The following is a 57,671-nucleotide window of genomic DNA, read 5'->3' as shown; positions in this document are numbered from 1 at the left end:
CCAACCCATAAGGACAATGCTGTAAAAAACGGACTCATGGCAGAACCGTAATTTGGTATGGGATATATTCTGTTCATCTTTATATCCACCGGATTTGCTATAAATTCACTTTCCTTTTCGGCATCAAGCGTCAAAATTCTTATAAGCTCGTCAAGCTGACTGCTGCTATCCAGATTTTTTAATTTACTTGCTATATCATGTATTTTGTTTTCCACACCGGGAAGTACCTGTTTTATGTTTTTTATAACATCTATGGTTATTTTAGTGTCGTTAAAAGCATTTTTTAGTATATTATTTGCATCAGGTATGCTGCTTTTGGCATTTGCGAGTAAAGCAAGTGCATTGTTCAAAGCAGCAATGGATTCTTTCATTATGCCAGCTACGGCAGGTGCTATTGAACCGTCATAATCATTTACCAGTGAGTTCAGAAAACTTGTTATGGATTCACCGTTTTCCTTCAACTTGTTTAAAATGTCAATGGATGAAGTTCTGCCGCTGTCTATAGCAGTTATTATGGTGTCTATGTACTTTACCTGGTTCTGAATTAAGGATACCAGAGTATTCAGTTTGTTTGAAAAATTTAATATTGTTTTGTTGTCTGATTTGTTGAAGGAATCCATAAATTGTATTATGTTTCCAAGCCTAACTGCAGAAGTTGCATATCTATCCTTTAGTTTTACAAGGAGGGAACGTGCCTCTTCAGGATTTTTGTCTATCAAGTCCATTATATTGTCTGCGAAGCCTTGGGAACCCTGTGAAATATCCCTTAAAGATACAAGCTCCGATTTTATAAATGGAGAGACATCCGTCATTGCATCTCTTGCCCTGACCAGAAAGTTTTCGCCGCTGCTTACAACGTTTTGTGTCCTGTCTATAGTATCTTCAATTAAAGGCATCTGTCCCTGCACTTTTGATATGAAACCGCTTAAACTTTCAGCCTGGTTGTATACATCATCTACAGTTTTATTTATCTGTGGTATCCTGCTGTCCAGGTCCATTATTATATCCGTAAATTGCTTTAGAAATGGCTTCTCCTTTGAAAGCTCGACTCCAAGTTTGTTAAATACGCTGAATATAACATCATCTACAGTTTTTACAAAAGCATTGGTTATCTCCTGCTGTATCCTGGTTACCCCACTTTCAGTTATCTTTGGTGCTACTGCATTTAACTTTTCATTTACGGAGTATATGAGCTCTGCCTTTTTAGGATTTGGATTTACAAGGGATGTAATTTTCTGTGAAAAATTTTGTGGTATTACTATACTGGCATAATATTTTCCGTATCTTACCCCGTAATCTGCTTCTTCGTAACTCACAAATTTCCATCCTATATTTTTATTTTTGTGGAGTTTCTGTACAAGTTCATTTCCTATATTTATTTTCTCACCATTTATACTTGCACCTGAATCTTCATTTACAACTGCAACCAGTATACCACTGGTATTTCCGTAAGGATTCCATAATGCTTTTATATTAAACCAGGCATAGAGTGCGGGAAGAATTATAAGTGCAATTATAACTATAAGTGCAGCCCAGTTGGTGACTATGTTTATTATATCTCTTTTATATATGCGAAAAATATTACTCATACAGCTAAATTTCATCCCTTTAAACTTATTTTGACTTTGCAATATTATTGATTTTATAATAAACTTAGTTTGCCAAAATTTAAGTAAAATAATACAAGATTTAGGCAACTAATATTTAAAATATATTAAAAAGGGAGTGTGTATATGGAAAATTTTACATTCAAAAATCCTACAAAAATTATTTTTGGAAGAGGTACTGAAACTTCTATTGGTACTGAGATTAAAGGGTATGCGGACAAGGTTTTATTTTGCTATGGCGGCGGAAGTATAAAAAAATCAGGCCTATATGAAAAGGTTGTAAAAGCTTTAAAGGAAAATAATATTGAATTTGTAGAACTTTCCGGTATAAAACCAAATCCAAGGCTTTCACTTGTAAGGGAAGGCATAAAATTGTGCCGTGAAAATAATATAAAATTTATTCTTGCAGTAGGCGGCGGCAGTGTGGTTGATACTGGAAAAGCTATTTCAGTTGGCGTACCTTATGCTAAAGATGTATGGAACTTCTACATTGGAAAAAGGATAGTAAAAGAAGCACTACCCACAGCAGTTATACTGACAATTCCAGCCACAGGCAGCGAATCCAGCAATAGTTCTGTTATCACAAATGAAGACGGATGGTTAAAAAAAGGATTGAGCTCCGAGTATATAAGACCACTCTTCTCCATAATGAATCCAGAACTTACATTTACACTTCCTGCATATCAGACAGCCTGTGGTGCAGCAGATATTATGGCACATGTAATGGAAAGATACTTTACCAATGTAAAATATGTGGACTTTACAGACAGGTTGTGTGAGGCAACACTGAAGACTATTATAAATAATGTGAAAATTGTACTTGAAGAACCTGAAAATTATGATGCCAGGGCGGAAATAATGTGGGCAGGAACTATAGCACACAATGACCTTTTGAGTACAGGAAGAATAGGGGACTGGGCTTCACATAAAATTGAGCATGAATTGAGTGCAATCTATGACATTGCACATGGAGCAGGTCTTGCAATTATAATTCCTGCATGGATGAAATATGTATACAAACATGACATAAATAGATTTGTACAGTTTGCAGTGAGAGTGTGGAATGTAGAACTTTCATTCAACTCGTATGAAGAAATTGCCCTTGAGGGAATCAGGAGGCTTACTGAATTTTTCAAGGAAATAGGACTTCCTACTACTTTAAAAGAAGGAAATATCGGATATGACAGATTCGAGGAAATGGCTGACAAATGTACAACAAGTGATACCAGAGCTGTAGGTCAGTTTGTGAAAATTAAAAAACAGGATGTTTTAAACATATTGGAGCTTGCTAAATAGTACGCATAGCTTTATATAAAAAGGTGCATGGAGAATTTTTTATTTCTCTGTGCATCTTTTTTTAAAAAAATTTTTCCTATCATCATACAGTCCCCGTATATATTATGTGAAAGGAGATGATAAAATGGCTGCTAAATCAAATAAATTGCAGACATCAGTAACAATAAAATATAAGGATGGTGTAAATGAAAGCGGAAAGGATGTAATAAAGTTACAGAAGTTTTCCAAAGTCAAAGTTACCGCATCCGATGACAGCATTTATAATACTGCAAAGGAAATTGAAAAGCTTCTTGGAAAATCTCTTGTAGAGCTTATAAAGACAGATGAAAATGATATAACCAATGCATAAAAATTTATTGAAGTGAACTGAAAATTAAATAAAAAGGGGGATTTTGTATGAGTAAATCACTTGTTATGAATTTTTTAAATGAGGCAGGACAGAAAAATTCAATTAAAATTTTGAATGTAAAAGATGGCATAACCGATGCCGAAGCTAAAGCTGCCATGGAGGCCATAATTACGAATAATATATTTCAAACTAAAGGTGGAGATTTAAAGAGCATAGATTCTGCACATATTTTAGATGATGAAATAACAGAGCTTACCGTTAAATAAACAAAAGGCAGGATGCTCACGGTATCCTGCCTTTTATACATTCTTTTGAAAAGTTTAACAAAAAACCGTTACTAAATTGTAGTTTTTCGTGTCTTATATATTGTAAAAGTAATTAAATGTAATAAAATATATAATAATACTTTTATAATAAATATATCTAAATAAATTCAAATACAAAGCAAGTCGATTTAAATCTTTTTATTCTACAACCACATATTAAAATCAAATATCATAATTTACTGAACTTGATTATATAAAAACGGGGAGGCTGCAAATAAATGGTTTTCAATGACTTTATAGGAGATATTCTAAATTATAAAGAGGAAGGCATGGAAAATATCAGGATTTACTTTGAAGATACAGCCAGAGCAATCTACAGGAAATATTTGCTTGAAAGGTATGGACATTTATATGAAGAACACCTGGTAAACAACTGTATGGAAAAGATTATGATGTCAATTCAAAAATTTAAAGGTGAAAGCTTTGAGGAATTTAAGTGTTACAGCATAAAAATTATAAAATCCACTATTTTAAATTATATGAGAGATGAGATCAAAACAACAAAGCTTGAATTTGTAAGTTATGAAAATGAAGAAACCATGGAATATCTAATAAACAAATGCAGCAATAATTTGAGTACAGAAAATATCGTAATCAATAAAATAATGTATGAAAACTTTATAAAAGAGATGAATTTTTCTAAAAGAGAAATGAATGTAATAAATAAAATCAGAATTTATGGAAGTTTAAAAAATTATAAAAAATTGAATAAATGTAATTATAATGCCATGAAGCAGACATTATACAGGATCAGATTAAAAGTTAGAAAAAAACTGAATGACGGATATGATGAATTATTTTTATAAATTGAGGGGGATTAATTGTATGGTTGATAAAATTGAACTTGAGAGCCTTGTTAAAAAATCACAAGAAGGGGATAAAGAAGCACTTGAATTGGTTTGCAGAAATTTTAAATGGTTTATAATAAAAAACTGCAATAAAATTTATATAAAGAACTATGAAATGAATGATTTGATTCAGATAGCAAATATAGGGCTTATAAAAGCCGTAAAAATGTATAAAATAACAGAAAGGCATGTATTTGCAGCCTATGCAGCAAAATCTATAATAAATGAACTCAACGGTATACTGAGAACTAATTTGAAGAATCCATTCAGTTTTAGTTTGTATAATTCGAATATAAAAGGGGAAGAGTTTATAGATACTTTGGTTTCAGATGTAGATATAGAGGAAGAATATATTCAGAGAGAAAGTTACAGAGATGTAATAGAATCTATGGACAAGCTATCTCAAAAAGAAAAGGATATCATAGTGAGTTATTATTTTATGGGAATTACACTTAAGGATTATGTGAAGAAAAATAAGATGACATATAGAAATGCAGTATACAGAAAAAGAAATGCACTGGATAAATTGAGAAAAAAGCTTAAAAAATGAGATGAATTTTATATTTAAATAACAATCTATGATATAATTATATGAAGACATATTCACATATTTGGAAATATTATTACATTGTAGTATAATTATATAAAAGTATATTCACATATTTGGAAATATTGTTGTATTGTAGTATAATAAGATTAGTTTTATGTTAATATATTGTTTACTTAATATTATTATATTTTAATATTATTTAATATTATTGAATTAATTTAATTGGAGGGTTGACTATGCAAAAAAGGAATAAGAAGATTTTGTCAGTTTGCAGCTTAGCTTCACTTGTAATTTCAAGTTCAGTAGTTTCTACTGGAGTAAAAGCAGCAAGCTCACAACCAAGCAGTACAAGAATTTCAGGAGCTGACAGATATGAAACAGCTGTTCAGGTTTCAAAAACAGGATGGACAAGTTCTGACTATGTAGTAATTGCAAATGGACAGGGATATGCAGATGCACTGTGTGCAGATCCATTAGCAAAAGCTAAAAATGCACCAGTACTTTTAACTCAAAGTGATTCTTTAAGTTCAAGTACAATAGCTGAAATAAAAAGATTAAATGCTAAACATGTCATAATAGTAGGTGGAACTGGAGTAGTTAAATCAAATATTGAAGATACTATAAAGTCCCAGACAGGTGCAGACATTACAAGATATGGTGGAACAGACAGATATGAAACTTCCACTAAGATTGCAGCAGCAATTGGAACTACAAGCAAGGTAGTTCTTGCAAGTGGACAGGGATTTGCAGATGCATTATCCGCAGCACCAGCAGCATCAATCGAAGGAGTTCCTATAATATTAACTCAGGCTAACTCTCTTCCACAGACATCAGCTAATTACATAAAGGCTAATTCTGGAATAACTAAGACTTATGTAATAGGTGGAACTGCATCAGTAAGTGATTCAGTTTTATCACAGGTTCCAGGCGGTCAGAGATTTGGCGGATCAGATAGATTTGCTACAAATAAGGCTGTAATAGAAGGACTTTCAAGCGACTTCAATTTTAACAACGTTTATGTTGCTCTTGGAGTAGGACCTAATGGAAATGAATTTGCAGATGCACTTACAGGTGCAGCTTTAGCAGGAAAGAATAAAAATGCTTTAGTAATAACTTCAAATCCTTTAAGTTCTTATACTACACAATTATTGTCAGATAAGCTTACTACAAGCAGTACAATAACTGTACTTGGTGGAACAGCTAATATATCTGATTCAATATTATCACAGCTTAAAAGTGCAGTAACTAATACTGGTTCAACTTCCGGCGGCGGTGGAAGCAGCACAGGTGAGACTAAAAATATTACTAGCCAAGCTCTAAGTTCTAATTTTTATACAACTTTAGGTAAAAATAAGCAATACTATACAGTTGCTTCAGGAGCTAATAATGATAGTATAGATGTAACTTTGAAGAATACTTCTGCTAATGATAAAGTAGACACATTAGAAGGAATATTTGCAAATGCAAAAACTAGATATGGTTATGTAGATACTACTGGCAAATTGACTTATGTAGATACTCCTAATGCAGAAGGTATCTCATTAAAAAATGATGTAGGTAGAGTAAATGCAAGAATCGATATGTTAGATAATAATTTTAAAATGAATGGAGTAACAGGAGGCCTAAAGGCAATATTAGGCAGCTTAGGTTCTAAATATTTTACACCTGAAGGATATTTAGATTATACAGCTATAGAAAAGGAAATAGAAGCTAATCCAAATGATGCAATAGGAAGTTATAGTGCTTTTTACAATGATTTAAATGGACAAAAAGATAGTTACTTTAATAATAATAAAACTTTAGCTACTTCAACACCTACTTTAACTTGTACTATTGGTGATTATTCTGAAAATGTTAGTGGCTTAAGTTTTACAAATGCTTCTAATAGTACTACTACATTATATTCAAAAAACAATACTGTTGAAGTTAATGTAAATGCTTTGGTTGAAAATTTATTCCCAGCACCTACTACTGCTGCTGATACCCCTACTGATTCTATAAGCGCAGTAGGAACTTACAAAGTTACATTTGATAATAGAGATTATATTGTTGTTAATGTTAAATAAGGCACTTACAGCAAATTAATATTTCCCAAAATAAAATATTTTCTTAGAACTCAGGCTAATCCCCTGAGTTCTATTAATAAAAGTGCAATTTAGTTAATAATTGAAAATTGAAGTAATATTTTTCAGACACATTAAAAGGAGGAAGAAACTTATGATAAGAAGAAATAAAATATTTTCAAAACTTGTGCTTGGAATTTTCCTTGCTGCATCTTTAAGCGTATCAGTACCTCAGAGCGTTTTTGCAGCATCTTCAAGACTTGGGGGAACAGACAGGTATGATACATCCACAAAAGTATCACAAAATGGTTGGACAACTTCTGACTATGTAGTCCTTGCAAGCGGACAGGGCTATGCAGATGCTCTCTGTGCGGCACCGGTTGCAAAGAAATTCAATGCACCTATACTTCTCACACCAAGTGGTACTTTAAGTGGACAAATTAAGAGTGAAATAGCAAGACTTAAGGCAACTCACGTTATAATAATAGGAGGAAATGCTTCCGTTTCAGATGCCATAGAAAAACAATTAAGTGGAATGTCACTTGATGTGCAGCGTTTTGGCGGCAAAGACAGATATGAAACTTCAGCAATTGTTGCATCAAAATTATTAGCATCAGCTAAAGAGATAGTAGTAGCTTCAGGACAAGGATATGCGGATGCTTTATCTATAGCACCTGTAGCCGCAATTAAAGGTATGCCAATACTTTTGACTTCTAAAGATGCAGTTCCGGATTCTGTTAAATCTTATATAGCTTCGAATAAGGCAAATATAGGTAAAACTTATGTTATAGGTGGAACTGGCGCCATATCTGATAATGTTTCAAGCAGTTTACCTATTTCATTTAGAATTAATGGTAAAGATAGATTTGATACTAACGTAAGTATAATGGCTTATTTTGCTTCAAATTTGAAATTTGACAACTTATACATAGTTAGAGGCGTTGGACCAAAAGGCAATGAATTTGCAGATGCACTTTCAGCTGCTGCATTAGCTGCAAAGAATTCATCTGCAGTTATGCTTACTTATGGAGATATAAGCAAGGCTGACAGTGATTTTGTAAAGATCAACATAAAAAGCTCTTCAAATATAGTAGCCGTAGGTGGAACTGCAGCTGTACCTGATAGTGTAATGAGTACTATACAACAGGATGTAAGCTCTGGGTCAGACTCAAGCTCAAGCAGTAGTGCAGATGCTGATTTGATTTCAGCTGCAAACTCACTTAAAACTATAAAAGGACTAAATAGTGCACAGCAGTCAATAGTTGATTCTGTAGTGTCTGTTATTGACAAACATTCATCAGATGCAAACTATGATTACAGCAGTGATTCTCAGGTTGCATCAGTAAAAACTCAGTACAGTGCACTTTCAAGTGACGATAAAACAAGCTTCAAAACAGCTATAATGAATTCTGGAATGAGCTACAGTGCAGCTATGACTCTTAAAAATAAGTTTGGACTATAAGATAAAAAATGCCTATGGCCTTTTGGCTTCAGGCATTTTTTATGATTGTTTTATCTTGATGTACACATTTTGATAAATTTTTGATTTATAATATATGTATATATAGCTTAATAAGGAAGTGATTATTTAATTTATGATAAGGAGAAAAAAGATATTTTCAAAAATAATACTTGGAATTTTTCTTGCATCATCTCTAAACTTTGTACAATCACAAAAAGTATTTGCAGATGATACTAGTACAAGGCTGGGTGGATCAGACAGATATGAAACTTCAATTAAGGTATCACAAAATGGATGGACGACTTCTGACTATGTAATATTGGCCAGCGGGACAGGATATGCGGATGCTCTCTGTGCAGCACCTGTTGCAAAGAAGCATGATGCACCAATACTTTTGACAGATGGCGAGACCTTAAGCCAGGACGTGAAAGATGAAATAGTAAGGTTAAAAGCAAGATATGTAATAGAGATGGGTGGAACAGCTTCAATTTCTAACTCTGTAGAAGATGAATTGAAATCAATGAATCTCGAAGTAGAGCGGCTGGGAGGCCAGGACAGGTATGAAACTTCTGTAGCTGCAGCTAAAGAGGTTGGGATTCCACATAAAATAATTATAACCTCAGGACTTGGCTATGCAGATGCACTTTCTATAGCACCAATAGCTGCAAATTCTTCTATGCCTATACTTCTGACGTCATCAGATGCAGAACTTCCACAGTCGGTTAAATCGTATATAGATGATAATAAGGCGTATATAAGTGAATCATATGTTATAGGTGGAACCGGTGTCATACCGGACAGTGCCATTAAAGACCTGCCAACTTTACTTAGAATTAGCGGCAGTGACAGGTACAAAACCAATGTAAATGTAATGAGCTATTTTAAATCCAGCATGGCTTTCAATGATTTATATATAGTAAGAGGCGATGGGCCTAATGGCAATGAATTTGCAGATGCTCTTTCAGTATCAAGTTTGGCAGCAAAGAATTTTTCACCTGTAGTTCTTACCTGTGACAGTCTTAATCCCAAAACTGAAAATTTTATAAGAACCAATATAAAAAATACTACAAAAGTTGTAGCTGTAGGTGGACAGGCATCTGTATCGGATGATTTACTGAATTATATAAAGAATGTGGTAAGTGAAAGCTCTGATAGTGCACTTAAAACTGAAGTTGAAGAATTGACTTCAATTTCACAGCAGTTTAAGATTATGGCAAGTTCCACAAAAAGTGAGGATGAAAGACAACTTATGCTAAAAATCGCAAGTTCCATTGATGATGTTTTGAATTCAAAGAGTGTTGATTCTAATTTTGATTCTGATTTTAATGAAGCTGAAGATATGTACAATAAACTTACGGATTCAGATAAAAATGATTTTAGCAATAAAATTTCTACTGAACCAGGATTATTTGACAAAATATCCGATTTGAGTGATAAATTTGGATTATCATCTATAGGCTCATAGAATTTACATATTTAATTATATTTTAAAAAATGTTATAATTTAATCATATTTATGACAATAGGAGATATATTATGGAAAAACACGGAACAAATATCAGGAAAATAGTAGTATCAGTTATTGCTTTAATTATACTGGCAGTCGTCATTTTTTTTGTAATGCTTTTTGATAATTCATCCTACAGTGCAAAGAGCTATGAATTCTCTGCTGATGTATTGAATAAAGTTATAAGTGCACAGAAGGGTGGAGGTACTGTAGAAATTAATGCTGATGAATTAAATGAGGCACTGTCACCTGCTTTCAAAAAAAATAAAACTGTAGGTAGTATCACTGTAAAAGGCATGAATGCTGATATTACTGACAACGCCTTGAAGTTTTATGCACCGATTACTTATAAGGGATTTAATTTCCTTATGACAACTGAAGGAAAAGTTTACTTAAAAGATAAGAATATTGTATATGAACCAGATTATTTCGAACTTGGAAAAATAAAAATTCCAGAATCATATGTTTTAAAAAAGCTGAATGGAAAATTTAACGGTATGCTTAAAACGCAGGATAATACTTTGAGCATAGATGCAAATCGTGTCCCGGTGAGTATGAAATCCATAGAAATTAAAGATAGTAAACTTGTTATAAATATAGAAACAGGTCAAGGAAGTTTAAACAATCTTGGAAGCATTAGTGCAGGAGACAAACAGAAGGTTATATCTAACATAAAATCTGCTATAAACAACCATGATGAAACTTCAATATCACATATGCAAGCTGAGTATAACAAACTATCACCAGAACAAAAAGCAGAAGTTCAATCTGCTATAAGTTCAAGCCTGGATGAAAATACAAAAAATGAATTAATGAAAAAACTTCATTAGAACTTTGACTACTATAATTTAGTTGATAAAATGGCTAGTTAAAATAGGGGGGATTATTTTGACTGAAATGCAGGATGTAGGTGTTTTAAATTGATAAAGGAAAATCAAAAACACCTTAACAAGTTGCTTGTAGGCATAGATGTTGTAGTTATCTTTTTAGCTATAAACGCAGCTTGTTATATAAGATTTAATTATATTAATAATGGATTGATTGATGACGTATATTCTTTTAATTATTATATTTTACCGCTTATACTAATGATACCTATATATATTGTTATATTTAATATGATGGATTTATATTCAACACACAGGCTAAAAAGTATTTTAAGTGAAGTTAGCGATATAGTTAAATGCAATATTTGTGGGATAGTTATATTTGTAGTAATGTTATATTTTTTAAAAAGGATCAATTATTCTAGATTTCTTATAGTTATATTTTTTTTATTGGCAACCTCATTTATGTGTATTGAGAGAGTATGCTTAAGATCAATTTTAAGAAGTATAAGAAGAAAAGGGTATAATGTAAAACATATATTGTTTATAGGAATAAATAATATGACTTGTAAATTGATAAAACAAATACAACAAAATAAACATTGGGGTTATGACATTAAGGGGATATTATATGATAAAGAATTGGAAAAATCTTTTGAAGAAATAGCATCAGATTCAACAACTAAAGTTGGTATAGAGTATAAAAATTGTATTATAGATAATATGGATATACTTGAAAAGTATCTTCTAAGCCCAGATATAGATGAAGTTTTTATAACATTGCCTTTTAGTCACTATGATAAAATTAATAAGATAATTCATATCTGTGAAAAGGCTGGAGTTCCATCTAATGTAATACCGGATTTTTTAAATATGGTGTCTTCAAAGCCGTACATAGAGGAAATAGGTAATATTCCAATGATAGGAATGAGATACGTTCCACTTGATAATCTCTTCAATAGAATGATAAAAAGGACTTTTGATATTATACTATCCAGTATTGCTATACTAATTACATCACCAATAATGCTTTTAACTGTATTAATTATAAAAGTTACTTCTCCTGGTCATGTTATATTTAAACAGGAGAGAGTTGGATTAAACAAAAAGGTATTTACCATGTATAAATTTAGATCAATGCATGTTCAAAAAGCTTCCGAAGAAAAAGTTGAATGGACAACTGAAAATGATCCTAGAAAAACAAAATTTGGTTCTTTTATTAGAAAGACAAGTATTGATGAGCTGCCGCAGTTTTTTAATGTGCTAAAAGGTGATATGAGCATGATAGGGCCAAGACCTGAAAGACCATACTTTGTAGACAAGTTTAAGGATGAGGTTCCTAAATATATGGTGAAACATCAAGTAAGACCTGGAATTACAGGTTGGGCACAGGTAAATGGATGGAGAGGTGATACATCTATAGATAAAAGAATTCAATGTGATATATATTATATTGAAAATTGGAGCTTTATTCTAGATTTAAAAATAGTATTTTTAACTTTCTTTAAGGGCTTTATAAATAAAAATGCATATTAAAGTTTAGGCAGGTGATTTGTTTTATGCTATGTGCACTTGTAATGGCAGGAGGAAAAGGTGAAAGATTCTGGCCTCTTTCCACAGATGAAAAGCCAAAGCAGTTTTTAAATCTTCTAGGCAATGATACAATGATTCAGATGACTATAGGAAGGCTTACTCCACTTATTCCAATAGAAAGAGTATTTGTGGTAACAGCTAAAAGGTATGTTGATTTAGTGAAAGGTCAGCTGCCGGATTTACCTGAAAGAAATATAATAGTAGAACCGATTGGAAGAAATACAGCACCCTGCATAGCACTTTCAGCTTTTACTATAAAAAAGTATTATGAAGATGCAGCAATTGTAGTACTTCCATCAGATCACCTTATAGTTGACGAAGACAAGTTTAGACAAACTGTTAAATCAGGTTATGAATTTGTAGAAGATAACAGTGATTCAATAGTTACACTTGGGATGAAACCGGATAGACCTGAGACAGGTTACGGATATATCAAATATATAAAAAATATACAGCAATACACAAATGAAGCTGCATTTACTGGTTATTTTAATACATATAAAGTGGAAAGATTTGTGGAAAAGCCTGATGAGAAGCAGGCAAAGGATTACCTTGAGAAAGGGAATTTCCTTTGGAACTGTGGAATGTTTATATGGAACTGTGATACCATACTTAAACTTACAGAAAAGTATTTAAACAATACATATAAGATTTTAAACGGCATTTTTAATACAGAAACATCTGATTTCAATAAAGTACTTGAAGAAAGTTATCAACATGTTGATAACATTTCAGTTGACTATGGAATAATGGAAAAGGCAGATAATATTTATGTCATACCGGCGGATTTTGGATGGGATGATATAGGTACTTGGTATGCAGTTGAAAGGTACAGGGAAAAGGATATTAACAACAATGTATGTGTAGGTGATACTAAGAATTTAAATGGCAGCAACAACATTGTTTTTTCCAAGGACAAGCCAATTGTAGTTGTAGGACTTAATGACGTTTTTGTAGTTGAAAGTGATGATATTATTTTTGTTGGTAAGAAGAAGGATATTGATAGGATTAAGGAAATAAAAAAAAATGTAACTAAATAAATATTATAAAGTATGAGGTATTTTAATGATTGATAAATTAACCACTAATAAGATGTTTAATATTATAATAGGATTATATGTTTTTTTAGGACCAATTGGCAGACTTATACCAGTACCGCCTAATATATATTCTTTTAGACCATATTATTTTTTAATGGTAATAGGTATTTTATTATTTTTTATATTCTATTATAAAAATATAAATATTAAGTATATGCTATTTCCATTACCTATAATTTTATATGCTTCAGTTTCATTAATATTTACTTATAATAGTAAATATAATGTTTATGAAAATCCAATATTTAGACTTTTATTATTGATAACATGTATATTATTTACTATATTATCTGCACAATATTTAAAAGATAAGCCAATTATAAAAAAATTAAATTATATTAAATTATATATATATGGTTATATTATTTCTTTATTTTTTGGATATATATTTTTAATAGGATGTCATTTTGGAAAATTTAGTGCAAATAGTATATCTAGGTTTTATGTGTTGATTCAGTATGGATATGGTATGTTGAGATTTTCACCAGGATCTTATCCTAATGAATATGGAATAGTTTCTAGTTTTGTATTATCAGTGCTAACTATAATAATTATAAATAAAAAAAATGTAGAGAAAATATATTCTAAAATTAATATACCTGTGTTTGTATTAATTTATGTAGCAACATTTGTAGCGTTATTTTTATCAACAACTAGAGCTGCATATATAGCATTTATAGCTTCTATTATTTATATTATTTTTAAATATAGAAGTAAAAAAATGTTTAAGGTATTGATCCCTATTACGATAATCTTTTTTATTGTAATTAGTATAATTCAGGTAAAGTTTTTTAATTTGATTGGTTTATTTAATGTTCAAATACAATCAGTTATTAATAATAATGGAAGTTTTAATGAAAGAATGAAAGCATGGCAAGGGGCATATTCGCTATTTATTAAAAATCCGTTTTTAGGAGTTGGATTTGGTAGAGAAGCTATGATGCATAATACATATCTTCAAATATTGTTTGAAAATGGAATACTTGGTACTTTAGTTATTATATGCAGCATAGTAATGTTTACTATAAATCTTAAGAAAATTTATAGTAAAGTATCAAATGTTAGTGATAATTTTACTTATAAATTGTATAGTACGATATGTAATGTTGGATTATTGCATGTTTTGTGGTTTGCTACAAGCAATCATAATTTAAATCACCATCTTACATGGTTTGTAATTCTTTTGATTTTAATAAAGTAAAAACTATCCACATAGGTAGATAACATTTCGGTAGGCTATGGAATAAGGTAGAAAGCATATACCGGTTATTTTATGCCAGTAAATTTTGGATGTTATGATATTATTTTTGTTGGTAAGAAGAAGGATATTGATAGGATAAAGGAAATAAAAAAGAATGTAGTTAAATAAATTTAAAAATGAGGTATTATCAATGAATGTAGCATTAGTACATGATTGGCTTACTAATATGGGAGGAGCAGAGAGAGTAGTTATAAATTTCAAAGAAATTTATAAAAATGCTCCTATATATACAACTATATATAATCCAGATAATTTGGATAATGAATTAAAAAATATAGATGTAAGAACATCTTTTTTGCAAAATAAAAAAGGCGCAAAAGAAAATCATCAAAAATATTTTCCATTTATGCCGATGGCATTTGAAAGCTTTGATTTGAATGAATATGATGTAGTTTTAAGTAGCAGTTCATCTTGTGCTAAAGGAATTATAACAAACCCAAATGCTATGCATGTTTGCTATTGTCATTCACCTATGAGGTACGGATGGGAGTTTTATTATGAGTATGCCAATACCTCTAATATGAAAAAGCTAAAAAAGAATTTTTTAAAATATTTTATGAATTATATGAGAGTTTGGGATAATGTTTCATCTAATAGAGTGGATTATTTTATAGCTAATTCTGAAAATGTAGCAAAAAGAATATGGAAACATTATAGACGCGAAAGTGTAGTCATTCATCCTGCTGTTAGATGTAGTTTGTTTAATATAAGTGAACAGGATGAAGATTATTTTTTAATTGTATCGAGACTTGTAGAATATAAAAAGATAGATTTAGCTGTGGAAGTTTTCAATGAATTAGGTTTGCCTTTAGTTATTATAGGCGATGGTGCTGAGAGACAAGAACTTGAATCTAAGGCTAAAGATAATATAAAATTTTTAGGCAGACAGCCTGATAATGTTATAAAAGAATATTATTCTAAATGTAGAGCTTTTATATTTCCGGGAGAAGAAGACTTTGGAATAACTCCACTGGAAGCACAGGCAAGTGGAAGACCTGTTATAGCCTTTGGAAAAGGTGGAGCACTTGAAACTGTAATTGATGGACAAACAGGCGTTTTCTTTAAGGAACAAACTGTAGAAGCTTTAAAAGGTGCAGTAATAAAGTTTGAAAGTTTAAATTTTGATAAAGCATTTATAAGAAAACATGCAGAAAATTTTGATGAGGAAATATTTAAAAAGAAAATAAAAAGTTTTATTGATGAAAAGTATAATGAATTTTTAAATACTAAGAAGTGGAAGGTACTGTAATGGATTCTCAAAAATTAAATGTAATAATAGATGCAAGAATGGTTGATAGGCATTTACATGGAATTGCTAGATATACTTATGAAATTATTAAGAATATGTCATTTGAAGATAAAGTACATATGATGCTTCTTGTTAATAACTTGAATTTATCAAAAGAAATTTTTGGACAATTCAATAACATAGAATTTATAAAAATGAAATCTAAATTCTTATCTTTAAGTGAGCAGATAGAACTACCCTTAGTAGTAAATAAGTATAACGGCAAATCTATATTTCATTCTCCATCTTTTGTAGCTAGTCCATTTATAAAAACTAAGATGATAATGACTATACATGATTTAAATCATCTTAGATTTCCTAAGTATTATAGTCCATTTCACAAATATTATTATAAATATATAGTTAAGCCATCAGCTTTAAAGTGCAAGAAGATACTAACAGTATCAGAGTTTTCTAAAAATGAGATTGTAGATTGGCTTAAGTGTGATAGGGATAAAGTAGTTGTTACATATAATGGTGTAGATAATAGATTTAAATATATTGATGATAATGACAAATTAATAAAAGTAAAAAATAAATATAATTTACCAAATAAATTTATATTGTATATAGGGAATTTAAAACCTCATAAAAATGTTAGAACTTTGATAAGGGCTATGAGTTTAGTAGACAATGATATTAAACTTGTTATAAATGGTAAAATTAATGAACCACTTATGGAAGTAATAAATACATATAATTTAAAAAGTAAGATTAGATTTATAGGATATGTGGATGATGAAGATTTACCTATATTATATAATCTGGCAAATGTTTTTATATTCCCATCACTTTATGAAGGATTTGGCTTACCACCTCTTGAAGCTATGGCTTGTGGATGTCCCGTTATTGTTTCTAATACAAGTTCTTTACCGGAAGTTGTTGGAGATGCTGGAGAAAAATTTGAAGCGGAAGATTATGAAAAGTTGGCGGAATTAATTAAAAAAGTTTTGGATAAAAGTTGTGATAAACAAAAATTAATTGAAAGATCAAAATTATTTAATTGGGAAAAAACATGTGATAAAACTTTTAAGATATATTATAGTGTATAAATAATTAAAAAATTAAGGAACTTGTTTTCTTATTAAAATAGAAATTATAAACAAAAAACAACTTGTGAAAATAAACATTAAGGGATTGATTTTAATGCCATTAGTATACGTAATTTTAGTTAATTATAATGGATATAAAGATACAATAGAATGTGTGGATAGTTTAAAAAAAGTAAATTATTCTAATTATAAAATCATAATAGTTGATAATGCATCTTCTGATAATTCAGTTGAAATCTTAAAAAAGAAATTAAATGATTGTAAAATTATAGAGTCAAAAAAGAATTTAGGATTTGCTGGGGGAAACAATTTAGGAATAAAGTATGCATTAAATAATAAAGCAGATTATGTATTATTGTTAAATAATGATACTTTAGTAGAATATGATTTTTTAGACAATTTGGTTAAGTGTGCTAAAAGTGATAAAAACATAGGAATAGTTGGAGGAAAAATATACTATTATTATAATCCAAGGTTAATATGGTATGCAGGAGGAAAATTAAATAGTTATACAGGAAGAACGAAGCATATAGGAGTTAATGAAATAGACAATGGACAATATGATGTAATAGCGAAGACTCAATATGTTACAGGATGTATGATGCTTGTTAGCAGAAGAGCTATAGAACTTGCAGGATTAATGGACGAAAAATATTTTTTATATTATGAAGAAACTGATTGGAATATAAAAATAAAGAGTAAAGGATTTAAAATTGTATATACACCGTATGCAAAAATATATCATAAAGTATCTTCGTCAACTAAGCAAATAAATAATGTAGTTGGCTATTATTATGATAGAAATAGAAATTATCTTATAACAAAAAATTTTAGATTATTAAATAAAATATTTATGTATTTTTATATTAGACTTAGATTATTCTTGAAATTTATAAAAGCTATTATAGAAAGAGATAACGAAAAAAAGAAAATTATTAAATATACTTTTTATAGTATTAAGAATAATATTATGGGAGTAGCAAAATTATGAAAGTATGTATGATAACAGGAACATTTCCACCTATAAAATGTGGCGTGGGTGATTATAGTAATATATTATGTAATTATTTAAGTCAAGTTGAAGAAATTAATTTAAGTGTTATAACTACAAAGGGAATAGATAAAAATAATAAATATAAAATTTATGATATAGTTAAAAATTGGGATAATAGTGAATTAAAGAAGATAATAAATAAGATTAATGACATAAATCCTGATATTGTACACATTCAATATCCGACTCTAGCTTATAAGAAAAATATAATGATAAATATGTTACCATATTTTTTGCATAAAAAATATAAGATTATCACTACAATTCATGAATATAGTGACAACAGCACCTTAGGAAAGCTAAGAATATGGCCTAATATATTTTTGTCTGATGCTATAATAGTTGTTGATAAACATTATATATCCGATATAAAAAAAGTAAAGTTTTTAAGAAAAAGAGATTTTTATTATGTAAACATTGGTTCTAATATACCCAAATCTAATATTGACAAAAAAGATAGAGATGTAATAAGAAATGAAATATTAAAAAACAATTGCAATAGAATATTAGGGTATTTCGGATTTATAAATAGAACAAAAGGTATTGAATCTATACTTTATGCCATTAATAATTTAAAAGAGCAAAATAAATTAAAGACTATGTTTTTAATAATTGGAGAATTAAAAAAAGATGATGAATATCACAATTCTATAATTAATTTAATAAATAAACTTGATTTAAATGATTATATTTATATTACAGGCTATCTTAAATCACAAGATGTTGGAAAATATATTAATGCTTCAGATTTTATGGTTTTACCATTTGTAAATGGACTATCAAGTAAAAATGGAAGCTTTCTTGCATCTATACAAGAAGGAAAACATATTGTTACAACAATGAGAAATGGAAGAAAAGTATTTAACGGTTTAAATATTACTTATTTGAATAGCTATGATGATATACAAACTTTAAAAAACATTATAGAATTAAATCAACAAGAAGGTATTAAAAACTATAAAGTTAATTCAGATTTTAAATTTAGCTGGGAAAATATAGTTGAAAAACATATGGAAATATATAGAAATATCATTAAAAATAAGAGAAAGTTATTATAAAATTAGATTTTTTAATCGAATGGGATAATAGATTTGTTAGATATTTTGAGTACATTTTAAATGAAAAAATAGATAAGGTAAATGCTGTCATTACGGGTTAATTTAAATTTTAAGGTGGATTATTATATGTTAAGTAGGCTTAATTTGAAATTAAATAAGGTAGTAAAAAATTTTATATCATTAACTTGTGCAAATATTGTTGGTCAACTTATGATGTTTGTTGCTACTGTATATATAGCACGTTATTTTGGACCTAGTAATTTTGGAATAATAAATTTTTCAAATATTATAGTATCTTATTTTATAACATTGGCTAGTTTTGGATTGCAAACTTTTGGAACTATTGAAATAGCTAGGTCAAATGATAATAATAATTTAAAAATAAATACTATATTGAGCTTAAGGCTAATTTTAGCTTCTATATCATACATATTAATAATTATATTAGTTATATTTATACATAAAAGCATGATTTATAAATTAAATATATTATTCTACGGTTTGACGGTTTTCCCAATTGCTATATATGTGGATTGGATTTTTAATGCTAATGAAGAAATGCAATATAATTCTAGATCTATAATAATTAAGAATCTTATATATTCATTATTAGTAATTATATCAATAATAGTATTAAAGATTAGTAACATATACTATGTAGCTTTATATATGTTTATAGCAACATTATTGAGCAGTGTATATTTAATTAATATAATGAAAAAATATTATAATCTAAAAATTAAATTTATATTTGATATAAAAAGTTATAAATATCTTATAAAAAGTGCATGGCCATTCTTTTTTTCCGGAGTTTTTGCTGCAATAAATTCTAGTATAGCTACATTAATGCTTGGATTTATGAGATCTGATTACGAAATAGGTTTGTATAATTCTGTTTATAAAATAGTAAGTGCATTTATAATGATAGTAGGTATTTTATTTACACCAATATACCCATTATTTGTCAAATATTATAATGATAAAAAATATGATTTGTTGTCAAAATTATTTAATAATATACGAAAATATATATACATAATGATAATACCATTAATAGCTGTATCTTTAGTTTTAAATAAAGAAATTATTATAACTTTATATGGAAATAGATATTTATCGGCGTATAAAATTTTTACTATATTAATGATATATGTTGCAGCATTATATATAAGAGAAATATATGGATATGGATTAAGTGCATGGAATTTACAAAAAAAATATATGAATGTAGTTTTTATATCTTCTACTTATAATATTATTTCAAATTTAATATTTATAAGAAAATGGGGAATTGAGGGTGCTTCTATAAACTTATTAATAAGTGAATTTATAAATCTAATATTAATGTATAAGGCAAGTAGAATTAAGATTAAATTTAAATATGAGAATTATTTTATAATTAAAATAATTTTTAACTCAATAATTATGTGTGTATTTATATACTATTTTAAGCAATTAACGTCTAATGCTGTAATTCTATCTATAATAGGTGTTATAATTTATATTATATTATTATTTATGAGCAAAACTGTTACGATAAGTGAATTGAAGTCAAATTTGTTAACAAAGGAAGAATAAAATGATGAATTTTGTTACCATATTTCCAGAAACAGAAAATGTACATTTAATTAAGGATGTAGGAATGATTCCATATATTATGTATCAAAAATTTGGAATTAATTCTACCATAGTTTGTTATAAAAATGGAGAATATCCTTATTTAAATAATGAAGTTAAAGGTTTAAAAATAGATTTTATAAAAAAATATACAGGTAAATCTATTCTAGATGGAGTAATTTATTTGTTTAAAAATTCAAGAAAAATAGATATTTTACATCTATTTCATTTTTCTAAAAGAACAGCTTTATGGATATATGTATATAAATTTTTAAATAAAAAAGGAAAAGTGTATTTAAAATTAGATGCTGACTATCGCATAAAAAATAGTACTAACCCTTGTTCAAATGGAATAAAAGCTAAACTTAAAAGATTAATTTTTAATAAACTTGATCTTTTAAGTATTGAAACGTTAAATATATATAATTATTTAAGAAATAATTGGAAAGTAAATGTAAAGTATATTCCTAATGGATTCTACGATTATGAAAATAGAGAATTGATTAAATATGATGAAAAAGAAAATATAATATGTACTGTTGGAAGGATAGGAACATATGAAAAAGCTACAGAAGTTTTATTGGAAGGATTTAAGTTAGCTGAAAGTAAAATTGAAAATTGGAAATTAAAAATAGTTGGTCCTATCGAAAATGATTTTAGGAATTATATAAAAAAATTTTATAAAGAAAATCCTCAATTGAAAGAAAAAATAACATTTACAGGACCAATTTATGATAGAAATAAGTTAAATGAAGAATATAGAAAATCAAAAATATTTTGTTTGACATCACGATATGAAAGCTTTGGATTAGTATTTCTAGAAGCAATGAAGAATGGTTGCTATATAATTTCATCAAATGTTGAAGCTGCTAGGGATATAACAGATTCTGAAACTTATGGCAGCATATTTGCAATTGATAATGCTGACGAATTAGGAAATTATTTGGTAAAAAATTGTAATAATGTTAATAAATTAAACAAAAATTGTTATGCAGTACAGGAATATGCATATAATAAATTTTATTGGCCTAATATTTGTAATAAAATACTTAAACAGTTAAATGAAAAATAGATTATACATTAGAATAAAAGGAGAAATTTTATGTTTGGTTTTCTAAAATATTATTTTAAGCTATATTTTTTTAAAAAAAAGTTTAGAGCAATGAATAAACACAATTTTATTAATGCATCCAATATTTTTCCAATTAAGAGTGTGAAAATTGGGAAAATGTCATATGGTCCTATAATAGTTGAAGCATGGAAAAGTAAAAATGAAGGATTAGAAATTGGAAATTTTGTATCTATTGCTTCAAATGTAAGATTTATTTTAGGTGGAAATCATAATTATAGATATTTTTCTACATATCCTTTTAAGGTAATGGCATTAAAAGAGAACACAATTGAAGCTTATTCTAAAGGTAAAATAGTTGTAAAAGATGATGTTTGGATTGGAATGAATTCTATAATTTTAAGTAATGTTACAATAGGACAAGGTGCCATAATAGGTGCAGGAAGTGTTGTTACTAAAGATGTTCCCCCTTATGCAATAGTTTGTGGAAATCCAGCAAAAGTTGTTAAATATAGATTTAATAAAGATACTATAGATAAAATGTTAAAATTAGACTTTAGTAAAATTGATATAAAATTTATTAAAAACAATATAGATTATCTTTATAGCAGTGCAGATGATAATATTATTAATCATTTGGATTTATAGCTTCTACGTTTATTGATGATTTTAATTATGTTAAAAATAATACTAATTTTACTAAATTAACAAGTTATGATAAGCAAATGATAGACAATAATTTTAAGACAAGCAATTATAGTAATAGTCAATATAAAGGAAAAAATCTTATAATTATTCAAGTAGAATCACTTCAGCAGTTTGTAATAAATAGAAAATATAATGGAAAGGAAATAACCCCTAATTTAAATAAACTTATTTCACAGAGTTTATATTTTGATAATTGTTATTATCAAATATCTTTGGGACATACATCTGATGCAGAATTACTTACAAATACTTCTTTATATCCACTAGAAAATAGTTCTGTATATATGACTAAGTATAATAATGAATTTGAGGCGCTTCCAAAGGTAATGGATTCAATGGAATATAATACTTTTGCTGTCCATGGAAATAAAGCTTCGTTTTGGAATAGAAATAGTGTTTACAATAAATATGGATTTAATAAATTTTATTCAGTAGAGAAGTTAAAAAACGATGACATGATAGATATGGGTTTATCAGATAAAAGTCTTTTTAATCAAAATGTTGATATTATTAAGAAAAATAAGAAACCATTTTATGATTTTACTATAACTTTAACCAGCCATTCTCCATTTAAAGTTAACAATGACTTTTGTAATCCAGATATTCTACATTAGCTTATTATAATGCTATAAATTATACAGATAAACAACTTGGAAATTTTATAAACAAAAGTTGCAAACTAGTGGTGTACTGGATAACAGTATTCTTATGATTTATGGTGATCATAATGCTATGACAATAAGTGATAAAGACAATATTGAAAAAACAATTAAAAAAGATTTGAATAAGGATTATCAGTGGCAAGATTATCAAAAAGTACCTTTAATAATGAGATTATCTGATACTAAGATGAAGGGAATAAATCATAATAGTGTTGGAGAAGTTGATGTTATGCCAACAGTATTTGATTTATATGATATAAATGGAATTAAACACTTTGGAAGTAGTGTTCTAGATAATAAAAATCATTTAGTAGTTTTAAGAGATGGCAGTTATGTTTATGGAAGAAATTTTTATGACAAAAAGAATAATACTACTTATAATTTAGATAGCGGAAAAATATTATCCAATGATTTGAAAAAAATAAATGAAGCAAAAAATCAGCTGAATGCATCAGATTATATAATAAGGTATAACTATTTAAAGAATAAATAAAATCTTATTGCTAAAACTTTATTATATTAAATATTGAAATTGAAAAATTTCGTGTAATTAAAAATGAGCTGTCTCAAAATGAATGAACTGCTCCCTGTCAAATAGACAGCGGAAAAAATAAATGCATAGCATTTTTCTAGGATCTGGCGGTTTGCAAAAAAATTATGGGATAATGGACAAAATACTAATGATATAGCTAATTTATTAGCAAATATTAAATTAATTTTATATATCATATACATATAGGAGATGATTTTGTTGGAAATAGCAAATAAATTTAAGGCAAAAGAAACTCAAAGAATTGAATATTTTGATGTTCTACGTGTCATAGCAATGCTTGCAGTTATATTAAATCATTCATTTGGACATTTTAGTGTAGATGAATATTTAAAATATCAAGGTACATTGCTTTGGCACATAGATAATATTTTAAATACTTTCACTAGGTTCAACGTTCCTATTTTTTTTATGATATCAGGAGCTTTGTTATTGAAAAATGATAAAAATATTTCATTAAAATATCTGTTCAAAAAAAGAATACCAAGAGTTCTTATACCATTTTTAGTATGGAATATAATTTATATTATTGCATATTGTCGTGTTAAAGGTGGACATTCTATTATTAGAGAGTTTATTGCTTCAATATTTTCAACAAGAGGATATGCAGAACATTTGTGGTATTTATATGCATTAATTGCTATTTATTTAATATTACCAATTGTTAGGTGCTTTATTTCTAGAACTAATAAAGCTCTTATTAATTATGCACTCTTGATTTGGACATTTTTCAGTATTTTTATGCCTTTTATTCATCAATTTATACCAAAAGTACAATTTGCTAATTATGCAGATTTAAATATTCTTGCGGGATATCTTGGATATTTCATTCTAGGATATAAATTAGCAAATAGTAAAAGAACTTTTAATACAATTAGTTTAGTTATTCTCTTTATTATAGGATGGATGATAACTGCAATAGGTGGATATGAATATCAAAATTTATTAGGAAATAAAAATATTTTTTTCCAAGACTTTTTAACTCCAAATGTAGTTGTTATGTCAATTACTTTATTTATTTTTATTAAGCAATTATTACAAAAGCATAAATTATCAGCAAAAATTAAACCTATTATTTTAAATCTTTCGTATTTATCATTTGGGATTTATTTAGTACATTTTTTATTTAGAAATGTTGGATTAATTATTTTTCAAAAATATCCTGTAAATCCATACTTGTATTTAATTATTTCTCCTGTATTTGTTTTCATAATGTCGTATATAACTATATGTATTGCGTCAAAAATTAAAGTCCTTAGTTTTTGTATTACAGGTAATAAATATAAAAAAATTCATAATTGAGTATTAGAACGAAAATACTATCGAGTGATGGATGCTTTGTAGGTAATTTAAATTTTGGAGTAAAATTAAAGATATGTATTTTATCTTAGATTAATATACAAAAAACAAAGTAAGATTATAGAATAAACAAGTTATGGCGATTCTAACAAATGGCTATAACTTGTTTATTTTCCAGATATACATCGGGTAATTCACCACTTACGTTATTAGTTAACCTTTATACCAGAAAGTTGATATCCAGAAAACTCTTCATTATACATAAATGTGTAGGTGTAGTGAAATGTCTTGGTGCTAGGTTCTGTGCTGTCCTTTTGATATATATTATAAACTTCTTCTGTACTTACAGTTCCTGACCTTTTATCATCACTTATGTTGTAAGAAGTTACGTTGAAAGATTTTATATCTTCCTTTATGCCCTTTTCATAAGTAGTTGCAACATAACTTTTTTGCTCATTGTAAAGGGAGCTTCCAGGATACAGGTAATTTTCAATTATTTCAAAATCACCGCTGTTTACAGCTTCTGTAAAATAATATGTATACCAGTATATTAAATTCCTCATTTTATACTGATCCATTGCCATGTTATTTTCAGACTGGGTAAAATCGAGTTTTGCGTAATTATCACCTGGTTTTACTACATAATCACTGCTTCTTAACTTTTGACCATTTACAGAAGCAACGCCATATATAACTGAATTACTAGAAAGTGGTCCAAAATTAGTTGCATCTTTTGCTTTGATTCCAGTGTCCTTATTGTTCAAAAATATCTCTGCATTTTCATAGTCGCTATTTATATTCACATAAGAAAGATCTGTAAACACTTCTACATTTACGCTATCCTCATTTGAGTTTATAAAGTCTATATCACGGGATTCATTTAAAGCTTGAAAGCTATTTTTATAATTTGCATTAAGTTTATATTTCCCCGGAATAAAAGGTCCAAGCTGTTTAGAAAAATTCTTTGAATCACTCTTTGCTATTTGAGTACCATTTAAAGAAAATTCTACATCTTTTGCTCCTGTTCTTACTGATATAAAAGAAGGCTTTATTGCTAATTTATAATTTTTAAAAAACAAATACTTTTTTCCTGTATAAACTATATCAAATTTTGCCTTTGAATCAAAAATTTCATTTGAGTTAGCTGCTTCATTATTTAACTGACTTACAACTTTATTTAAATAAGAAGGATTGTCCTTAAAATAAGTAATCAGAGGTTGTACACTGTTTTCATCTATTTTTAACCTGCTGTCAGTACAATAAAGCATATCAACTAATTGTGCTTTATTATCCGATGAAATTGCTTTTTGAAATTTTGAAACCACATCAGAAGGTTTGCTCATTGAATTGCCTATTAAAAAAAATACAATTAAAAAAGCGAATAAAACTCCTGCTATTGAAATTCCTATTACCTTTTTTGAAGAAGTTAATTTTCTCCTAATTTTATCAAAAATATCATCATCCAGTGGTTCATCATCAAATTCCTCTTCAAATTCAGAATCAGTACTTTTTGAATTTATAAGTTTGGTATTAATTCTTTGAGTGTCTTCTACACTCTTGCTATCCTTTTGTTCTTTTACTTGTCCACCACATTTTTGTCCGCATTTTGGACAGAACATATCAGTATCTTCCAATTTATTTCCGCATTTAACACAAAATTTCAATTTATTAATGCCCCCTTATACTTGATCTTAGAATTAATTTTTATTTTATGAATAATATATTAACATAGGTTAATGCTTTATTCTACAAAATTTTCAAAAAATATAATCCCCTTAACATCATCATAATTAAGGGGATTTAATATTATTATTTATGTTTAAAAGTTATTAAGCTTTTGATTATGGCGTCCTCTTGCTTTTGTGTTATTGTGCCATTATTCACAAGAGTGTCAAATTTATGTTTAAAAAATACAGTTAAATTATTGATATGTTCCTTCCTGCAAGCAATAAATGAATTTTGTACTGCTGTCTTTTGTTTCTCATTTATGATCTTTTTATTTACAAGGGCATCAAGCTCATTGTTAAAAGAAGTTTTAAATTTTTTACCCTGTTTTTTTGAAGATAAAAATGCTTTTTTAATGGAAGTTTCCTGATTGCTCGTTATAGTTCCATTTTTAACAAGAGCATCTAAATTATTTCTTGAACATTTATGATTCTTTTTCATAAATTCGTGGAATTCATCGGATTTTATTAAATTTAGTGCAGCATTTTCTTGCTTTTCAGTTATAACACCATCATGTACCAGTTTATCAAGACGTGGCTTGTAATCATGATGTCTGTGATTATTGTTTTTAAATGTAGTTTCACTGATTGTAGAGCTAATCTTGACTGATGAAGCATGCACAATCGTGAAATTCATATTTAATGAAGTTAAAATAGTTAAAGCAGCTATTATTTTAATATTTCTTTTTAACATTTTATTTTCCTCCCGAAATAGATTTACTTATAGTTTGCCAATTTAGGCGATAATTATAATATTAATTTTCAGAAGAATTTCTAACTGTGGATTGATTGATTTTAATAGTTGCTCTAAATATCATGGTATGATAAACTATCTACATACAATTTAATATAGTTGTGTGTGGGCCACTGGTATTGCTATCCCTTTTAGGAGGGAGGTGATACATATGTACGAAATGTTTATAGTAGTTTTTGCTGCTCTATCATTTTTGGTAGCTTTGATAAATTTAGTTATCGTACTTATAGATAAAATAAAAAAGTAGCCCACCGATGCAATGGTTATGGCTACTTTTTTAAATAATTAATTAGCTAAGCTAGTTGCCTGAATAACTATAATTGTATACTACAGGGTGCTACAACACCCTGTTTTTATTATTTCAATTTGTTAATTTAATTATACAGTATCTATTGTTAAAGTCAATAAGGAAGTATTCTATAAGCGAATGTAGTATGATATAATAATATTATTAATATAATGTAGGTGATTAAATGGGCGAGTTAACTAGATTTGATAATGTAAGAATATATATGAATTATATGGATACTGATAGGCATCAGGAACCACAATTTCATATAGAATTGTCTGATGGAAAAGAAGCGTCCATTTCAATAGCGACAGGGAAGATATTAGCAGGCAGAATTGATAATAGAACTCATAAAATAATTACTGCTTGGATTCTTATCCATAAGGAAGAATTATGGGATAGATGGAATAAAGCAGTTTCAGGAAAAAACTTTGAAAAAATACCACCTAAAATAAATTTATAAAGAGGTGTTATAATGAATAAAATGAGTCCAAAAGTTATTGAGGTTAATGTTCTTAAAGATTACAAATTGTTATTAAAATTTGAAACAAATGAACAAAAAATATTTGATGTTAAACCATATCTTCAATATGAGGTTTTTAAGCCTATAAATAATTTAAATGAATTTAAAAAAATATATATTGAGTTTGGAACAGTATGTTGGGAATGTGGAGCTGATTTGAGCAGGGACACTCTGTATATTAAAAGTTATGAATATGATAAGGCAATTGAAATATAGCAATTGATATTGGATATGTAAAGAAGGTAGTAAACAGGGTAGAGTGATTTACCCTGTTTTTTATGTTGAGGGGAAGTATAAATAATGCTTTTACTTAGAGTTTAAGCATTGTATAATAATACTATATTTAAATTTATTTTAATAGTCATACTTATTTGAAAGGTGATATTCATGAAAACTTATCTAGTAACAGGAGGAGCAGGTTTTATAGGCTCTAATTTTATTCATTACATGTTTAAAAAGCATGAGAATATAAAAATTATAAATTATGATAAATTAACTTATGCAGGAAATCTTGAAAATCTAAAATCTGTAGAGAACAACTCTAATTATCTCTTTATACAGGGAGATATATGTGATAAGGACAAACTACAGCAGGTATTTGAAAAGCATGACATAGACTATGTGGTTAACTTTGCAGCAGAGTCTCATGTGGACAGGAGTATAAGGGAGCCTGAAACCTTTGTGAAGACCAATGTCTTGGGTACTGTAACTCTTTTAAATGCTGCAAAAAATGATTGGATTTTAGGAGATGGTTTTAAAAGTGGAAAGAAATATCTTCAGGTTTCCACAGATGAGGTGTATGGCTCACTTGGAAAAGATGGATATTTTACAGAGAAAACTCCACTTGATTCTCACAGTCCTTATTCCTCCAGCAAGGCTTCTGCAGATTTAATGGTGAAGGCATATTATGATACATACAAAATGCCATTAAATATTACAAGGTGTTCCAACAATTACGGAGCTTATCAATTTCCCGAGAAATTAATACCTCTTATTATAAATAATTGTCTTAATAAAAGAGAACTTCCTATATATGGAGATGGACTTAATATAAGAGACTGGCTCTATGTAGAGGATCACTGCAAGGCTATAGACATGGTTATGGAAAATGGAAAAGTTGGACAAGTATACAATATAGGCGGCCATAATGAGAGAACAAACATACATATAGTGAAAACAATAATTTCTTATATACATGACAATGTGGATTCCTCTGTTGATGAAAGTCTTATAAGATATGTTGAAGACAGAAAAGGACATGACAGGAGATATGGCATTGACCCTGAAAAGATCAAAACTGAGCTTGGCTGGTATCCTGAGACCAGGTTTGAAGATGGAATAATAAAGACTATAAAATGGTACCTGGATAATAAAGACTGGATGGAGAATGTAACCAGCGGAGATTATCAGAACTACTACAAAAAGATGTACTTATAAAAAAGGGGTGTAACCAATGCGAAAAGGCATAATACTGGCAGGTGGTTCTGGTACAAGACTTTACCCGATGACCAAGGCAATATCCAAGCAAATCATACCGATATATGACAAGCCAATGATTTACTATCCATTGTCTGTTCTCATGCTTGCGGGGATACGTGATATTCTAATTATTTCCACTCCGAGAGATATAGATACTTTCAAAGAGCTTTTTGGTGATGGAAGCCAGCTTGGACTTAATTTTGAGTATAAAATTCAATATGAACCGGGGGGACTTGCAGAGGCTTTTATAGTTGGGGAAAAGTTTATAGGCAAGGATGATGTGGCGCTTGTACTTGGAGATAATGTGTTTCATGGATATGGTTTTACGGAGAGACTTGAAACTGCTTCAAACAATCATGATTGTTCGACAATATTTGGATACCATGTGAGTGATCCAAAAGCTTTTGGTGTAGTGGAATTTGACAGTGATTTCAATGTAATTTCCATAGAGGAAAAGCCATCAAATCCAAAATCCAATTATGCAGTGCCGGGACTATATTTTTATACCAATGATGTAGTAGAAATTGCAAAGAATATCAAGCCTTCGGCAAGGGGAGAGCTTGAAATTACGGATGTAAACAATGAATATTTAAAGAGAAGGAAGCTCAAAGTAGAGTTGTTTGGACGTGGAATGGCATGGCTTGATACAGGGACTGCAGCCGGACTTTTAAATGCAGCAAATTTTGTAGAAGCTGTTCAGACAAGGCAGGGGCTTTATGTCGCTTGTATAGAGGAAATTGCATATAGAAAAGGGTACATAAATGATGCCCAGCTTTTAAAACTTGCTGAACCACTCAAAAAAGTTGATTATGGAAAATATATTTTGAGTTTGATTAATACATCTAAGAGGAAGTGATTTTATTGAAAATATTGATTACGGGAGCTGGAGGACAACTTGCTTCACAACTCCGCAGTATTCTTGAGAGTGGCAAGTCTGAGCTTGGAGCTCTTGATAAGATTTATTCAGGTTCTGAAATTAAGTATGTAACGAGAGAAGAACTTGATATATCAAGGATAAATGATGTTATTGATTTTGTCCGGGAATATGAGCCTGATATTATAATAAATTGTGCGGCTTATACAAATGTTGATAAATGTGAAACCGATTTTGAAAATGCTTTTAAAGTAAATTCAATCGGTTCAAGAAATCTTGCCATAGCTGCTGAAAATGTTAAGGCAAAACTAATACATATTTCGACAGACTATGTTTTTGGCGGCAAAGGTTCTATTCCATTTAGAGAATATGATCTGCCTGCTCCTGTAAGTGTTTATGGCAAGACAAAGCTTTTAGGGGAGCAGTATGTGAGAGAAAATTGCAGCAGATATTTTATAGTAAGGACAGCCTGGCTTTATGGCTTATATGGGAAGAACTTTGTGTATACTATACTCAAAGCTGCAAAGGAAAAAGGACATCTGGATGTGGTAAATGACCAGAGAGGCAATCCAACTAATGCAGAGGATTTAGCCTACCATATTTTAAAGTTGCCACTTACAAATGAATATGGGATATACCACTGTACTGGAAAAGGGGAGTGCAGCTGGTACGATTTTGCGTCAAAAATTGTAGAATATGCAGGTATAGCTTGCAGCGTGTCTCCTATGACTTCTGAAAAACTTAACAGGGCAGCTAAAAGGCCGGAATTTTCATCGCTTGATAATATGATGCTAAGGTGTACTGTTGGTGATGATATGAGGCAGTGGCAGGATGCACTAAAATCATTTATTGAAAAACAGTTAAACTAATTGTTGTAAGGAAGGAATTGATTAAAACGGGTAAATTTAAATTTAATAAAACGAATATTAAAGGTGTATATATAATAGAAATAGGTGTTTTCGGAGATAACAGGGGTTATTTCATGGAAACTTATAATTATAATGATTTTAAAGAAGCTGGACTTGATATGGTTTTTGTTCAGGACAACCAGTCCAAATCTAAAAAGGGAGTGCTCAGGGGGCTTCATTTCCAGAGAGAATATTCACAGGGTAAACTGGTTAGAGTTGTAAAAGGTGAAGTTTTTGATGTGGCTGTTGATTTAAGAAAAGGTTCTGAAACCTATGGCAAATGGGTAGGGGTTACTTTATCAGAAGAAAACAAGAAACAGTTTTACATACCGGAAGGTTTTGCACATGGATTTTTAGTACTTTCAGATGAAGCTGAGTTTTGCTACAAATGTACAGATTTCTACCATCCTGAAGTTGAAGGCGGTCTTATCTGGAATGATCCTGATATAAATGTAAAATGGCCGCTTGATGGCATAGATAATATTATCTTTTCTGGAAAGGACAAATTGTGGCCTAAGCTTAAAGATTCAAAAATATCGTTTTAATTATGGAACTGTCGCACTAAGAATAAACCTAACAACATATTGTATGTAAATTTATTAATGCGACAGCCCCTTTTAAGCTATGTTATTGCCACTCATTATATGGTTTTACAGCCTTAACTTCTACAATATTTTGATAAGATGATAGGAATGGTATTCTCAGACCATATACTTTAATTTCATATTTTCTGTTGATTCTTAATCCACCATAAATATCCAAAGAGTTAAATTTAAATTCCAATAAACTGTTTGTATCCTTAAAAACCCTTACGGTACCGTCATTTAGCTGTGCATAAATTAAATATAAATTTTTTTTATCAGATTTATGTTCTATTTGTTTACTTGAAATGATTACTGTGTAAGTATTCCTAAATAAATGCGGCTGAAGCATGATTACAATTGCTAGTATAATAATACAAACTAGTACTGTTCTAATCTTATATTTTAAAGTTTTATTTTTCATCATAAAAATCTCTTAATTGATAATATTAGTCTAGTATATATTTACTAGTCTTTTTTGTATATTATTACTTAAGGAGGAAATTAAAAATAATAAAAAACAGTTGACTTATTTAAACGTTTACTATACAATAGAATTAAGAAGAAGGATAGAACTTCTTCTGGCAGCCCTAACTCACGAAAAGTACTTAAGAAAGTGTTTTAAGGAAATAAAAAGTCTAAGTGAATCAGATATTAATACACTTATTTTAAAAAAGTAAATATAATTTAATATTCACTGAAGTAAGTTATAAAAAGATATCTAAGGGAATGCTTATGAAAGTTTGATTTATGAAAATGTTCAAGAAAAACGAATAACATTTACAAGTCCCATGAAATGAGCAAGTTGGTTTTACAATTAAATCATTTGTTAGATGGTTAATTATTAAGTATAGAATAAATTTTTATGGTGTATTAATACATTGTAGAAGGTAATTGAAGAAGGGTGATCAATATTCAAGTAGAAACAGGGTACTCAAATGAGTTAGGTGTTGCTTAACCACCAATTAGTTTATATTATAGCTAATTGGTGGTTTTAATTTTACAATATAAAAGAACAAGTGTTTGTATAAAATTATCCCTATATGAAAATAATAAAGATAGAAATAAAAATAAAATTTTCTGGAAAGGGATAACTAAAATGGACTATAATAAATATGAGGACACAGTATTTAAAAAAGCTATGGAGATATTTCAGCAGAGTGCAGTTGATTTTTTCAATATAAACACAAAAATAATAGCTCCTGCTGAAATAGAAATAAAAAACATAGAAATAAAAACAAAATATATGGATTACTTGTTTTATACAGAAGACGGTAACTATCTTCACTTTGAATTTCAAACTACAAATAAAAAAGACGATATTAAAAGATTTCTTTACTATGATGCTTCATTATTCTATAGGGAAAAGAGGAAAATAAGAACTATTGTAATATATTCCTCAGATATAGAAAATTCAGATGAATGTGTAGATGCAGGAACCATAAAGTATAGAGTAGAGCCATTTTATATGAAAAATATAAATGGCGATGAAAAACTAGAATATTTAAACAATAAGATATGTAATAAAGAAAAATTAACTAAAGATGATATATTAAGCATAACATTTTTGCCGCTTATGAATGGTGAAGGGAGTAAAAGTGAAAGAGCAATAAAAAGTTTAGATTTAGCAGAAAATATAAAAGATAGACAGTCTAGACTAGATTGCATGAGCATGCTTTATGTATTATTGGATAAGTTTGGAGATTTATCCATCAAGAAAAAATTAAAGGAGAGGATTTCTATGACTGAGATAGGAAGAATGATAAGAGATGAAGGTAGAGAAGAAGGTAGATCAGAGGGAAAATCAGAATTAATTATAAAACAATTGATAAAGAAATTTAAAAAATTACCTGATGGCTATGCTGAAAAAATAAAGACACTTTCAAGTGATAGTCTTGAAGTTATTGCTACAGATATATTTGATATGGATAGTATAGAAGATTTAGAAAAATATTTTTAATATATTAATGAGGGTGTAGATGCAATGCAAAAGAAAAAAGTGAGACCATTTAAAGAAGCATTGGCTGATATGCAGAATTGTATTTTATAGTGCTAATGATGAAAGTAAAACAATTACTATTATTAGAATATTATACAACAGGAGAGATTGGCTAAATCTATTATAGATAAAATTATTAATATGGAAATTTTAATTTTTATGGTGTATTAATACATTGTAGAAGGTAATTGAAGAAGGGTGATCAATATTCAAGTAGAAACAGGGTACTCAAATGAGTTAGGTGTTGCTTAACCACCAATTAGTTTATATTATAGCTAATTGGTGGTTTTAATTTTATATTAATATTTTACTGGCTTCAATTGAGTGTATTGCCATGGCTATCTTTTCCTCATTTTGTACGAGGGCGAAACGTACGAAGCCTTCTCCATGTTTACCAAAGCTGCTGCCAGGTACTACAATAACTCCAGTCTTGTCCATAAGATCGAAGGTAAATTGCAGGGAGGATTTATATTTTTTAGGAATAGCAGCCCATACAAACATACTGCCTCCAGTGCTATCAATATTCCAGCCAATTTTAGATAATCCTTCAATTAACAGATCTCTTCTTTTTTTGTAAGTATTTTTTACAAATTGAACATAGTCCTGTGGACCGTTTAAAGCTGCAGCAGCGGCTTTTTGAAATGGAAGAAACATGCCGTAGTCAACATGGGATTTTAATATCCTTAGCTGATTTATAACGTCCTTATTGCCAACAGCAAAGGCAATTCTGCAACCAGGTATGCTGTAAGTCTTTGATAGAGAATTGAATTCAATTCCAATATCTTTAGCTCCGGGTATGGATAGAAAACTGTCTCCTGTGGTGCCATCAAATACAAGTTCACTGTATGCATTGTCATGAAGTACTATTATATTGTACTTTTTTGCAAATGCAACAAGCCTTATGTAAAAATCCCTTGGAGCTGTGGCGGTAGTTGGATTATTTGGATATGATATTACCATGAGTTTTGCTTTTTTTGCTGTCTCCTCATCTATTGCATCAAAATCGACAAGATAATTGTTTTCTTTTAACAGGGGCATTTTAACTATTTTTGCACCAGCAAGATAGGGGCCTACAGTAAAAATAGGATATCCTGGATCAGGTGTTAATACTATATCACCAGCATCTATAAGAGACAGCGATAATTCTGCAAAACCACTTTGAGATCCAAGAAGAGAGACTATTTCATCATTTTTGAGTTTTACTCCATATCGTCTATCATACCAATTTTTTACTGAATTTGTCAATTCACTTGTATCGTTTACAGCGTATATGTAATTTTCTATTTTCCCCGATTCCTCTACCAGTGTTTTAACAATATGAGGTGCAGGTGGTATGTCTGGAGTACCAATGCTAAAGTCAATTACTTCTCTACCTTCAGATATAAGCTTGTCCTTTCTATAGTTGAGTTGTGAAAATATAGAAGAAGCAAGCTTTTCCATTTTTTTAGAAAAAATCATTTTAAACCTCCTTAGTTTTATTATTTATTACATTATATCACTAAGGAGGATGTGTTACTGTTTTTTCTATTCTATGTCAAATACTTTGTCTAATCTGGTCATTTTAAAAATTTTCATGACCTGGTCATTGACAGAATGAAGTTTGAAGGTGCCATTTACATTTTTGCACTTTTTGTAAGCTGATACTAAGACTCCAAGGCCTGTGCTGTCAATAAAAGTACATTTGCTGAAATCAAGTACAAAACTTTTTTCATTTTTATCTAATAAGTAATCAAGTTTTTTTCTAAGCTCGTCAGCCTCATCAACAGCAAAATTTTCTGGTATTTCAATATTTAATTCACTCATTTAGATCACCCACCTTAAATTTTAAATTTTTCTACAAGATTGTTTAGTGATTCTGCAAGAGCACTTGTTTCCTCTGCACTTGCTGTCACATTTTCAATTGCTGAATTTTGTTCTTCAGTAGATGCAGCAACTTCTTCACTGCTAGCTGCATTATCTTCAGTTATAGTTGCTACTTTATTGATAAGACCTATTATTTTATCGGAAGTAGCTACTTCATTTTTTGTAACATCTGCTATTTGTTCTATATCACTTGCTATTAAATTTACTGCATCTATAATACTGACAAAGGACTTGTCTGTATTTTTTACTATGACTACTCCATCTTCTACAGCACCTTTGCTTGAAGACATATTTTCTACAGCCCTGTCTATTTCAGCTACCATTTCATTTATTAATGAGGATATTTCATTTGCACCTACATTAGTTTGTTCTGAAAGCTTACGAACTTCATCAGCAACTACGGTAAAGCCTTTTCCATGCTCACCAGCCCTTGCTGCTTCAATAGCTGCATTTAATGCTAGCAAATTGGTTTGAGATGAAATATCATTTATGGTATCAATAATCCCACTGACTTTCTTTGAAAGCTCCTGTAATACTTTAAGTGTATTCTCTGTCTTATTTGATGATTTACGAATATTTTCAATAGCAGAGACTGTTTTTTCAATTTTACTTCTTCCTTCTTCTGCCGTATCCATAGTATTATCAGAATTTTTTTTGGCTGTAAGAGCCCTGCTTTGAGATATTTGAACAAGGCTTGAAAGTTGAACAAGAACCTGTGATACTTCTACAATTGAATCATTTTGAGTTTCAGAATCCTTTGCAACTCTTTGTATAGTTTTACTTATCTGTTCAGTAGATGAACTTATCTCTTCATTGGAAGTAGCTAATTCTTGTGAAGCAGAAGCCAGGTTTTCAGAACTATTTTTAACGTCAAGTATTGTATTTTGCTGATGTTCAAGCATCTTATTAAAATATTCACCCAAGGTTTGTATTTCATCCTGTGTATTTATTTTAGATTTTACTGTTAAATCACCATTACCAGCTTGCTCCATTAAAGCTTCTAAGTTCTTAATAGGATTTATTATATTTCTATTAGAAAGTTTATATGCTAAAAGTACTGCAATTAATATGGATAATATAGAAATTATAATTGTAAAATTTCTAATATCTATAGCGGAAGACATATATTTGTTATAGTCAGCTCCTACTGCTATAATCCAATTATTGTTTGAAACAAACTTCCCAAATTTGCGGACTCCATCATAAGTGTAGTAGCCCTCAGAACTTCCATTTGATTTAGCCTTATTTATTAAAGCTTTCAGCTGGTCATTATTGCTGTTTAAAATATTTTCTTTGAATATTTTGCTGGTGCTTGGATGAGAGATAACAAGTCCATCTTTATTAACCATATATGAATATCCATAGTTGCTTATTTTGATATTGGACACTACATTGGAAATACTATCAAAGGACATAATTCCGACTATTGCACCTACAACTTTATTATTAATTTTTAAAGGATATGCAACTCCTACTATTGGTTTGCCGGTAATTCTTGATATCAAGACAGTTTTTTTATGTGCACCTGGAGTACCTTTTAGGGCATCCATGACAAAGTCTCTATCACTATAGTCAACATTGTAATTTTCACTTGAGTTGCTTACAATTCCTTTAGCTGATGTATTTGCTATAGACAAAGTTTCTACTATATTGCTGTTTTCTTTCTGTATTTTTTGTAAATAGTTATAAACATCAGCAGTATAGCTATTATCGCCTGAAGCAACTTTTGCCATTCTTTCGTCAGAACTTAAAATTTTAATATATTTATCTGTCGAATCTATGGTTGAATTTATACTTTTGACAGTTTGGTTGGTAGTTTCTCTTAATTGAAGTTCTGTTGAATTTTGTAGTGCTCTGGATGCCATAGTATAAGAAAAAATTCCTAAAATGACAAGCGGAACTGCTATAAATACAAAAAACATCAGTCCCAATTTATTCTTTAAACTTGTTTTCATTAAAATACCTCCAAATTAAAGTTTATATATTGTTGTGATTTATGAAGCCAGAGATTTTTGTATAATTAGAGTGTTTTGTTTTAATTTAACATTATCTGAAAGATTTTTAATAAGAAATAATCCTCTTCCTTCATTTTTTAATATGTTTTTATCATTCAATTCCTCATTAATTTTTACATTTTTAAGTCCGGTTCCACAATCTTTAATTTCAAATTTTACATTGGAACCATCGTAATAATATTTTAAATAAATAGGCTTGTTCACGTTCATTTTATTACCATGTTTAAAAGCATTTGTTAGAGCTTCCGTAAGTATTAACCTAATATCAAAATCATTATTAGCTGCATTCAATTCTGTGATAATTTCGTCTATAGTTTGTTTGTATTTAGATAATCCATAAAGGATAAATTCCTTATTTTTCATTCACAGTCCTCCAAAGTTATTTGATTTCTAGTGCAATTATTGTGCTGTCATCTTTTAAAGCATCACCGTCATTAATTGTGTTGTTTAAAGTATTTTTTAAATAGGTTATAAATTCAGGGATTGTATGTGATTTAAGATAATTTTGCTTGAGTTCATTATCATCAAATATGAATTCCAATCCATCAGTAGGAAAATAAAATTTATCACCTTCTTCAAAGTGGATTGTTTTCTCATCAAATATTCCGTTTTCGAACATACCTAAAAAAGGTCCCTTTACAATAATCTCTTCTGCAGAATGCTTGCTTCTCTGGAACATAAATTGATTTATTCCTGCACCTATTATTTTTGCTTTATTTTCTTTAAAATCCAGACTAAAACAACAAGCTGCAATATAATGATTATCACCTAAATAATCGACAATTTTTTTATTTAAAAATTTAACTATTTGGGAAGGAGTATCACTGATTAGGATTGCTTCACGAAATAGAACAAAAAATGCTGATACGTTAAGTGCTGCCCTGATACCTTTACCGCTGACATCCCCAATTATTCCAATCACCAAGTCTTGATTGACTTTGTAAAGCTTGAAAAAATCTCCACTTACGGTTCTAGCTGGCATGTAAAGACTCTCCATTTCAAGTTTTTCAGGAAAAGGAGATGTACCTTCGATATATTTTTGTTGAAATTTAGCAGCTTCATTCAAATTTTTTTTCATCTGAGTAATGTTTCTAATAATTGCCTGAATTGCAGGACTACCTATGTAAGTTAGATAGCTTGAGGATATCTCAACTTCAACTATGCTATTATCATAACGTACAATTTTATAATCAAAAATAGCTTTTGATTTTTTTTCTTTTAGATGTTTTTTTATTCTTTTACGAGCTATTTTTGCAAATTGTGGATGTATATATTTGTATATACTGTTTCCCATAATTTCAGTACAATCGCTGCCTAATAATGTGCAAGCTTTATTATTTGCTAAAACAATTTTATTATCTACTATGATAACAATTGCCTCTGGAGAAAGATCAATGATTTTACGATATCTTTCCTCACTTTCTTTAAGGGTATTTACAAGAATGTTAATTGTAGTAATATCTTTTAAATTTTCAACAACGAACATTACCTCTTTTGAACTATTTAACACAGGGTTATAAGTACATTCCACAAATTTATTTAATTCTGGAATATACTTTTTATATCTTATAACTTTTTTGGTTTTAATGGCTTTTTCGATGCCGCAGCCTTTACAAAGCTCTTTTTTATTTAACATTTCAAAACATTTTTTATTTCTAATCTGCTCAGGATTTTTTTTATAGAAATTATATGCAGCATCGTTTAGAAATAAAATTGTCTTATCTAGGTCAAATACTCCTATTATATCAGCAATATCTTTTAAAACATTTTTTAAAACATTTAAATTATAAGTTTTATCATCAAGCATTTTTAAAATAAAGCTCACTTTCCTTCAATTCATATAAATTATTCTGTATATAAAGTGTTTATTCTAATAATACAACATATTAAAAAAATTTTAAAGTTTTAAGTAATTGTCTGGAATTGTACTATTTTTATGGAAAAATGTATAAAATATTTCCTTTTGTAAATGATAATAATAACAAAAATACTAAGAAATGCGGAGATTTGTATATGTATATTTACTATGGAATTATTATATTTATTTTTGGAACTATAATTGGAAGTTTTTTGAATGTATGTATATATAGAATACCGCTGCAGGAATCTGTTGTATATACACCTTCTCACTGCACAAGCTGTGGAAGAAAAATTAAATGGTATGATTTAATTCCTGTAGCAAGTTACATTGTTTTGAAAGGAAAATGCAGATATTGTGGAGAGAAGATATCTAAAAAATACCCTATTGTGGAATTTGTTACTGGTATTTTATATCTCATGCTTTACGTTAAATTTGGAATTAGCATAAGTATTGTAAAATACATAACATTTATAAGTATTTTGATTGTGGTAGGTATAATAGATTTTAATACGACAAATGTTTATTTTGAAACTACAATAGTGGGTTTAATTTCATCTATTATATTTTTAGCATCATATTATTATATCGGGTTTCCTGTAAAGACATATGTTTATGGAGGTATATTAGGCGGAGGGCTTTTGTCGCTAATTATTGTCATAACAAAAGGTGGAATGGGATGGGGTGATATGGAGATCTGCTTTGTATGTGGAATGTTCCTCGGGCTTGAGCTTACTTTTGTCATGTTGTTTTTATCTTTTGTTATAGGAGCAATTGCAGCTGTAATACTTATTTTATCAGGTAAAAAATCAAGAAAAGATTATATACCTTTTGGACCATTTATTGCGGCGGCATCTGTTATAACGGTGCTGTTAGGTCAGAATATCTTAAACTGGTATTTATAATATTTTGGAATTATAAATTTAAAAAATTCTTCATATATTAAATACTGCAGTCTGTTATAATAAATTGTATTATATGTTTCTAACAAAATTAAAGAAGCATAATTAGTATGCGGAGGGATTTAATATGAAATTTAACTTTAGAAAAAAAGATTATTATATATGTCCATATTGTTTTTCAAAGCACGATTTAAATGAAGTTAATTTTCTTTGTGCAAATGATCCGGAAGTTTGCAGCAATGCTAAAAATCGTATACCAATTAAACCTAGAATTGATGATAATAAGAATAAAATGCTGGATCTTGTATTTTGTAATGAATGTGGTAAGGAAACAAACATAAAAATATGTCCAAGTTGCAAGTCGGAGCTCCCTAATTCGATTGGAGAATATGACAATTTGATTTTTACAGTAGTGGGTGACAGAGGAGCAGGTAAAAGTCATTATATTGCAGTTTTGATTAATAAATTGATGAATGAAATATCTTCAAATTTTAATTATAGTTTTTCAGCAGCTAACGATGAAACGATAAGCAAATACAGGAGAGATTTTTTCAATGCTATTTTTAGGAAAGGTGAAACAATAGATTCCACACGATCTGCAAAAATAGAACCATGTGTAAAACAACCTCTTATATATAACTTTACCTTTAAGGGGAACAACATAATTGAAAGTTTTGTAAAAAGCAAGCTGAAAAATAATGCTGCAACTATTGCTTTCTTTGATACATCCGGGGAGGATCTTAATTCTGAAGAAGCTATGAAAACTTTTGACAAATATATATATAGTTCATCAGGAATAATATTTTTGATTGATCCACTTCAAATGAGAAGTGTAAGGCAGAAGCTTTCCAAGGATATTGAGGCTGTGGATGAAGATAGAGAGATAGAGGATTTACTGTCAAGAACGGTAAATCTCATTAGAAAAGGGAACGGTATAAAAATTGATAAACCTATAGACATACCTGTGGCAGTAGCTCTGTCAAAAATTGATACAATCAAGCCGCTTATAGATCAGTCAAAATTTATAAATTATTCTGGCGGACGTGTCAACAAAGGATATTTTGATTTGTCTGATTTTGAAGATATAAGTGAGACGGTGGAAGCTTTACTTAGAAGCTGGGGTGGTGAAAATTTTGTAAATCAGCTCAATTCTAATTTTAAGAATCATGCTTATTTTGCATTGACTGCCCTTGGTTCTTCTCCATGTGATAATAGAATTTCAGAAATTACACCACATAGGGTGGAAGATCCTTTTTTATGGCTTTTATACAAATATAAGCTTATAAATGGAGGGAGAAGGAAGTGATTTTAATTGCCTAAGTGCAGAGAATGTGGAACGGAATTAAATGAAAATGATAAGTTTTGTATTTATTGCGGAGCAAAGCAGGAGAAAAATAACGAAGAAGAAGATACATTTGAGTATGATGAAATACATAATACTTCTCCTCAAAAAAGATTCAAGCTTAATCGTCAAAATCTGAAAATTTTTGGCATAACTATATTGACAATAGGTGTATTTGCTATTTCTCTTAAATTAATTTCTCTAATTGTTAAAAAATAAAAGAGACGGCTCAATTGAACTGCCTCTTTTCCATTTCTGTGCTATTTAATTAAAACTGTACTGATTTTAGTTTGAAGAACTTTTATAATTGCATATCCTATTATACTTCCGCCAGTTGTGCTTAGTAAAAATGGAATTATGTAGACAGTTGCTCCAACACTTTGTCCCATTATTAGATTTGCTATTGGAACAGCCAATAATGAACCAAGTATTCCAGTCCCAAAAATCTCACCTATGAGAGCTGTTATAGGTTTACTAAACTTTTTATATAATATACCTGCAAAAAATGCACCTATCATGCTTCCTGGAAATGCAAGCAGAGAACCTGTGCCTAAAAAATTTCTTATGAGAGATATACAAAATGCTATGGACACTGAATAAAATGGTCCAAGTATAATTGAAGCTATAACGTTAATTGCATGTTGTATTGGATAGCATTTGGATACTCCTACAGGGATATATATGGAGGTACCACCTAAAACCCCCAGAGCTATAAAAAGGGATGACACAGTTAGATTTTTTACTTTCATGAAATTACTTCCTTTCCTACGCTGGTATTATCCAGATCAGTTTTTATGGGTCTAAGAAATATATCTTACTCTCAGCCTTTATTGGCTCCCCTTATTATTATTTTACCACAAATATAAAAAAAAGATTCTACTTTATTTAGGTAGGTCACAGTAAAAATTTATATGGCGCAAATTTTTCTTCATTACCAATATTTTGCCTTTTTTATTTTTGGCAGACTTATACTATTGTATTTTAAGTGCTTTTTTAATAAATTATTACATTTATAGTATTTTACTCATAAAATCAAAGGTCGATAGACCCTTTAATATTTGTTGCATTCTTGTAACTTTGCCTTGTCCATATAGTATACTGCTTTGTATATTTTCATTATACTTTGTAGGCTTTTTCTGCTGCTTTAAAAGTATTTTAACTTCGTCACTTATGGTTCTTTTAGACTCATTTAACTTATCTATAATCATTTTATTTATATCTATGAAGTCTACGACTTTGCTATTTTTTAGTATTTTCTTAAGCTGTTCATGTAAATCTCCAGAATGTTTAAGACAAAGAAGTTTGCTCATATGATTTGCACCACTTATAGACCAAGCAGTTCCATTGTTTTTCATTCTTAAAACTAGCACATTTCTTATACTACTCTCCATTGTACCTAATCCTTTAAATTCTATCCCGTCAGGGGGTTGAGGTAAGAAAATATCCTTTTTATCTTGATATCTGATCAGTGCATCAAAGTTATTATTATAATAGTTAAATACTTCTTTTAATTCTTCCTTAGCTTTTTCATCAGTTTCTTTATCTATAAATTCTTTGAGTTTTTCTATAGTTTCAGCATATTTCTTTTTCTTTAATAGTTTTTTAATTTTCTTTCTAGCTTCTTTATTTTTTATCTTTCGATTAGCTTTTTGATATATATGAAACAAATCTAATTGATAGATCTTATTTAAGCTATTTTCTGTTTCAGCACTAATCCAGGATGCTCCATCTCCATTTAATATTATATATTGAATTCCATCTTCATTATATACTTCAGCTATGCCACTATTAATAATGCTATCAAAAGCTTCAGTGCCTTCATATCCTGCATAATAACAGGTACCTACAGTATGATATGATTCATTATATTTACGCCAACCCTCATATACCTTTGCTAGCTTAAGTTCCTGCTTATGTTTCTATCCCTGTATTCTCAAGAAGACTCCGTCTTTTTCTTCAAAATGTATTTTAGATTCTTTCTCTCCTTTAAGTTCATTATTCAGATATTTTTCAACCCTTACATTTTCAAGCTTTTCAATGGCTGTTCCTACAAAATCTACTTTATTTTTTATAGTTTGATGGCTTACTTTAGTTACTGTTGTATTTTCTATTTTTCTAGCACTTTCTCTATAAGAATTGTCAACTGCATTGTCAATAATTCTTTCAACAAGATTTAAACTTGTTCTTCCTATAGTGTCTAAATCTAAAATATTGTCCAAAAGACATATTCCTTCTCTTGTATGCTTGTCTATATAATATCTTCTTTGAAAAGTTAAATCTCCCATAACAGTTTGAATAGTCTTTTGTGTTTTAAATTTATATCTATATTTCTTTTTATCTCTGCTGTTGAATAACTCTTCATCTAAATTTTCCATTAGCCCTTTAACAATTGATAAGCCTGCTTCACAAACGATTCCAAAAACTACCTTCTCAATTTCATTGAAATTTACTCTATCATGATTTAAAATAATATTATTCATACTAATACTCCTTTCTTTATGTTTTTTTATGGTAAAACTATTATAAAAGGATTTTAGTATGAATTAAAGGCCTACCGGCGAGGTAATTGCTGGTGGGCCTTCCTTATTTTTTGCCTAAAAATATTTTACTTACACTTTAGGTAGAATCTTTTTTTAGATTAAATGATCAAGCATCTGTTAATTTTCCATGATTATTGGTTAAATAATCAACACAGGTACTTTGCATATCATCAAGTGACCAAAGTCCGGTTTGATTGAAGTTATAATTAGAGTATGTTTGATAGTCGCTCTCTGGTACAGCATAAGTTTGTATCAATGGATACAGAGGCTTGTCCAAACCAGCATTTTTATAATCCTGAATCATTTTATCTGTAGCTTTTGTAACAGACCACTGCAGTTCTCCCCAATAAAGTTGAGGTGCTGTAAAATCACAATATTCATTAAAAATAGCATAAGGTACATCTTGGTGATAACTTTCTATAGGAAATGAAGTATATCCTAAAACAGCATTAGGAATATATTGTCTTATAGTTTTAAGTACACTTTCTGTTTGAGATGTCTTATTAACTACATCGTCTTCTGCATCAAAAACATAATAATCACTATTTTTAATTGCATCCATTATTATATTAACTTCAGTTGATGGATCATTAAAACGATTATATCCCCAGGTTCCGACTTTGAAGCCTGCATTTTTGAAATCACCTACATATTTTAAAAAGTCACCTTTAAAATCTGCTCCATCAGCAGCTGTGTCTGTACCATCATGATATTTAATGCATACATCATTTATACCAAGTGATTTTAATTCTGATATTAAATTGTCTATACCACCATATTTATCTACTTGTTTTTGGAGTTCCCATATCCAGATAGATGTATTAGATGAAGAAGAGCTGGATTTAGCTTTTATAGTTAGGTCCAGATTAACCTTGCCATCATAGCCTTTCACAGTTCCCTCATAAGCATAATCTCCAGGAGCTTCCGATGTATCAACAGGCTTGTCCCAAGTTATGCTTACCTGTTCCGTAGAACCATTTGAAAGGTTTGCAGTTACCGTTGATGGAAGTGTGTAGCTGTCACCTTGTCCGATGGATGTAGTTATAGTATTTACTGAAACTATTTTAGGAGCAGTTTTGAAATTTAAAGTGATAGAATCTTTTAAATGCTCATTACGTTTTGATGTAAGGCTGCCGTCTATAGTTAGAGTATAATAAGTGTCAGGGTCATAGTTAGATAGTGCAGCTACATTTATGTACATATTATATTCACTTAAAGATACATTTATAGGTATTTCAGCTTTGGTACTCTGGTTTACTATCTTTATACTATTTTTGGCTGATGATAATTCTACAGGTTGATTAAGTTCTATTGTCCATATTTTATCCAAAGCTACATTTTGAAAATTATCTTCATTTATTGATGAATAAACAAAGTCGTTTTTTACTGTTTCAGTTTCAGATGATACAGTATTTTTTTTAGATTGAGCTTGAGATGAAGTTTGTGGAGATGCATCAGTAGTAGCAGTAGTAGTAGATGTATCATTTTGTGTTTTTTGTGTTTTGGGATTGGAATAATCCTGAGCTGAAGTAGTTTTAACTGTGCTAGATGGAGTGGAAACTGTACTGGCTAGGACTAGATTATGAGGAGCTAGCTGTAAAATTGTAACCATTCCTGCAAGAAATAAAATGTTTTTCAACTTCCTAAACAAAATCGTCTCTTCTTTCTACATAAATTTTAACAAAATAAAAGTTAATATAATTATTTTACTATTAATACTTTAATGAGACAAGTTAGGATGAAATGTTACCACAATAATTTAACTAGCCGCTTGAAAAATTTCTCAAGCGGCTAATATCATAATATATGAAAAGTGTTTTTTAATTTTTCCAAATATGCCACATTGCATTGTCTCTGCCCCTGGCAAATACATCAGTTCTATTTCGTCCCCAGGATACAGCTGCCGGTGCTGACGTTATAATTCCACCGATACTTGTCCAAGGACTCCACCTAGAACCATTCCATGACATGGTGATCAATTGGTTATTTAAGCCTCTGGCAAATACCTCCAGCCTGTTTGCAGCTCTAGAAGAGACTGCTGGTGAAGAGTTTATTAATCCACCAAGATCCTGCCATCTGCTCCATCTGGAACCATTCCAGAATAAATGCATTACTCTATTTCTCTGACCTCTAGCAAGTACATCAATTCTATTATTTCCCCAGGATACAGCTGCTGGTGATGAAGTCAATATTCCACCAAGACTTTCCCAATCACTCCACCTGGAGCCATTCCACCATTTATGCCATAGGGCATTGTCGGTTCCCCTTACAAAAGTATCTAATCTATTAGATGCCCATGAAGAAACTGCCGGTGAAGAACTTAACCTTCCACCAAGGCTTTCCCAATTACTCCATCTAGAACCATTCCACCAAATATGCCACATAGCATTATCTCTGCCTCTGGCAAAAACATCAATTCTGTTGTTTCCCCAGGATACAGCTGCTGGAGCGGAAGTCAATATTCCACCAAGGCTTTCCCAATTACTCCACCTGGAGCCATTCCACCATTTATGCCATAGAGCATTATCAGTGCCGGTTACAAAGGTATCCAGCCTGTTTGGTGCCCAGGATGAAGCTGCTGGTGCCGCAGCTAATACTCCACCAAGATTTTCCCATCTACTCCATCTGTCACGAGTAGGTGGAATAACTACTCTATTACTTCTCATTTGCTCATTTAAAAATGGACAATAAAAAAATTCATTATTATACATTTAATACTCCTTAAATTTTGCTATGGATTAAAATCCCAATCAATTATATTTTATGAAACAAGCTATCATATGTTACAGGTAGGATTTAGCAAAATTTAAGTTTTAAATCTTTGATAAGAGTTTTAAAGCTGCACTGCTCATGATTTGAACACCATAGGACAAAGCCCTCTCGTCAATATCGTATTTAGGATGGTGCTGTGGGTATATAATTCCTTTTTCAATATTTCCTACACCTATGAATATGAAGCATCCCGGAACTTTTTTCAGGTAATATGAAAAATCTTCGCTGCTCATAAAAGGTTTTATCTCATGGGCATTTTCTCCAAGTACTTCTTTTCCTGCTTCAAGGACTATACTTGTAACTTTTGGATCATTTGAAAGAACGTAAGTACATGTGTTTCTTTCAATTTTACAATGGGCTCCAACCATATCGCAGATATCTTCTACAATTTTTTTTATATGATCGAATACATCTTTTCGAACATTTTCATCAAGAGATCTTATAGTTCCTTTCAGCATTGCAGTACCTGCTATAGAATTATACACTTTACCGGATTTTAGTACTCCGACTGAAACAACAGCCTGTTTCATAGGATCTACATCTCGCCCTACAATTGTGTTTAATGCTACTACTATTTGAGATGCTGTCAGTATGGAATCTATTGTTTGATGCGGCATTGATGCGTGTCCTGCTTTTCCTTTGATAAATATGGAAAATTCGTCACTTGCCGCCATAACAGGACCTTCGGATATTCCTACAGTTCCAAATTCTACAGGCTGCCACAGGTGAGAACCTATAATTGCAGATACATTTTCCAGACCACCATCTTTTATAATTGAATCTGCACCTGATCCGTCAGCTACTTCTTCTTCACTTGGCTGGAATATAAATCTTATATTTCCATTGATTTTATCTTTCATATTGCATAGAACCTTTGCAGTTCCAATGAGCATAGCTGTATGTCCGTCATGTCCGCATGCATGGCAGGCACCCTTGTTTTGAGATTGGTAGGGTTTGCCACAATCATCATCTATAGCCAGAGCATCTATATCTGCACGAATTGCTATAGTTTTACCTGGATATTTTCCATTTAATTCAGCTATGACTCCGGTTCCGGCAGCTTTTCTGATATTTAAATCCAGAGTACTTAATATTTCTATGATTTTCTTTTGAGTATTAAATTCTTTTTTGCTGATTTCAGGATTTTTATGAAAATATCTTCTTAATCCTACTATTTCGTTATAATATTTATCTGTAAGTTCCTTTATAATATTGTCCATACATAAAACCCTCCTTAATTGCATTAACTTATTAGTTAGTGTTTTTACAGGTAATGACATTATACTCTAAAATATGATTATTTACTACAAGTAAAACTATAATTTATTCATTGTATTTTTAATCACAAAAATGTAATATTATGATTATTGATGATTTAATTTTTATGGGTTTTATCTGGGGGGATAAACATGATTACAAAAATTCAACATAGAAATTTTGAATTAATTTATGATGTATTTATGAGCATATTGGCATTTTTAGCTATTGCAGTACTTATATTACAATCGGCAAGTAAACCTTCATATATGGAAGTACATATATTGGCTTATATTGATGATACCATATGGACTATTTTTACAATTGATTATTTTACGAGGTTTGTCATTTCACGTGACAAAAAAACTTTTGTTAAGAAAAACATCATAGACTTAATTGCAATAATGCCTTTTAATATTATATTTCAAAGCTTTAGGATATTTGAATCGGTAAGATTGTTTAAACTTATAAAAATATTAAATATTCTAAGATCCATAAAGGCACTGGCTTTCTTTTTGAAATTTCAAAAATATGCTGGCAAGTTTATGAAAACAAACAATTTTAATTATGCACTTCAAGCTACTGTTTTAATTATATTCATTGGTGCAATAGGTCTCCATCTTACGGAGGGCAGGAGCTTTGGTGATGCTATATGGTGGAGCTTTGTAACCACTACTACTGTAGGATATGGTGACATTTCTCCATCAACTACACTTGGGAGAATAATAGCTTCAATTTTAATGATTACAGGAATAGGATTTATAGGTATATTAACAAGTACAATTTCTTCATATTTTATTGACAAGAAGCTTAATAATCTTCAGGGAGATTTTAAGAGTGAAGTTATTAGAGGCATAAAGAAAAAACTTGATAACTTTGATAGATTATCTAATGAAGATGTAAATAATATATGTGAAGTATTGAGGGCGTTGAAGAAAAAATCTTAAATTAATGATAAAATAATTAAGACGTTGGTTTTAAGAGCATTTAATAATGGGAGGAGAAGCTATTAATGAATGATTACAAATGGTGTGTATGTGATATGGATGGTACTTTATTGAATTCAGAAAAAGAAATATCACAAGAAGATAAAAAAGCACTTAAAAAACTTCAAAATGATGGAGTGGAAGTAATGATTGCATCAGGAAGAGTGGATACTTTATTGAAGTTATATATAAAAGAATTGAGTTTAAATGGATATATAATATGCTGCAATGGTGGATTAATCAAGAATATAAGAACAGGGAAAATACTTTATTCTAAAATAATTAACAAAGATGATGTCAGGAGGGTTCTGACACAATGTTTTCGTGATAATTTGAGCTTTCTTGTATATACTGTCGATCAGGTGTATTCAAATGAAGGAAATCGAATAGGAGAAAAGTATAGAAGACTTAATAAAACGTTTGATAAAGATAGTAAAATACCTATAAATTTTGTAGATGACAAATTGATGGATTCAATAGATGGTATGGGAGTTTTAAAGATTTTGCTGGTTTGTGATGAAAGGGCTGAGGTTATAGAACTTGAACGAAATTTTTCAAAATATAATGGCCTGACGGTGGTAAGCTCTGGCGAAACTTTGGTGGATATTATGGCATCAAATATTTCCAAGGGGAATGCACTTGAAATTTTATCTAAAAAGTTAAATGTAAGTTTAAGCAGGGTAATTGCATTTGGAGACAACTATAATGATATTGATATGCTGAAAATAGTTGGTATGCCAATAGCTATGGAAAATGCGGTAGAGGATGCCAGGTCAGCAGCAAAATATGTAACCAAATCCTGTGATGATTCTGGAATAGCTTATGCAATTAATAATATTATAAAGTAAAAAAGATATTATAAAGTAAAAAAAATGAATTTTATGGTGGTAAATTTATAAGGTATGATGATATAATTAAAATTATAAATAAAAAATATCAAATAGTATAAAAAGAGGGGCATAGTTTATGAAATTATTTAGTGTTGTACCTAAAGTTTACAAATTTAATAAGTTCGGTGAATTTGCTGAGGAGTTCAAAATAGGAAAAGGTGATTTTGTTCTGACAAATAAATACCTATATGAACCATTTATGAAAGAATTAAATCTTGATGCAGAAATTGTTTTTAGAGAAAGTTATGGTAAAGGTGAACCATCGGATGATATGATAAATTCTATTATAAATGATATGAAAGGTAAAAATTTTAAAAGAATTATTGCAATAGGCGGTGGTTCTATAATAGATATATGCAAACTTTTGACTATAAAAGATGTAGATAACTCTGTTGATTTATTTGAGAAGAAAATGCCTATAATAAAAGACAAGGAACTTATTGCAATTCCAACTACCTGTGGAACAGGAAGTGAAGTTACAAATGTATCTATAGCTGAGATAAAATCAAAACATACTAAAATGGGACTTGCAGTTGATGAATTATATCCCGATTATGCAGTATTTATCCCACAATTAGTTAAGGGACTTCCTTATAAATTTTTCGTTACAAGTTCGGTGGATGCTTTAATACATGCGGTTGAATCTTATGTTTCTCCAAAAGCTAATTCTTTTACTCAATTATTTAGTGTACAAGCTATAAATTTAATACTTAAGGGCTACATGGATATAATTGAAAAGGGACAGGATTATAGATTGGATATAATTGAAGATTTCTTAATTGGAAGCAATTATGCAGGCATAGCTTTTGGAAATGCAGGTGTCGGAGCAGTACATGCACTTTCTTATCCACTAGGTGGAGGATATCATGTTCCACATGGAGAAGCAAACTATCAGTTTTTTACTGAAGTATTCAAAACTTATAACAGATTAGATCCAGATGGAAAGATAAAAGAGGTAAATAAAATTTTAGCAGATATACTTGGAACAAAGGATGTTAGCAGTGTATATGATGATTTATCTGGGGTTCTTGATAAGTTACTTGCCAGAAAACCTCTTAAAGAATATGGAATGAAGGAAGAAGAAATAGATGAGTTTACTGATAGTGTAATAGCTGGACAGCAGAGACTTCTTGCAAACAATTATGTCCCACTATCAAGAGAAGAAATTCGTGGAATATATGAAAGATTATATTAGTATATGAATTTTTAAAAATGCCATTTCAAAATGATTAAAAAAGATTATTCTGAAATGGCATTTTTATCTTTATGAATAAAATAAGAAGCATTACGAAAAACTATTTATTTGTAATAAAAAAGATTATAATATGACTTTTGTAATTGTAAACACAGATTAAATAATTGTAACATTAGTGTTTAAGGGAATTACGATTATAAAAATTGTAATTGGCATGGGTTTTGCTTATATAAAAGGTATAAGAATTAAAAAGGAGATGAGAACATGAAAGACAATATTAAAATATTATGCTGCTGTGGTGCAGGAATATGTACATCCAATTATTTAAAAGAAGAAATAGAAGATAGAATGAAACAGGAAAAAATTAAAAATGTAAAAGTTGTTATATGCAGGGTTACAGATCTTGAAGAACAAGTTGGAAGTGCAGACTTAATTGCAACTACAGTTGAATTGAAAAATCCATCTGATGTTCCGATGGTAAGGGCACTTGGTATAATGCTTGATGATAATGCGGCAAAAAAAGCATTAGATGAAATTACAGCAATTGTCAAAGGACTATAAGTTTTAAAGTTAATAGCGCTATTAAAGTATGTGAGATAAGTAAACGTTTAAAATCACTTAGAATGGAGGAAAAAATATGGGAATAATAAGTCAAATAACCAGTGCATTGCATGCTTTCTTTGGATTTAGTTCTAGTGTAACAATAGTAGGTTTATTTCTTATAATTTGTTTGGCAATACGTGTACCAATTAAAAAAGCTATACTTGGTTCACTGAAAGTATCTATAGGGCTTCAAGGTATAATGCTTATAGTTAATCTTATACAAACAGCGATGTCTCAGCCTGTAAATAATATAGTTAAAATATATGGATTTCACAAAAGTGTTGTAGATATTGGATGGGGATGTTTAACTTATGCTTTTGGAAATACGTATGGATATTTTGGTGTACTGTTGTTTTTGATATTGAATGTTTTCCTGGTATATATAAGGTATACTAAAACTTTATATGTAGATATATTTAATACGTGGAGACCTATGCTTCTTGGAGGTATGATTGGAGTAGCTTCGCACAACTTTTGGATAGCTACATTATCAGTTATTATATTTTTGATGATTGATGTAAAAGCAGCAGATATTGCTGCACCTTATATAGAAAAAATAAATAATTTTCCACCAGGAGGTTCATGGCCTCATGGAAGCCACTTCTCTTTTCAGGCATGTATAGCAATACCACTTGAATGGGTTTTAAGAAGAATACCTGTTATAAAAGATGTTACTATAAAAGCTGAAACTATAGAAGAGAAATTTGGAATATTTGGTGAGACTACAGTTATGGGAGCTTTGGTTGGAATACTTATTGGACTTTTAAGCCAGATAGGTATTATGCCAGCATTTTTACTAGGAGTTGAGATGTCAGCAGCATTTTTACTTCTTCCGAGAATGGCAGCAATACTTGTAGAAGGATGGTTCCCTGTTATTAAAGCTGCAAGGAAAATGCTTACATCCAAATTGCATAGAGATGATGTTCGTATAGCACTTGATTGTTCTACTGTAATAGGTCATCCAGCAGTTACTCCAACCACATTGCTAATGTATCCTATAGCATTACTTATTTCTCTTGTACTTCCTGGAAATACAATGATAGCTTCTGTAAGTTTAATAATAGTATTGTGGGAAAGTGCAGCTGTAAATGCAATAACTGGAGGAAACATATTTCATAATATAATTATTGAATCCATTATAGTATGCCTTTTCTGTTGGGGTGCAAGCCTTATGGCAGGACCTATGACGGCACTTGCTGGAACTATGAATTATAATGTCGCAAAAGGAGCTATATCAGCATGGGATGCCACAGGTACACCTTTGGTTGTAATAGTTTACAAAGCATTTAGTCTTATATTCGGATTTTAATTAAACATAAAAGGAGGAGCTACATGAATAATACAATTGACGGTATATATTATGATATGCTGATAATGGATAATATAAAAACAAAAGAAGATGCTATAAAATATATATCAAATTATTTAGAAAACAAAGGATATGTAAATGAACAATATGTTAATGCCACTATAAAAAGAGAACATGTATATCCAACTGGACTTGCAACAAAGCCTATAGGCATAGCTGTTCCTCATTCGGAACGTGAAAATGTGATAGAACCTGCTGTTATAATGGGTATCTTAAAAAAACCGATTGAATTTTGTAAAATGGAAGACAGTAAATCTAAAATAAATGTAGGTGTAGTATTTTTACTTGCCCTTAAAGGAGAAAATAGTCACCTCAATTATTTAAGAAATATAGTAAACTATTGTAAGGATGAGGAAAATTTAAAAAAGCTATATTATGCTGAATCCAAAGATGAGGCTTATAAAATTTTCATGTCGCAGATATTAAAATTTGATTAAAATAAACTATTTGCTTTCTAAATTTAAATAGAAAGCAAATAGTATTTTTGCTACTTCAAATGATATATTTGGAGGTGAATATATTTGAGTGATGGCAATTTAAAAAAAGTTAAGGAAATCATTGAATCAGAAGATGTCAAGAAACCATTGAGTGATGAAGAAATATCACAAAAACTTTCTATATTGAGGGAGACAGTTACAAATATCAGGCATGAATTAAATATACCAAATTCAAGAGAACGAAAAAAATTTAGAATAATCAAAGCTATAGAAGCTATTAAAAGCAAAAATCCGGATATTAATTACAGGCAGATTAATATCGAACTTGTTAAGCTTGGTTTTGATGTGTCTCAAGGTTATGTAAGTAAGCTGCTTGATAACTATGAAAATTATAAAAAATCGCCTCAATTAAAAGAATCGTTAAAACAAAATAACAATGTAGATATTTTCAGTAGTTTGGTTGGTTATGATGGAAGTCTTAAAAAGTGTATAAAACAAGCGAAAGCAGCAGTGCGTTATCCTCCATTTGGTCTTTCAACGCTTATAATTGGAGAAAGTGGTACAGGTAAGACACTTTTTGTAGAATATATGCATAAATATGCTGTCCAGCAGCAAATTATTCACAAGAATGCTCCTTTTATATCGTTAAATTGTGCAGATTATGGTGATAATCCACAGCTGCTGCTTTCAATATTATATGGTTATAAAAAAGGTTCTTTTACTGGAGCAGATAATGATACGGAAGGACTTGTGGAAAAAGCGAATAATGGGATACTTTTTTTAGATGAAATACACAGATTACCTCCAAAAGGACAGGAAATACTTTTTTCATTACTTGACAAGGGAACATTTAAGAGGCTTGGAGAAACATCTAATGATAGAAAAGCAAGGGTTTTTTTATAGGCGCAACTACTGAAGATATAGAATCAATGCTGCTTACAAGTTTTAGAAGAAGGATTCCAATGCTTATTTCTATACCGCCGCTTAAAGAAAGGTCAGTTAGAGAAAAAGCTAAACTCATATATAATTTTTTTCAGACGGAGTCAAATAGAACTAATTCCAAGATTTTTGTAAATGAAAAAATAATCAAATCTTTTGCTTTAAAAAATTACCAGGGAAACATAGGACAGATTAAAAGTGAGATACAGGTTACTTGTGCTAATGCTTATATAGATAAAATAAATGCAGAAAAAGATGAAATAGATATAGGATTAAATGAAATATTATACAATAATTTTTTCAGCGAAGATGTAAGTATAAACAATCATGATATGTCTGAACTTAATATGATTATAAAAGATAAACTTTTTATTCCTAAGGGCGATGCTGACAATAATACGATTGTTGATAATAGTATTGATGAAGAAACAAAATATTCACTGCCGGAAGATATATATGAAAAAATAGAGAAAAAATATCATGAGCTTAAGAAGTTGAATCTATCATCAGATGAAATGGAAAAGATACTATGGACATTTATAATTAAAAATTTTAACAATATAGATTTTGACTTGAATAACAGTAAAGGCATTAGCTGTCTTGATAATCTAAAATATATTGTAAAAGATACAATCATTTCTATCTTAAAAGAATTTGTAACAAATTTAAAATCAAAATATCATGAACAAAATATAAGTGAAAATATAATAGTATATCTTGCTATACACATAAATGAAGCAATAAAGAGAATACGTTTTAAAATCGATATAATAAATCCAAATATTATGTATATAAAGAATAATATGAAGGAAGAGTATAGTCTAGCTTGCAGCTTATCTTCAAAGATTGAAAATGAGGAGAAAATTCAAATACCTGAAGATGAAATAGGATTTATAGCAATGTATATAAGAAAACTTCTTGAGACTAAGATCAAGAAAGATAAAATAGGAATTGTAATAATGTGTCATGGAAGAGTAGCTACTGAAATGGTTAAGGTAGTAAATGAACTTATGAATATAAATTTTCCAATAGCTATAGATATGCCGCTTGATGTTAATCCTTCCAAGATATTTGAAAAAACTATAGAAATATCAAAAATATTGAATACAGGGAAAGGCATATTATTTCTTGTTGACATGGGGTCTTTGGTTAATATTGGAGATATCATAAATAAGAGGACAGGAATAAAAACCCGTACTATTGATAGAATTGATCTTCTTACAGCATTTGAGGCAGTTAGAAAGGTATATGTGGAAGAAAAAGATCTAGATGATATATATTATGAATTAATTAACTCAAAATATAAATTTCAGATGGTCTCGGTTAGCCATTCAAAAAAACCGCCAGCAATAATATCCATGTGTCTTACAGGTCATGGAACAGCTGAGAGTATAAGAGATACATTAATGCATAATTATAAAAATGTAAAGATATTTACGTTGGGACTTATTGATGAAAACTTAAAGAAGAGAATAGAATGTTTAAAACTGGAGTACAATATTGTGGCTATAGTTGGAACAATAAATCCTGGAATAGAGGGAATAAAATTTATTCCTTTTGAAAACAACTTTGTAAACAACAAGAAAATATTTCTTGATTATATTATGAAACAAAATCGTTATAATGGACTAAAAAGTATAATAAAGGAGAAATTTGTCTTGCTGGATTCTGATTTGAATACAAAGCAGGAAATACTGGAAACAATGTGTGCTATTGTATTTAATGAAGGATATGTTAAAAAGGAATATCTCAATTCAGTTGTAGAAAGAGAAAAAATGAATACTACATATTTTAAAGGCGATATAGCTATTCCACATGGATTATCTGCTTATGTGAATAATTCCTGTATAGTATTTTTGAGACTTAAGAAGCCTATTGAATGGGATAATGGCGGGAGAAAAGTTGTTCTGGTATGTATGCTTGTAATTAGTGACAATGACCTTAATACAGTAACTGAATTATTCAAAATACTGAAGAATAATGAAATATTGGATAGCTTGAAAAATGCGGGAACATCCACGGAATTTATTAACATAATAAATCAAAGCAGTTAAGTCAAACTATGTTTTAAAGCTGCGGGGGTGAGATTGATAGATAAAAATGCAGAAAAAGAAAAGGTAAAACAATTATTGAACGAAGGTTTTTGTGATGTAGAAATTTGTAAAGAGATTGGTTTGAATTGGGATGAGTTTTGGGGTATATTTCAGAACATATATAAGAATATTGATGAAAATAAGAATAATTAGAATATAATTATTATATAGGGAGATGGTACTATGAGGTTACTTGCGATTGGAGATAATTTTATAGGTAAAGAAGTTATGGAAGAAGGATTAAAAGAATTAAAAGGTTACGGAATTGAAATAACAGTAAGAGAATGGGAACATAAAAATCTTGAAATGCTTCAGAAAGATAATCTTCTCATA

At 29.6% G+C, this 57,671-nt stretch carries 55 protein-coding genes, 1 pseudogene and 1 riboswitch (2 of these 57 cut by a window edge); of the genes and pseudogenes, 42 read left to right on the top strand and 14 right to left on the bottom strand.

The annotated features are described in order from the left end of the window. On the bottom strand, positions 1–1,589 hold the 5' portion of the coding sequence (locus tag J2Z42_RS04365) for a YhgE/Pip domain-containing protein (RefSeq protein ID WP_209701187.1). It extends 592 nt beyond the left edge of the window; only the first 1,589 of its 2,181 coding nucleotides appear in the window; the start codon lies at positions 1,587–1,589; the stop codon falls past the left edge of the window. A 144-nt stretch (positions 1,590–1,733) separates the two neighbouring features. Between J2Z42_RS04365 and J2Z42_RS04360 the strand changes: the two genes are divergently transcribed. From J2Z42_RS04360 to J2Z42_RS04255, 22 genes are all read left to right on the top strand, one after another. Next, entirely contained in the window at positions 1,734–2,903 is a 1,170-nt protein-coding gene (locus J2Z42_RS04360; RefSeq protein ID WP_209701185.1) for an iron-containing alcohol dehydrogenase, read from the top strand. Positions 2,904–3,027: 124 nt separating this feature from the next. Next, positions 3,028–3,252, top strand: a complete 225-nt coding sequence (locus J2Z42_RS04355; protein WP_209701183.1) for a DUF1659 domain-containing protein — start codon at positions 3,028–3,030, stop codon at positions 3,250–3,252. Between the two features lie 47 nt (positions 3,253–3,299). After that, on the top strand, positions 3,300–3,518 hold the full coding sequence (locus J2Z42_RS04350) for a DUF2922 domain-containing protein (protein ID WP_209701181.1): 219 nt from the start codon (positions 3,300–3,302) through the stop codon (positions 3,516–3,518). A gap of 278 nt (positions 3,519–3,796) precedes the next feature. Continuing rightward, positions 3,797–4,384 carry a hypothetical protein gene (locus J2Z42_RS04345; protein ID WP_209701179.1) on the top strand — a complete coding sequence of 196 codons (588 nt, stop codon included), beginning with the start codon at positions 3,797–3,799 and terminating at the stop codon, positions 4,382–4,384. A 19-nt stretch (positions 4,385–4,403) separates the two neighbouring features. Beyond that, positions 4,404–4,976, top strand: coding sequence for a sigma-70 family RNA polymerase sigma factor (locus J2Z42_RS04340; protein WP_209701177.1), 573 nt, complete (start codon positions 4,404–4,406; stop codon positions 4,974–4,976). 236 nt (positions 4,977–5,212) lie between these two features. Continuing rightward, the gene (locus J2Z42_RS04335; RefSeq protein WP_209701176.1) at positions 5,213–7,042 is read left to right on the top strand and encodes a cell wall-binding repeat-containing protein; all 1,830 of its coding nucleotides are present in this window, start codon (positions 5,213–5,215) and stop codon (positions 7,040–7,042) included. Between the two features lie 151 nt (positions 7,043–7,193). After that, the gene (locus tag J2Z42_RS04330; RefSeq protein WP_209701173.1) at positions 7,194–8,501 is read left to right on the top strand and encodes a cell wall-binding repeat-containing protein; all 1,308 of its coding nucleotides are present in this window, start codon (positions 7,194–7,196) and stop codon (positions 8,499–8,501) included. Between the two features lie 133 nt (positions 8,502–8,634). Beyond that, the gene (locus J2Z42_RS04325) at positions 8,635–9,966 is read left to right on the top strand and encodes a cell wall-binding repeat-containing protein (RefSeq protein ID WP_245331485.1); all 1,332 of its coding nucleotides are present in this window, start codon (positions 8,635–8,637) and stop codon (positions 9,964–9,966) included. 71 nt (positions 9,967–10,037) lie between these two features. Then, positions 10,038–10,838 carry a hypothetical protein gene (locus tag J2Z42_RS04320; RefSeq protein WP_209701171.1) on the top strand — a complete coding sequence of 267 codons (801 nt, stop codon included), beginning with the start codon at positions 10,038–10,040 and terminating at the stop codon, positions 10,836–10,838. 90 nt (positions 10,839–10,928) lie between these two features. Beyond that, a complete protein-coding gene (locus J2Z42_RS04315) occupies positions 10,929–12,371 on the top strand; it encodes an undecaprenyl-phosphate glucose phosphotransferase (protein WP_209701169.1) in 1,443 nt (480 codons plus the stop codon). Positions 12,372–12,394: 23 nt separating this feature from the next. Next, a complete protein-coding gene (locus tag J2Z42_RS04310; RefSeq protein ID WP_209701167.1) occupies positions 12,395–13,468 on the top strand; it encodes a mannose-1-phosphate guanylyltransferase in 1,074 nt (357 codons plus the stop codon). Between the two features lie 25 nt (positions 13,469–13,493). Next, complete coding sequence (locus tag J2Z42_RS04305; RefSeq protein ID WP_209701165.1) at positions 13,494–14,729, top strand: O-antigen ligase family protein; 1,236 nt, start codon at positions 13,494–13,496, stop codon at positions 14,727–14,729. 190 nt (positions 14,730–14,919) lie between these two features. Then, positions 14,920–16,038 carry a glycosyltransferase family 4 protein gene (locus tag J2Z42_RS04300; protein WP_209701163.1) on the top strand — a complete coding sequence of 373 codons (1,119 nt, stop codon included), beginning with the start codon at positions 14,920–14,922 and terminating at the stop codon, positions 16,036–16,038. Next, positions 16,038–17,129, top strand: a complete 1,092-nt coding sequence (locus tag J2Z42_RS04295) for a glycosyltransferase family 4 protein (RefSeq protein WP_209701161.1) — start codon at positions 16,038–16,040, stop codon at positions 17,127–17,129. Before J2Z42_RS04300 ends, J2Z42_RS04295 begins: the two co-directional genes overlap by 1 nt. Before the next feature lie 94 nt (positions 17,130–17,223). After that, positions 17,224–18,120, top strand: a complete 897-nt coding sequence (locus J2Z42_RS04290) for a glycosyltransferase family 2 protein (protein ID WP_209701159.1) — start codon at positions 17,224–17,226, stop codon at positions 18,118–18,120. Continuing rightward, positions 18,117–19,241 carry a glycosyltransferase gene (locus J2Z42_RS04285; protein WP_209701157.1) on the top strand — a complete coding sequence of 375 codons (1,125 nt, stop codon included), beginning with the start codon at positions 18,117–18,119 and terminating at the stop codon, positions 19,239–19,241. Before J2Z42_RS04290 ends, J2Z42_RS04285 begins: the two co-directional genes overlap by 4 nt. Positions 19,242–19,367: 126 nt before the next feature. Next, a complete protein-coding gene (locus J2Z42_RS04280; RefSeq protein WP_209701155.1) occupies positions 19,368–20,819 on the top strand; it encodes a flippase in 1,452 nt (483 codons plus the stop codon). 1 nt (position 20,820) lies between these two features. Continuing rightward, positions 20,821–21,930, top strand: coding sequence for a glycosyltransferase (locus tag J2Z42_RS04275; RefSeq protein WP_209701153.1), 1,110 nt, complete (start codon positions 20,821–20,823; stop codon positions 21,928–21,930). 30 nt (positions 21,931–21,960) lie between these two features. Then, the gene (locus J2Z42_RS14635; RefSeq protein WP_209701151.1) at positions 21,961–22,575 is read left to right on the top strand and encodes a CatB-related O-acetyltransferase; all 615 of its coding nucleotides are present in this window, start codon (positions 21,961–21,963) and stop codon (positions 22,573–22,575) included. A 77-nt stretch (positions 22,576–22,652) separates the two neighbouring features. After that, complete coding sequence (locus J2Z42_RS14630; protein WP_209701149.1) at positions 22,653–23,249, top strand: LTA synthase family protein; 597 nt, start codon at positions 22,653–22,655, stop codon at positions 23,247–23,249. A 58-nt stretch (positions 23,250–23,307) separates the two neighbouring features. Next, entirely contained in the window at positions 23,308–23,790 is a 483-nt protein-coding gene (locus tag J2Z42_RS14625) for a sulfatase-like hydrolase/transferase (RefSeq protein WP_281063522.1), read from the top strand. 249 nt (positions 23,791–24,039) lie between these two features. Continuing rightward, a complete protein-coding gene (locus J2Z42_RS04255; protein WP_281063521.1) occupies positions 24,040–25,149 on the top strand; it encodes an acyltransferase in 1,110 nt (369 codons plus the stop codon). 206 nt (positions 25,150–25,355) lie between these two features. On the opposite strand, the gene J2Z42_RS04250 is transcribed toward J2Z42_RS04255, so the two are convergent. Then, positions 25,356–26,810, bottom strand: coding sequence for a zinc ribbon domain-containing protein (locus J2Z42_RS04250; protein ID WP_209701143.1), 1,455 nt, complete (start codon positions 26,808–26,810; stop codon positions 25,356–25,358). Between the two features lie 145 nt (positions 26,811–26,955). Beyond that, entirely contained in the window at positions 26,956–27,564 is a 609-nt protein-coding gene (locus J2Z42_RS04245; RefSeq protein WP_209701141.1) for a hypothetical protein, read from the bottom strand. Between the two features lie 533 nt (positions 27,565–28,097). Here J2Z42_RS04245 and J2Z42_RS04235 point away from each other — a divergent pair. The 6 genes from J2Z42_RS04235 (at position 28,098) to rfbC (ending at position 32,242) form a co-directional block, all read left to right on the top strand. Beyond that, the gene (locus J2Z42_RS04235) at positions 28,098–28,376 is read left to right on the top strand and encodes a DUF4160 domain-containing protein (protein WP_209701139.1); all 279 of its coding nucleotides are present in this window, start codon (positions 28,098–28,100) and stop codon (positions 28,374–28,376) included. 12 nt (positions 28,377–28,388) lie between these two features. Further along, positions 28,389–28,652, top strand: a complete 264-nt coding sequence (locus J2Z42_RS04230) for a DUF2442 domain-containing protein (RefSeq protein WP_245331484.1) — start codon at positions 28,389–28,391, stop codon at positions 28,650–28,652. Positions 28,653–28,823: 171 nt separating this feature from the next. Next, positions 28,824–29,873 (top strand): dTDP-glucose 4,6-dehydratase, encoded by a 1,050-nt coding sequence (gene rfbB / locus J2Z42_RS04225; protein ID WP_209701137.1) that lies wholly within the window; start codon positions 28,824–28,826, stop codon positions 29,871–29,873. 16 nt (positions 29,874–29,889) lie between these two features. Continuing rightward, entirely contained in the window at positions 29,890–30,771 is an 882-nt protein-coding gene (gene rfbA, locus J2Z42_RS04220; protein WP_209701135.1) for a glucose-1-phosphate thymidylyltransferase RfbA, read from the top strand. A gap of 5 nt (positions 30,772–30,776) precedes the next feature. Beyond that, entirely contained in the window at positions 30,777–31,658 is an 882-nt protein-coding gene (gene rfbD / locus J2Z42_RS04215; RefSeq protein ID WP_209701133.1) for a dTDP-4-dehydrorhamnose reductase, read from the top strand. A 17-nt stretch (positions 31,659–31,675) separates the two neighbouring features. Beyond that, positions 31,676–32,242 carry a dTDP-4-dehydrorhamnose 3,5-epimerase gene (rfbC, locus tag J2Z42_RS04210; RefSeq protein WP_209701131.1) on the top strand — a complete coding sequence of 189 codons (567 nt, stop codon included), beginning with the start codon at positions 31,676–31,678 and terminating at the stop codon, positions 32,240–32,242. An 82-nt stretch (positions 32,243–32,324) separates the two neighbouring features. Here the strand turns inward: rfbC and J2Z42_RS04205 are convergent, their stop codons facing one another. Continuing rightward, positions 32,325–32,702, bottom strand: coding sequence for a DUF1523 family protein (locus tag J2Z42_RS04205; protein ID WP_245331483.1), 378 nt, complete (start codon positions 32,700–32,702; stop codon positions 32,325–32,327). Between the two features lie 675 nt (positions 32,703–33,377). Between J2Z42_RS04205 and J2Z42_RS04200 the strand changes: the two genes are divergently transcribed. Next, entirely contained in the window at positions 33,378–34,238 is an 861-nt protein-coding gene (locus J2Z42_RS04200; protein ID WP_209701127.1) for a DUF4351 domain-containing protein, read from the top strand. A 333-nt stretch (positions 34,239–34,571) separates the two neighbouring features. Here the strand turns inward: J2Z42_RS04200 and J2Z42_RS04195 are convergent, their stop codons facing one another. The 5 genes from J2Z42_RS04195 to J2Z42_RS04175 form a co-directional block, all read right to left on the bottom strand. Beyond that, on the bottom strand, positions 34,572–35,735 hold the full coding sequence (locus J2Z42_RS04195) for an aminotransferase class I/II-fold pyridoxal phosphate-dependent enzyme (RefSeq protein ID WP_209701125.1): 1,164 nt from the start codon (positions 35,733–35,735) through the stop codon (positions 34,572–34,574). A gap of 66 nt (positions 35,736–35,801) precedes the next feature. Beyond that, positions 35,802–36,080, bottom strand: a complete 279-nt coding sequence (locus J2Z42_RS04190; RefSeq protein ID WP_209701123.1) for an STAS domain-containing protein — start codon at positions 36,078–36,080, stop codon at positions 35,802–35,804. A 14-nt stretch (positions 36,081–36,094) separates the two neighbouring features. Continuing rightward, on the bottom strand, positions 36,095–38,095 hold the full coding sequence (locus tag J2Z42_RS04185; RefSeq protein WP_209701122.1) for a methyl-accepting chemotaxis protein: 2,001 nt from the start codon (positions 38,093–38,095) through the stop codon (positions 36,095–36,097). A 39-nt stretch (positions 38,096–38,134) separates the two neighbouring features. Continuing rightward, positions 38,135–38,518: an ATP-binding protein gene (locus tag J2Z42_RS04180; protein WP_209701121.1), complete on the bottom strand. Its 384-nt coding sequence runs from the start codon at positions 38,516–38,518 to the stop codon at positions 38,135–38,137. Between the two features lie 16 nt (positions 38,519–38,534). After that, complete coding sequence (locus tag J2Z42_RS04175) at positions 38,535–39,980, bottom strand: SpoIIE family protein phosphatase (RefSeq protein WP_342589994.1); 1,446 nt, start codon at positions 39,978–39,980, stop codon at positions 38,535–38,537. A 188-nt stretch (positions 39,981–40,168) separates the two neighbouring features. Here J2Z42_RS04175 and J2Z42_RS04170 point away from each other — a divergent pair, with 188 nt between their 5' ends. From J2Z42_RS04170 to J2Z42_RS04160, 3 genes are all read left to right on the top strand, one after another. Continuing rightward, positions 40,169–40,918, top strand: coding sequence for a prepilin peptidase (locus J2Z42_RS04170; protein WP_209701120.1), 750 nt, complete (start codon positions 40,169–40,171; stop codon positions 40,916–40,918). Between the two features lie 124 nt (positions 40,919–41,042). Continuing rightward, the gene (locus J2Z42_RS04165) at positions 41,043–42,221 is read left to right on the top strand and encodes a hypothetical protein (protein WP_209701119.1); all 1,179 of its coding nucleotides are present in this window, start codon (positions 41,043–41,045) and stop codon (positions 42,219–42,221) included. Between the two features lie 6 nt (positions 42,222–42,227). Continuing rightward, the gene (locus tag J2Z42_RS04160) at positions 42,228–42,476 is read left to right on the top strand and encodes a zinc-ribbon domain-containing protein (protein WP_209701118.1); all 249 of its coding nucleotides are present in this window, start codon (positions 42,228–42,230) and stop codon (positions 42,474–42,476) included. Positions 42,477–42,517: 41 nt separating this feature from the next. On the opposite strand, the gene thiW is transcribed toward J2Z42_RS04160, so the two are convergent. From thiW to J2Z42_RS04130, 5 genes and pseudogenes are all read right to left on the bottom strand, one after another. Then, on the bottom strand, positions 42,518–43,006 hold the full coding sequence (gene thiW, locus J2Z42_RS04155; protein WP_209701117.1) for an energy coupling factor transporter S component ThiW: 489 nt from the start codon (positions 43,004–43,006) through the stop codon (positions 42,518–42,520). Further along, a riboswitch (TPP riboswitch) is annotated at positions 43,004–43,108 on the bottom strand. (Overlaps the previous gene by 3 nt.) A gap of 159 nt (positions 43,109–43,267) precedes the next feature. Beyond that, a pseudogene (locus J2Z42_RS14415) lies at positions 43,268–44,737 on the bottom strand (ISLre2 family transposase). A gap of 166 nt (positions 44,738–44,903) precedes the next feature. Next, positions 44,904–46,448: an Ig-like domain-containing protein gene (locus J2Z42_RS04140; RefSeq protein WP_209701115.1), complete on the bottom strand. Its 1,545-nt coding sequence runs from the start codon at positions 46,446–46,448 to the stop codon at positions 44,904–44,906. A 169-nt stretch (positions 46,449–46,617) separates the two neighbouring features. Further along, positions 46,618–47,508 carry a PLL family lectin gene (locus tag J2Z42_RS04135; protein ID WP_209701114.1) on the bottom strand — a complete coding sequence of 297 codons (891 nt, stop codon included), beginning with the start codon at positions 47,506–47,508 and terminating at the stop codon, positions 46,618–46,620. A gap of 102 nt (positions 47,509–47,610) precedes the next feature. Continuing rightward, positions 47,611–48,789, bottom strand: coding sequence for a M20 metallopeptidase family protein (locus tag J2Z42_RS04130; RefSeq protein ID WP_209701113.1), 1,179 nt, complete (start codon positions 48,787–48,789; stop codon positions 47,611–47,613). Between the two features lie 189 nt (positions 48,790–48,978). Here J2Z42_RS04130 and J2Z42_RS04125 point away from each other — a divergent pair, with 189 nt between their 5' ends. The 10 genes from J2Z42_RS04125 to J2Z42_RS04080 form a co-directional block, all read left to right on the top strand. Continuing rightward, positions 48,979–49,773 (top strand): potassium channel family protein, encoded by a 795-nt coding sequence (locus J2Z42_RS04125; protein WP_209701112.1) that lies wholly within the window; start codon positions 48,979–48,981, stop codon positions 49,771–49,773. Positions 49,774–49,838: 65 nt separating this feature from the next. Beyond that, positions 49,839–50,660 carry a Cof-type HAD-IIB family hydrolase gene (locus J2Z42_RS04120; RefSeq protein WP_209701111.1) on the top strand — a complete coding sequence of 274 codons (822 nt, stop codon included), beginning with the start codon at positions 49,839–49,841 and terminating at the stop codon, positions 50,658–50,660. Positions 50,661–50,778: 118 nt separating this feature from the next. Continuing rightward, a complete protein-coding gene (locus J2Z42_RS04115) occupies positions 50,779–51,897 on the top strand; it encodes a 4-hydroxybutyrate dehydrogenase (RefSeq protein ID WP_209701110.1) in 1,119 nt (372 codons plus the stop codon). 264 nt (positions 51,898–52,161) lie between these two features. Next, on the top strand, positions 52,162–52,458 hold the full coding sequence (locus J2Z42_RS04110) for a PTS sugar transporter subunit IIB (RefSeq protein WP_209701109.1): 297 nt from the start codon (positions 52,162–52,164) through the stop codon (positions 52,456–52,458). 76 nt (positions 52,459–52,534) lie between these two features. After that, the gene (locus J2Z42_RS04105) at positions 52,535–53,809 is read left to right on the top strand and encodes a PTS transporter subunit IIC (protein WP_209701108.1); all 1,275 of its coding nucleotides are present in this window, start codon (positions 52,535–52,537) and stop codon (positions 53,807–53,809) included. A gap of 23 nt (positions 53,810–53,832) precedes the next feature. Continuing rightward, a complete protein-coding gene (locus J2Z42_RS04100; RefSeq protein WP_209701107.1) occupies positions 53,833–54,306 on the top strand; it encodes a PTS sugar transporter subunit IIA in 474 nt (157 codons plus the stop codon). A gap of 84 nt (positions 54,307–54,390) precedes the next feature. Then, complete coding sequence (locus J2Z42_RS04095; protein WP_209701106.1) at positions 54,391–55,209, top strand: sigma 54-interacting transcriptional regulator; 819 nt, start codon at positions 54,391–54,393, stop codon at positions 55,207–55,209. 26 nt (positions 55,210–55,235) lie between these two features. Then, on the top strand, positions 55,236–57,299 hold the full coding sequence (locus J2Z42_RS04090; RefSeq protein ID WP_209701105.1) for a PTS sugar transporter subunit IIA: 2,064 nt from the start codon (positions 55,236–55,238) through the stop codon (positions 57,297–57,299). Positions 57,300–57,332: 33 nt separating this feature from the next. After that, positions 57,333–57,491 carry a hypothetical protein gene (locus tag J2Z42_RS04085; protein WP_209701104.1) on the top strand — a complete coding sequence of 53 codons (159 nt, stop codon included), beginning with the start codon at positions 57,333–57,335 and terminating at the stop codon, positions 57,489–57,491. Positions 57,492–57,521: 30 nt separating this feature from the next. Beyond that, a protein-coding gene (locus tag J2Z42_RS04080) for a 2-hydroxyacid dehydrogenase (RefSeq protein ID WP_209701103.1) crosses the window boundary here: on the top strand, positions 57,522–57,671 show its beginning. The gene runs 891 nt beyond the window's last position; only the first 150 of its 1,041 coding nucleotides appear in the window; its start codon is at positions 57,522–57,524; the stop codon falls past the right edge of the window.

The sequence above is a fragment of the Clostridium algifaecis genome (assembly GCF_017874415.1).
Lineage (GTDB): Bacteria > Bacillota > Clostridia > Clostridiales > Clostridiaceae > Clostridium_B > Clostridium_B algifaecis.
Note: the sequence above shows the minus strand (reverse complement) of the source record. Positions and strands in the feature narration are given on the sequence as shown.

Excerpts from the sequence above, each read along its gene's own strand:
- J2Z42_RS04360 (WP_209701185.1), top strand. The coding sequence starts at position 1,734 with ATGGAAAATTTTACATTCAAAAATCCTACAAAAATTATTTTTGGAAGA.
- J2Z42_RS04355 (WP_209701183.1), top strand. The coding sequence starts at position 3,028 with ATGGCTGCTAAATCAAATAAATTGCAGACATCAGTAACAATAAAATAT.
- J2Z42_RS04350 (WP_209701181.1), top strand. The coding sequence starts at position 3,300 with ATGAGTAAATCACTTGTTATGAATTTTTTAAATGAGGCAGGACAGAAA.
- J2Z42_RS04345 (WP_209701179.1), top strand. The coding sequence starts at position 3,797 with ATGGTTTTCAATGACTTTATAGGAGATATTCTAAATTATAAAGAGGAA.
- J2Z42_RS04340 (WP_209701177.1), top strand. The coding sequence starts at position 4,404 with ATGGTTGATAAAATTGAACTTGAGAGCCTTGTTAAAAAATCACAAGAA.
- J2Z42_RS04335 (WP_209701176.1), top strand. The coding sequence starts at position 5,213 with ATGCAAAAAAGGAATAAGAAGATTTTGTCAGTTTGCAGCTTAGCTTCA.
- J2Z42_RS04330 (WP_209701173.1), top strand. The coding sequence starts at position 7,194 with ATGATAAGAAGAAATAAAATATTTTCAAAACTTGTGCTTGGAATTTTC.
- J2Z42_RS04325 (WP_245331485.1), top strand. The coding sequence starts at position 8,635 with ATGATAAGGAGAAAAAAGATATTTTCAAAAATAATACTTGGAATTTTT.
- J2Z42_RS04320 (WP_209701171.1), top strand. The coding sequence starts at position 10,038 with ATGGAAAAACACGGAACAAATATCAGGAAAATAGTAGTATCAGTTATT.
- J2Z42_RS04310 (WP_209701167.1), top strand. The coding sequence starts at position 12,395 with ATGCTATGTGCACTTGTAATGGCAGGAGGAAAAGGTGAAAGATTCTGG.
- J2Z42_RS04305 (WP_209701165.1), top strand. The coding sequence starts at position 13,494 with ATGATTGATAAATTAACCACTAATAAGATGTTTAATATTATAATAGGA.
- J2Z42_RS04300 (WP_209701163.1), top strand. The coding sequence starts at position 14,920 with ATGAATGTAGCATTAGTACATGATTGGCTTACTAATATGGGAGGAGCA.
- J2Z42_RS04295 (WP_209701161.1), top strand. The coding sequence starts at position 16,038 with ATGGATTCTCAAAAATTAAATGTAATAATAGATGCAAGAATGGTTGAT.
- J2Z42_RS04290 (WP_209701159.1), top strand. The coding sequence starts at position 17,224 with ATGCCATTAGTATACGTAATTTTAGTTAATTATAATGGATATAAAGAT.
- J2Z42_RS04285 (WP_209701157.1), top strand. The coding sequence starts at position 18,117 with ATGAAAGTATGTATGATAACAGGAACATTTCCACCTATAAAATGTGGC.
- J2Z42_RS04280 (WP_209701155.1), top strand. The coding sequence starts at position 19,368 with ATGTTAAGTAGGCTTAATTTGAAATTAAATAAGGTAGTAAAAAATTTT.
- J2Z42_RS04275 (WP_209701153.1), top strand. The coding sequence starts at position 20,821 with ATGATGAATTTTGTTACCATATTTCCAGAAACAGAAAATGTACATTTA.
- J2Z42_RS14635 (WP_209701151.1), top strand. The coding sequence starts at position 21,961 with ATGTTTGGTTTTCTAAAATATTATTTTAAGCTATATTTTTTTAAAAAA.
- J2Z42_RS14630 (WP_209701149.1), top strand. The coding sequence starts at position 22,653 with ATGATAGACAATAATTTTAAGACAAGCAATTATAGTAATAGTCAATAT.
- J2Z42_RS04255 (WP_281063521.1), top strand. The coding sequence starts at position 24,040 with ATGATTTTGTTGGAAATAGCAAATAAATTTAAGGCAAAAGAAACTCAA.
- J2Z42_RS04245 (WP_209701141.1), bottom strand. The coding sequence starts at position 27,564 with ATGTTAAAAAGAAATATTAAAATAATAGCTGCTTTAACTATTTTAACT.
- J2Z42_RS04235 (WP_209701139.1), top strand. The coding sequence starts at position 28,098 with ATGGGCGAGTTAACTAGATTTGATAATGTAAGAATATATATGAATTAT.
- J2Z42_RS04230 (WP_245331484.1), top strand. The coding sequence starts at position 28,389 with ATGAATAAAATGAGTCCAAAAGTTATTGAGGTTAATGTTCTTAAAGAT.
- rfbB (WP_209701137.1), top strand. The coding sequence starts at position 28,824 with ATGAAAACTTATCTAGTAACAGGAGGAGCAGGTTTTATAGGCTCTAAT.
- rfbA (WP_209701135.1), top strand. The coding sequence starts at position 29,890 with ATGCGAAAAGGCATAATACTGGCAGGTGGTTCTGGTACAAGACTTTAC.
- J2Z42_RS04205 (WP_245331483.1), bottom strand. The coding sequence starts at position 32,702 with ATGAAAAATAAAACTTTAAAATATAAGATTAGAACAGTACTAGTTTGT.
- J2Z42_RS04200 (WP_209701127.1), top strand. The coding sequence starts at position 33,378 with ATGGACTATAATAAATATGAGGACACAGTATTTAAAAAAGCTATGGAG.
- J2Z42_RS04195 (WP_209701125.1), bottom strand. The coding sequence starts at position 35,735 with ATGATTTTTTCTAAAAAAATGGAAAAGCTTGCTTCTTCTATATTTTCA.
- J2Z42_RS04190 (WP_209701123.1), bottom strand. The coding sequence starts at position 36,080 with ATGAGTGAATTAAATATTGAAATACCAGAAAATTTTGCTGTTGATGAG.
- J2Z42_RS04185 (WP_209701122.1), bottom strand. The coding sequence starts at position 38,095 with ATGAAAACAAGTTTAAAGAATAAATTGGGACTGATGTTTTTTGTATTT.
- J2Z42_RS04180 (WP_209701121.1), bottom strand. The coding sequence starts at position 38,518 with ATGAAAAATAAGGAATTTATCCTTTATGGATTATCTAAATACAAACAA.
- J2Z42_RS04170 (WP_209701120.1), top strand. The coding sequence starts at position 40,169 with ATGTATATTTACTATGGAATTATTATATTTATTTTTGGAACTATAATT.
- J2Z42_RS04165 (WP_209701119.1), top strand. The coding sequence starts at position 41,043 with ATGAAATTTAACTTTAGAAAAAAAGATTATTATATATGTCCATATTGT.
- thiW (WP_209701117.1), bottom strand. The coding sequence starts at position 43,006 with ATGAAAGTAAAAAATCTAACTGTGTCATCCCTTTTTATAGCTCTGGGG.
- J2Z42_RS04135 (WP_209701114.1), bottom strand. The coding sequence starts at position 47,508 with ATGTATAATAATGAATTTTTTTATTGTCCATTTTTAAATGAGCAAATG.
- J2Z42_RS04130 (WP_209701113.1), bottom strand. The coding sequence starts at position 48,789 with ATGGACAATATTATAAAGGAACTTACAGATAAATATTATAACGAAATA.
- J2Z42_RS04125 (WP_209701112.1), top strand. The coding sequence starts at position 48,979 with ATGATTACAAAAATTCAACATAGAAATTTTGAATTAATTTATGATGTA.
- J2Z42_RS04120 (WP_209701111.1), top strand. The coding sequence starts at position 49,839 with ATGAATGATTACAAATGGTGTGTATGTGATATGGATGGTACTTTATTG.
- J2Z42_RS04115 (WP_209701110.1), top strand. The coding sequence starts at position 50,779 with ATGAAATTATTTAGTGTTGTACCTAAAGTTTACAAATTTAATAAGTTC.
- J2Z42_RS04110 (WP_209701109.1), top strand. The coding sequence starts at position 52,162 with ATGAAAGACAATATTAAAATATTATGCTGCTGTGGTGCAGGAATATGT.
- J2Z42_RS04105 (WP_209701108.1), top strand. The coding sequence starts at position 52,535 with ATGGGAATAATAAGTCAAATAACCAGTGCATTGCATGCTTTCTTTGGA.
- J2Z42_RS04100 (WP_209701107.1), top strand. The coding sequence starts at position 53,833 with ATGAATAATACAATTGACGGTATATATTATGATATGCTGATAATGGAT.
- J2Z42_RS04090 (WP_209701105.1), top strand. The coding sequence starts at position 55,236 with ATGCTGCTTACAAGTTTTAGAAGAAGGATTCCAATGCTTATTTCTATA.